The organism is Microbacterium sp. SY138 (genome assembly GCF_039729145.1).
GTDB lineage: Bacteria > Actinomycetota > Actinomycetes > Actinomycetales > Microbacteriaceae > Microbacterium > Microbacterium maritypicum_A.
In genome coordinates this window covers 3,335,302-3,390,856 of record NZ_CP155793.1, presented here as the reverse complement: position 1 = coordinate 3,390,856, position 55,555 = coordinate 3,335,302, and the positions used below count along the sequence as shown (strand labels likewise).

At 69.7% G+C, this 55,555-nt stretch carries 56 protein-coding genes (2 of these 56 running past the window's edge); 35 read left to right on the top strand and 21 right to left on the bottom strand.

The window, feature by feature from the left end; translation table 11 throughout:
• Positions 1–305, top strand: the 3' portion of a protein-coding gene (locus tag ABDC25_RS16370) for a VOC family protein (RefSeq protein WP_347123672.1). Its footprint begins 277 nt before the window's first position; the window shows 305 of its 582 coding nt (coding positions 278–582); its start codon lies beyond the left edge, outside the window; it ends in the stop codon at positions 303–305.
• Positions 306–320: 15 nt separating this feature from the next.
• On the opposite strand, the gene ABDC25_RS16365 is transcribed toward ABDC25_RS16370, so the two are convergent.
• The 7 genes from ABDC25_RS16365 to ABDC25_RS16335 all read right to left on the bottom strand — a co-directional run bounded on the left by ABDC25_RS16365 (position 321) and on the right by ABDC25_RS16335 (position 6,607).
• Complete coding sequence (locus ABDC25_RS16365; RefSeq protein WP_029267779.1) at positions 321–617, bottom strand: putative quinol monooxygenase; 297 nt, start codon at positions 615–617, stop codon at positions 321–323.
• Positions 618–699: 82 nt separating this feature from the next.
• A complete protein-coding gene (locus ABDC25_RS16360) occupies positions 700–1,671 on the bottom strand; it encodes an aryldialkylphosphatase (protein ID WP_347123669.1) in 972 nt (323 codons plus the stop codon).
• Positions 1,671–2,630 (bottom strand): shikimate dehydrogenase, encoded by a 960-nt coding sequence (locus tag ABDC25_RS16355; RefSeq protein WP_297555470.1) that lies wholly within the window; start codon positions 2,628–2,630, stop codon positions 1,671–1,673. The genes ABDC25_RS16360 and ABDC25_RS16355 overlap by 1 nt, the downstream gene beginning before the upstream one ends.
• On the bottom strand, positions 2,627–3,634 hold the full coding sequence (locus ABDC25_RS16350) for a phosphoglycerate dehydrogenase (RefSeq protein WP_347123667.1): 1,008 nt from the start codon (positions 3,632–3,634) through the stop codon (positions 2,627–2,629). Before ABDC25_RS16350 ends, ABDC25_RS16355 begins: the two co-directional genes overlap by 4 nt.
• Complete coding sequence (xylB, locus tag ABDC25_RS16345; RefSeq protein ID WP_347123665.1) at positions 3,610–5,100, bottom strand: xylulokinase; 1,491 nt, start codon at positions 5,098–5,100, stop codon at positions 3,610–3,612. Before xylB ends, ABDC25_RS16350 begins: the two co-directional genes overlap by 25 nt.
• Before the next feature lie 9 nt (positions 5,101–5,109).
• On the bottom strand, positions 5,110–5,685 hold the full coding sequence (locus ABDC25_RS16340) for a glucose-6-phosphate isomerase family protein (RefSeq protein WP_347123663.1): 576 nt from the start codon (positions 5,683–5,685) through the stop codon (positions 5,110–5,112).
• A gap of 385 nt (positions 5,686–6,070) precedes the next feature.
• Positions 6,071–6,607: a CGNR zinc finger domain-containing protein gene (locus ABDC25_RS16335; protein ID WP_021200323.1), complete on the bottom strand. Its 537-nt coding sequence runs from the start codon at positions 6,605–6,607 to the stop codon at positions 6,071–6,073.
• A 39-nt stretch (positions 6,608–6,646) separates the two neighbouring features.
• Here ABDC25_RS16335 and ABDC25_RS16330 point away from each other — a divergent pair, with 39 nt between their 5' ends.
• From ABDC25_RS16330 to ABDC25_RS16305, 6 genes are all read left to right on the top strand, one after another.
• Entirely contained in the window at positions 6,647–7,684 is a 1,038-nt protein-coding gene (locus ABDC25_RS16330; RefSeq protein ID WP_347123661.1) for an EamA family transporter, read from the top strand.
• Between the two features lie 34 nt (positions 7,685–7,718).
• Positions 7,719–8,420, top strand: a complete 702-nt coding sequence (locus ABDC25_RS16325; RefSeq protein WP_021200325.1) for a GntR family transcriptional regulator — start codon at positions 7,719–7,721, stop codon at positions 8,418–8,420.
• A 3-nt stretch (positions 8,421–8,423) separates the two neighbouring features.
• Complete coding sequence (locus ABDC25_RS16320) at positions 8,424–9,950, top strand: MmgE/PrpD family protein (RefSeq protein ID WP_136024029.1); 1,527 nt, start codon at positions 8,424–8,426, stop codon at positions 9,948–9,950.
• Positions 9,950–10,852, top strand: coding sequence for a methylisocitrate lyase (prpB, locus tag ABDC25_RS16315; protein ID WP_029267764.1), 903 nt, complete (start codon positions 9,950–9,952; stop codon positions 10,850–10,852). The genes ABDC25_RS16320 and prpB overlap by 1 nt, the downstream gene beginning before the upstream one ends.
• Before the next feature lie 2 nt (positions 10,853–10,854).
• Positions 10,855–11,988 carry a bifunctional 2-methylcitrate synthase/citrate synthase gene (locus tag ABDC25_RS16310; protein WP_347123658.1) on the top strand — a complete coding sequence of 378 codons (1,134 nt, stop codon included), beginning with the start codon at positions 10,855–10,857 and terminating at the stop codon, positions 11,986–11,988.
• 171 nt (positions 11,989–12,159) lie between these two features.
• Positions 12,160–13,647, top strand: coding sequence for an MFS transporter (locus tag ABDC25_RS16305; protein ID WP_347123656.1), 1,488 nt, complete (start codon positions 12,160–12,162; stop codon positions 13,645–13,647).
• A 40-nt stretch (positions 13,648–13,687) separates the two neighbouring features.
• On the opposite strand, the gene ABDC25_RS16300 is transcribed toward ABDC25_RS16305, so the two are convergent.
• Positions 13,688–14,353: a type 1 glutamine amidotransferase domain-containing protein gene (locus ABDC25_RS16300; protein ID WP_021200330.1), complete on the bottom strand. Its 666-nt coding sequence runs from the start codon at positions 14,351–14,353 to the stop codon at positions 13,688–13,690.
• 95 nt (positions 14,354–14,448) lie between these two features.
• Between ABDC25_RS16300 and ABDC25_RS16295 the strand changes: the two genes are divergently transcribed.
• The gene (locus tag ABDC25_RS16295; RefSeq protein WP_021200331.1) at positions 14,449–15,342 is read left to right on the top strand and encodes a LysR family transcriptional regulator; all 894 of its coding nucleotides are present in this window, start codon (positions 14,449–14,451) and stop codon (positions 15,340–15,342) included.
• A gap of 24 nt (positions 15,343–15,366) precedes the next feature.
• Here ABDC25_RS16295 and ABDC25_RS16290 read toward each other — a convergent pair whose 3' ends face one another.
• Positions 15,367–15,951, bottom strand: a complete 585-nt coding sequence (locus ABDC25_RS16290) for an antibiotic biosynthesis monooxygenase (RefSeq protein ID WP_031207567.1) — start codon at positions 15,949–15,951, stop codon at positions 15,367–15,369.
• Positions 15,952–16,368: 417 nt separating this feature from the next.
• Here ABDC25_RS16290 and ABDC25_RS16285 point away from each other — a divergent pair, with 417 nt between their 5' ends.
• From ABDC25_RS16285 to ABDC25_RS16270, 4 genes are read left to right on the top strand one after another with little or no spacing between them, the layout of a single operon-like run.
• Entirely contained in the window at positions 16,369–17,871 is a 1,503-nt protein-coding gene (locus tag ABDC25_RS16285) for a CoA-acylating methylmalonate-semialdehyde dehydrogenase (protein ID WP_029259510.1), read from the top strand.
• A gap of 28 nt (positions 17,872–17,899) precedes the next feature.
• A complete protein-coding gene (locus tag ABDC25_RS16280; RefSeq protein WP_029259511.1) occupies positions 17,900–19,105 on the top strand; it encodes an acyl-CoA dehydrogenase family protein in 1,206 nt (401 codons plus the stop codon).
• Positions 19,102–20,007, top strand: a complete 906-nt coding sequence (mmsB, locus tag ABDC25_RS16275) for a 3-hydroxyisobutyrate dehydrogenase (protein WP_347123652.1) — start codon at positions 19,102–19,104, stop codon at positions 20,005–20,007. The genes ABDC25_RS16280 and mmsB overlap by 4 nt, the downstream gene beginning before the upstream one ends.
• Before the next feature lie 28 nt (positions 20,008–20,035).
• The gene (locus tag ABDC25_RS16270; RefSeq protein WP_029267752.1) at positions 20,036–20,812 is read left to right on the top strand and encodes an enoyl-CoA hydratase-related protein; all 777 of its coding nucleotides are present in this window, start codon (positions 20,036–20,038) and stop codon (positions 20,810–20,812) included.
• An 84-nt stretch (positions 20,813–20,896) separates the two neighbouring features.
• Here the strand turns inward: ABDC25_RS16270 and ABDC25_RS16265 are convergent, their stop codons facing one another.
• Genes ABDC25_RS16265 through ABDC25_RS16255 form a run of 3 tightly spaced genes read right to left on the bottom strand, consistent with a single transcriptional unit; the run spans position 20,897 to position 22,345 of the window.
• Positions 20,897–21,340: a YdeI/OmpD-associated family protein gene (locus ABDC25_RS16265; protein WP_021200337.1), complete on the bottom strand. Its 444-nt coding sequence runs from the start codon at positions 21,338–21,340 to the stop codon at positions 20,897–20,899.
• Positions 21,337–21,807 carry an SRPBCC family protein gene (locus ABDC25_RS16260; RefSeq protein ID WP_347123649.1) on the bottom strand — a complete coding sequence of 157 codons (471 nt, stop codon included), beginning with the start codon at positions 21,805–21,807 and terminating at the stop codon, positions 21,337–21,339. Before ABDC25_RS16260 ends, ABDC25_RS16265 begins: the two co-directional genes overlap by 4 nt.
• Before the next feature lies 1 nt (position 21,808).
• On the bottom strand, positions 21,809–22,345 hold the full coding sequence (locus ABDC25_RS16255) for a MarR family transcriptional regulator (RefSeq protein ID WP_021200339.1): 537 nt from the start codon (positions 22,343–22,345) through the stop codon (positions 21,809–21,811).
• A 140-nt stretch (positions 22,346–22,485) separates the two neighbouring features.
• On the opposite strand from ABDC25_RS16255, the gene ABDC25_RS16250 reads away from it, so the two are divergent.
• Genes ABDC25_RS16250 through ABDC25_RS16235 form a run of 4 tightly spaced genes read left to right on the top strand, consistent with a single transcriptional unit; the run spans position 22,486 to position 27,111 of the window.
• Positions 22,486–23,262: an electron transfer flavoprotein subunit beta/FixA family protein gene (locus tag ABDC25_RS16250; protein WP_029259516.1), complete on the top strand. Its 777-nt coding sequence runs from the start codon at positions 22,486–22,488 to the stop codon at positions 23,260–23,262.
• 1 nt (position 23,263) lies between these two features.
• Complete coding sequence (locus ABDC25_RS16245) at positions 23,264–24,235, top strand: electron transfer flavoprotein subunit alpha/FixB family protein (RefSeq protein ID WP_029259517.1); 972 nt, start codon at positions 23,264–23,266, stop codon at positions 24,233–24,235.
• 2 nt (positions 24,236–24,237) lie between these two features.
• Positions 24,238–25,926 (top strand): cytochrome b/b6 domain-containing protein, encoded by a 1,689-nt coding sequence (locus ABDC25_RS16240; protein ID WP_347123646.1) that lies wholly within the window; start codon positions 24,238–24,240, stop codon positions 25,924–25,926.
• A gap of 33 nt (positions 25,927–25,959) precedes the next feature.
• Positions 25,960–27,111, top strand: coding sequence for an acetyl-CoA C-acetyltransferase (locus ABDC25_RS16235; protein WP_021200343.1), 1,152 nt, complete (start codon positions 25,960–25,962; stop codon positions 27,109–27,111).
• A gap of 82 nt (positions 27,112–27,193) precedes the next feature.
• On the opposite strand, the gene ABDC25_RS16230 is transcribed toward ABDC25_RS16235, so the two are convergent.
• Complete coding sequence (locus ABDC25_RS16230) at positions 27,194–27,703, bottom strand: GNAT family N-acetyltransferase (RefSeq protein WP_029267742.1); 510 nt, start codon at positions 27,701–27,703, stop codon at positions 27,194–27,196.
• A gap of 131 nt (positions 27,704–27,834) precedes the next feature.
• Here ABDC25_RS16230 and ABDC25_RS16225 point away from each other — a divergent pair, with 131 nt between their 5' ends.
• From ABDC25_RS16225 to rocD, 10 genes are all read left to right on the top strand, one after another.
• A complete protein-coding gene (locus tag ABDC25_RS16225; protein WP_021200345.1) occupies positions 27,835–28,395 on the top strand; it encodes an acyl-CoA thioesterase in 561 nt (186 codons plus the stop codon).
• 136 nt (positions 28,396–28,531) lie between these two features.
• On the top strand, positions 28,532–28,912 hold the full coding sequence (locus ABDC25_RS16220) for a hypothetical protein (RefSeq protein ID WP_136025510.1): 381 nt from the start codon (positions 28,532–28,534) through the stop codon (positions 28,910–28,912).
• A 198-nt stretch (positions 28,913–29,110) separates the two neighbouring features.
• Positions 29,111–30,664, top strand: a complete 1,554-nt coding sequence (locus ABDC25_RS16215; protein ID WP_021200347.1) for a Re/Si-specific NAD(P)(+) transhydrogenase subunit alpha — start codon at positions 29,111–29,113, stop codon at positions 30,662–30,664.
• Positions 30,661–32,058: a Re/Si-specific NAD(P)(+) transhydrogenase subunit beta gene (gene pntB / locus ABDC25_RS16210; RefSeq protein WP_021200348.1), complete on the top strand. Its 1,398-nt coding sequence runs from the start codon at positions 30,661–30,663 to the stop codon at positions 32,056–32,058. The genes ABDC25_RS16215 and pntB overlap by 4 nt, the downstream gene beginning before the upstream one ends.
• Before the next feature lie 103 nt (positions 32,059–32,161).
• Positions 32,162–35,812, top strand: a complete 3,651-nt coding sequence (locus ABDC25_RS16205; protein WP_347123642.1) for a proline dehydrogenase family protein — start codon at positions 32,162–32,164, stop codon at positions 35,810–35,812.
• Between the two features lie 81 nt (positions 35,813–35,893).
• Positions 35,894–36,328, top strand: a complete 435-nt coding sequence (locus ABDC25_RS16200) for a hypothetical protein (RefSeq protein WP_347123640.1) — start codon at positions 35,894–35,896, stop codon at positions 36,326–36,328.
• Complete coding sequence (locus tag ABDC25_RS16195) at positions 36,328–36,558, top strand: helix-turn-helix transcriptional regulator (protein WP_021200351.1); 231 nt, start codon at positions 36,328–36,330, stop codon at positions 36,556–36,558. Before ABDC25_RS16200 ends, ABDC25_RS16195 begins: the two co-directional genes overlap by 1 nt.
• Positions 36,555–37,568, top strand: a complete 1,014-nt coding sequence (locus ABDC25_RS16190; protein ID WP_347123638.1) for an NAD(P)-dependent alcohol dehydrogenase — start codon at positions 36,555–36,557, stop codon at positions 37,566–37,568. Before ABDC25_RS16195 ends, ABDC25_RS16190 begins: the two co-directional genes overlap by 4 nt.
• A gap of 423 nt (positions 37,569–37,991) precedes the next feature.
• A complete protein-coding gene (gene ddaH / locus ABDC25_RS16185; RefSeq protein WP_021200304.1) occupies positions 37,992–38,870 on the top strand; it encodes a dimethylargininase in 879 nt (292 codons plus the stop codon).
• On the top strand, positions 38,867–40,108 hold the full coding sequence (gene rocD / locus ABDC25_RS16180; protein ID WP_021200303.1) for an ornithine--oxo-acid transaminase: 1,242 nt from the start codon (positions 38,867–38,869) through the stop codon (positions 40,106–40,108). The genes ddaH and rocD overlap by 4 nt, the downstream gene beginning before the upstream one ends.
• A gap of 114 nt (positions 40,109–40,222) precedes the next feature.
• Here the strand turns inward: rocD and ABDC25_RS16175 are convergent, their stop codons facing one another.
• The 3 genes from ABDC25_RS16175 to ABDC25_RS16165 all read right to left on the bottom strand — a co-directional run bounded on the left by ABDC25_RS16175 (position 40,223) and on the right by ABDC25_RS16165 (position 42,354).
• Positions 40,223–40,510: a hypothetical protein gene (locus tag ABDC25_RS16175; RefSeq protein WP_021200302.1), complete on the bottom strand. Its 288-nt coding sequence runs from the start codon at positions 40,508–40,510 to the stop codon at positions 40,223–40,225.
• Positions 40,511–40,573: 63 nt separating this feature from the next.
• Positions 40,574–41,908: an MFS transporter gene (locus tag ABDC25_RS16170; RefSeq protein WP_031207541.1), complete on the bottom strand. Its 1,335-nt coding sequence runs from the start codon at positions 41,906–41,908 to the stop codon at positions 40,574–40,576.
• Positions 41,909–41,913: 5 nt separating this feature from the next.
• Positions 41,914–42,354, bottom strand: coding sequence for a MarR family transcriptional regulator (locus ABDC25_RS16165; RefSeq protein ID WP_021200300.1), 441 nt, complete (start codon positions 42,352–42,354; stop codon positions 41,914–41,916).
• A 59-nt stretch (positions 42,355–42,413) separates the two neighbouring features.
• Here ABDC25_RS16165 and ABDC25_RS16160 point away from each other — a divergent pair, with 59 nt between their 5' ends.
• The 5 genes from ABDC25_RS16160 to ABDC25_RS16140 all read left to right on the top strand — a co-directional run bounded on the left by ABDC25_RS16160 (position 42,414) and on the right by ABDC25_RS16140 (position 47,174).
• A complete protein-coding gene (locus ABDC25_RS16160; protein WP_021200299.1) occupies positions 42,414–43,151 on the top strand; it encodes a copper homeostasis protein CutC in 738 nt (245 codons plus the stop codon).
• A 55-nt stretch (positions 43,152–43,206) separates the two neighbouring features.
• Entirely contained in the window at positions 43,207–44,058 is an 852-nt protein-coding gene (locus ABDC25_RS16155) for an alpha/beta hydrolase (RefSeq protein ID WP_021200298.1), read from the top strand.
• 212 nt (positions 44,059–44,270) lie between these two features.
• Entirely contained in the window at positions 44,271–45,062 is a 792-nt protein-coding gene (locus ABDC25_RS16150; protein WP_231494475.1) for a DUF1684 domain-containing protein, read from the top strand.
• Between the two features lie 37 nt (positions 45,063–45,099).
• Positions 45,100–46,149 (top strand): biotin/lipoate A/B protein ligase family protein, encoded by a 1,050-nt coding sequence (locus ABDC25_RS16145; RefSeq protein ID WP_292762598.1) that lies wholly within the window; start codon positions 45,100–45,102, stop codon positions 46,147–46,149.
• Positions 46,128–47,174 (top strand): site-specific DNA-methyltransferase, encoded by a 1,047-nt coding sequence (locus ABDC25_RS16140; RefSeq protein WP_021200295.1) that lies wholly within the window; start codon positions 46,128–46,130, stop codon positions 47,172–47,174. The genes ABDC25_RS16145 and ABDC25_RS16140 overlap by 22 nt, the downstream gene beginning before the upstream one ends.
• Positions 47,175–47,183: 9 nt before the next feature.
• Here the strand turns inward: ABDC25_RS16140 and ABDC25_RS16135 are convergent, their stop codons facing one another.
• Positions 47,184–47,753, bottom strand: a complete 570-nt coding sequence (locus tag ABDC25_RS16135; protein ID WP_021200294.1) for a TetR/AcrR family transcriptional regulator — start codon at positions 47,751–47,753, stop codon at positions 47,184–47,186.
• Positions 47,754–47,924: 171 nt separating this feature from the next.
• On the opposite strand from ABDC25_RS16135, the gene ABDC25_RS16130 reads away from it, so the two are divergent.
• From ABDC25_RS16130 to ABDC25_RS16120, 3 genes are read left to right on the top strand one after another with little or no spacing between them, the layout of a single operon-like run.
• Positions 47,925–49,232 carry an MFS transporter gene (locus ABDC25_RS16130; RefSeq protein ID WP_021200293.1) on the top strand — a complete coding sequence of 436 codons (1,308 nt, stop codon included), beginning with the start codon at positions 47,925–47,927 and terminating at the stop codon, positions 49,230–49,232.
• Between the two features lie 29 nt (positions 49,233–49,261).
• Positions 49,262–50,773: a carboxylesterase family protein gene (locus ABDC25_RS16125; RefSeq protein ID WP_347123634.1), complete on the top strand. Its 1,512-nt coding sequence runs from the start codon at positions 49,262–49,264 to the stop codon at positions 50,771–50,773.
• Entirely contained in the window at positions 50,770–51,507 is a 738-nt protein-coding gene (locus tag ABDC25_RS16120; RefSeq protein ID WP_167255408.1) for a phosphatase PAP2 family protein, read from the top strand. The genes ABDC25_RS16125 and ABDC25_RS16120 overlap by 4 nt, the downstream gene beginning before the upstream one ends.
• 73 nt (positions 51,508–51,580) lie before the next feature.
• Here ABDC25_RS16120 and ABDC25_RS16115 read toward each other — a convergent pair whose 3' ends face one another.
• From ABDC25_RS16115 to ABDC25_RS16105, 3 genes are read right to left on the bottom strand one after another with little or no spacing between them, the layout of a single operon-like run.
• Positions 51,581–51,928 (bottom strand): cupin domain-containing protein, encoded by a 348-nt coding sequence (locus ABDC25_RS16115; RefSeq protein ID WP_021200290.1) that lies wholly within the window; start codon positions 51,926–51,928, stop codon positions 51,581–51,583.
• Positions 51,925–53,328 carry an FAD-dependent oxidoreductase gene (locus ABDC25_RS16110; protein ID WP_347123633.1) on the bottom strand — a complete coding sequence of 468 codons (1,404 nt, stop codon included), beginning with the start codon at positions 53,326–53,328 and terminating at the stop codon, positions 51,925–51,927. Before ABDC25_RS16110 ends, ABDC25_RS16115 begins: the two co-directional genes overlap by 4 nt.
• Before the next feature lie 49 nt (positions 53,329–53,377).
• Positions 53,378–53,845 carry an Lrp/AsnC family transcriptional regulator gene (locus tag ABDC25_RS16105; RefSeq protein ID WP_021200288.1) on the bottom strand — a complete coding sequence of 156 codons (468 nt, stop codon included), beginning with the start codon at positions 53,843–53,845 and terminating at the stop codon, positions 53,378–53,380.
• Between the two features lie 99 nt (positions 53,846–53,944).
• On the opposite strand from ABDC25_RS16105, the gene ABDC25_RS16100 reads away from it, so the two are divergent.
• Positions 53,945–55,396: a gamma-aminobutyraldehyde dehydrogenase gene (locus ABDC25_RS16100; RefSeq protein WP_021200287.1), complete on the top strand. Its 1,452-nt coding sequence runs from the start codon at positions 53,945–53,947 to the stop codon at positions 55,394–55,396.
• 80 nt (positions 55,397–55,476) lie between these two features.
• Here ABDC25_RS16100 and ABDC25_RS16095 read toward each other — a convergent pair whose 3' ends face one another.
• Positions 55,477–55,555 carry the 3' end of a GNAT family N-acetyltransferase gene (locus tag ABDC25_RS16095; RefSeq protein WP_347123632.1) on the bottom strand. It continues 446 nt past the right edge of the window, so only the last 79 of its 525 coding nucleotides appear in the window; the start codon falls outside the window, past its right edge; the stop codon is at positions 55,477–55,479.

The window sequence follows — 55,555 nt, the reverse complement described above, 5'->3', positions numbered from 1 at the left end:
CCGTCGAACTCGGCGCCCGTATCGTGACCCGGCCGACCGACTTCTTCGGAGATACGTTCTCGCGCTTCGCCGACCCCTCGGAAAATCTCTGGTGGGTCTACGCCCATGTTCCGCAGGATCAGACGTGGGATGCCGACGGAGCGGACGTTGCCACGTGGAACGGATCTACGGACGGTGGAGAGGCCGAAGGGCACGATGCCGCCGAAGACGACTGGTCGAGTTTCATCTCGCCAGAGCTCGAGTACATCCACGAGAGCCTTGTGGAGGCGATGGCAGCCCTGCGGGATCCCCGGCTCGATCGCTGAACGGCGTCGCAGCCGTCAGAGGCGGCGGAGGAAGGTGAGCTGCGACGTCGGTTCGACGATGAGCTCCTGCAACGCCACGTTGAAGGGGACTCCGGCGGGGGCGGCGATGTGCGCCTGGAAGGCCGCCTCGTCGCGGTAGACCTCGTAGACGAAGAAGCGGTCGGGGTCGTCGACGAGCCGGGTCGCATCGAAGACGACGTTGCCCTCCTCGGCGCGCACGACCTCGGCGAAGTCACGCACCAGGGCGGCCACGCGATCGCCGGCTCCGGGCTGGGCGGTGAACGTGGCGTGCAGGATGGTCGGCTCGGACACGGTGTCTCCTCGGGGGTGTCGGGGGTGGAAGCGGATGCTCATGGCCATGCTCGTGCTCAGGGCGCGGATCAGGGCGGCAGGGTCAGGGCGAGAGGGTCAGCAACCGCGCCGGGGTGGACACGAGCATTCGATGCACGGCCTCGTCTCCCACGGCCGCGCGGAGGCGCGGGAGGTAGCGGTCGCCGAGGTAGGCGAGTCCGGGCATGCCGCCGTACGCGATGTACCTCGTGCGCCGGGCGACGTCGCCGCCGAGCACGATCCGGTCGCCGGCACCACGCTCGACCACCGCGACGGTCAGGGCGAGCAGTTCGGCGTCGGAGCGGGTGCGCGGACGCGCGAAGCCGTCGTACCCGAGGTGGGCACCGCGTTCGGCGAGCGACGCGTGCAGCCCGGGGTCGGGGTCGCGGTCGGCGTGCGCCAGCACGACACGGTCGGCGGACACGCCCTCGGCCCCGAGCAGGTCGAGCACCTCGTGGGCTGCCGTGCCGAACTCCAGATGCACCATGACCGGGGCGCCCGTCGCGCGGTGCGCCTCGGCCACGGCGATCAGGGTGGTGCGCTCGAACGGGCTGATGCGCCAGTAGTCGGCGCCGCCCTTGAGGAGACCTGCGCGCACGGGGCTGCCATCGGGTGCCGCGGCGAGGGGCGCCTCGGGTGTCTCGAAGATCTCCCCGTCGTCGGCGGGCATGCCGCGCATGATGTCGGCGATGAAGAGGGCGGCCAGACGGTCGGCGGTCCACACCTGCATCGGATGGTCCGCGCCGTAGTGGGCCTCCCGGTGTCGTCCGGTCGTCGCGACGATGTGCAGCCCGGTCGAGGCGCTGATCCGGGCGAGGGCTGCGGGGTCGCGCGCGAGACCGAACGGCGTGGCATCCACCATCGTCTCGAACCCGCTCGCCTGCAGCAGGGCGGCTTCTTCGCCCGAGGCCTTCTCGTCGTCGAGTTCGTCGCCCGGCAGCAGCGGAGTCACCTGGAACAGGTGCTCGTGATAGTCCACCCGCCCGAGGAGCGCAGGGGCGATGTCGCCGAGCACGGTCCGGACGACGGCGGGCATCAGCGCACCGACTCCGCGGCCTCGGCGAGCCGTTCGACGACGTCGGGCGTGAGGTCGAGCTCGAACACGTCGGCCACCACCTGCGACCAGCCATGGATGAAGTAGCGCCACCCGTCGACCACGTGCAGCCCGCGGGCGGATGCCTGAGCCTCGGCCTGGTGCAGGAACTCGAGCGAGCCGCGGTAGTTGAACTCCCATGCGTACGCCCCCTCGGGGAACACCACGGCGTCGGTCAGGGGCGATCCGGGGCGGTCCTTGCCGAGTCCGGTCGCGTTCGCGATGACCGATCCTGCGGGGGCCGCAGCCACCAGGGCATCCGCGTCTGCGGGGGTCGCCGTCACGACGTAGTCGATCAGGCCCTCGCGGGTGCCGTGCTGACGGTGCACCTCGCGCAGGTGGTCGAGCTTGTCCTGTGTGCGGGCGGTCACCGTGATCTTCGACGGGGCGTCGTCGCGTTCGGCCAGCGCCCAGCTCAGCGCGGTGCCCGATCCACCGGCTCCGAGGATCACGACCGCACCGCCCGTGCGCGCGAAGTGGTCGGCGGGAAGGAAGTCGTTCAGCGCCAGGTCGACCGTGATCGGATCCTTCGCCCGCCCCGACAGGACAGTGCCGCGCTTCGAGATGCTGGAGATCTCGGAGCACGACACCGCGAACGGGTCGAGCTCGTCGAACAGGTCGGATGCCGCGGCGTACACGTTCATCTTGTGCGTGGTGACGAGCGCGCCGCGGTGATGGGGGTCGTCGCGGATCTGCTCGACCATGGCGCGGTACTGCGCGGGCTCGGCATCCATCGGCAGGTCGTGGCCGACCAGGGTGCGCGTCGGCAGCTCCAGGATGTCGGCCCACAGGGGGAAGACCTTCATGATCGACGACGACGCGGTGGTCACCCCGACGAAGCCCATGTAGTCGGCGGATGCCGGAGCGTGTGCGGTGGCGACGACGTCGGCGGTGGTGGTCATCGGGTCTCCTCGGGGACGGCGACGGGGACGGGGCTGGGGACGGGGTGGGCGGGCTCGGCGCCGGAGAGGACCGCGATCACGTCGGCGAGCGACAGGGACCCCATGTTGTCGACAGCCTGCGTGGTCTGCGCTCCCAGGTGCGGGGTGACGATCACGCGGTCGGCGAGTTCCGGCTCGAGCAGCGGGCTGTCGTGCGCCGCGGTATCGCCGTCGAGGGTGTCGGCCGCGTAGCCGGCGAGGATGCGGTCGTGCAGCGCCTGCGCCACGGCGGCCTCGTCGATCAGGTCGCCGCGGGCGGTGTTGACCAGCACGGTTCCCGGTCGCATGCCGGCGAGGCGCTCGGCGTCGACGAGCCGCTGCCCACCCGGAGCGTGCAGCGTGATCACGTCGGCGGCGCGGAACAACTCGTCGAGCGAGACGGGGTCCGCACCGCATTCCCGGACGACATCGTCGGGAAGGAACGGATCGGCCGCCAGCACGCGCGGCCCGAAGCCGCTCAGCCGTGCCGCGACACCCTGACCGATGCGCCCGAAGCCGACGATGCCGACCGTGGCGGCGCCGAGCTCGCGACCACGCCGCACACCCCAGTCGCCCGCGCGCACGCGGCGGTCGCCGTCGGGCACGAAGCGGAGGGCCGCGAGCATCAGTCCGACCGCATGGTCGGCGACCGCGTCGGCGTTGGCACCGGGGGTGTTGGTCACCGGGATGCCGCGGTCGCGCGCGGCGTCGAGATCGACGGACTCGGTGCCGACACCATAGCGGGCGACGACCTTGAGCTTCGGGGCCGCGGCGAGATGCGCGTCGGTGACGGACCCGGTGCCGGCTATCCAGGCGTCGGCACCGTGCAGCAGCGACCGCAGCTCGTCGAGGTCGTGGTGGGCAGGCCCGCGCAGGATGCGGTGACCCGCCTGCGCCGCGCGCTCGACCAGGTCGAGGTCGCCATCGGAGAACGAGCGGCTGGTGACGAGGATGACGCCCATCAGCGCGGCCGTCCGGCGAACCACGGCGCGAGAGCCGTGTAGGCGTCGGCGAAGCGGGCGTGCCGCTCGGCATAGACGGCGTGACGTGCCGCATCCGGAATGAACTCGGCCGTGACCTCGCTCAGGGCGCGGGCGGCCGAGAAGTCGGTGAGGCCGAGCCCGACCGCGGCGGTCACCGCGGCGCCGAGGCTGTTCGCCTCTTCGACGATCGTCCGGCGGCGCACGGGCACACCCCACACGTCGGCGAGCACCGAGAGGTACACGTCGCTCTGGGCTCCGCCGCCGACCGCGTCGATGCGGTCGATCACGGCGCCGGCTTCGCGGAACGCCTGGATGCAGCTGAGCAGGTTGAACGCGGTGCCCTCCAGCACGGCCCGCACGAGGTGCGCCCTGGCGTGGTGGCGGGCGAGACCGACGAATGCGCCCCGCGCCTCCGGATCCCACATCGGAGAGCGCTCGCCGAGCAGATAAGGGAGGAAGTAGAGATCGTCGGTGTCGACGTCGGCGGAGGCCTCGGCCGTCAGTCGTCCGGTCTCGGGGTGCGCCGGATCGGGGGAGAGGGCCTCGGCGATCCACTGCACCGAGGCGCCGCCGGCCTGCATGGTGGCGGTCGGCACGAACGAGCCTGGCACGACGTTGTCGAATGTGAAGGTACGCATCGCGGGGTCGTGCAGCGGGGCGTCGGCCGCGAACGAGATCCACGACGATGTGCCCAGGCAGACGTAGGGGCCGTCCTCCGGCGCGACGACACCCGAGCCGACGGCGGCCATCGGGCCGTCGCCGCCGCCCATCACCACACGCACGCTCGCGGGGAGGCCGAGGACGTCGGCTGCGGCATCCGTCAACGTGCCGGCGATCTGCGTGGATTCCAGGATCTCGGGGAACAACGCCGGGTCGAGGCGCGCAGCCTGCAGCACCTCGTCCGACCACGTGCCCGCGGCCTGGTCGTAGGCGTTCGTGCCCGACGCGTCGGAGCGATCGGTCGCGAGGCGCCCGGTCAGGCGCAGCACGATGAAGTCCTTCGCGACGCAGACGCGTCGCACGCGCGCCCAGGTGTCGGGCTCGTTGTCGCGCACCCACATGACCTTCTCGACGGAGTATGTGGGGTTGAGTCGGTGGCCCAGGATGTCGTAGGCGCGTTCGGCGCCGATCGCGGCCTCGAGCTCGCGCTGCTGCGCGCCGGCCCTGGTGTCGGCCCAGATGATCGCCGGGCGTGCGGGTTCACCATGGGCATCGAGCAGCACGGCACCCATCATCTGGCCGCTCACCACGAGTCCGGCGATGTCGGTCGGGGCCGTGCCGGTGCGGGCGATCAGATCGCGCGTGGCGGCGACGACCGCATCCCACCAGTCGGCGGGATCCTGCTCGGCGACCCCGCCCGCGGCGAAGTGCGCGGGGTAGGGGACGGTGACCGAGGCGACGAGACGGCCGTCGTCGTGGTGCAGCGACGCCTTGTTCCCGGTGGTGCCCAGGTCGTGCGCGATGATCATGGCCGGAGCCTATTCCGCGTAGGAACGCAGGTCGACGCCGGAGGCTCCGCGGTAGGCGCGCGAGCCCATGCCGTGCTCCAGCACCCAGCCGTAGTCGTGCCCCGCTCCACCCGGGTACACCGCGAGGAAGGCGTAGGGCTCGTCGCCGGTGTTGACGGAACGGTGAGCCCAGCCCGGGGGGATGTAGCCGATCGTGCCGGGGAGCATGTCGAGCCACTCGGTGCGCTCGCCGTCGAACATCAGCAGTCCGCCCCTGCCCTTCAACGCCAGGTAGATCTCGCCCTGGTGGTCCGGGTGCTGGTGGCCCTTGGTCATCCACAGCTCGCCCGAGGTGTCGCCGGGCATGATCGTGGTGATCGACTGCGGCAGCTCGCGGTCGATTTCGGGCACGGGGGAGCTGACGACCGTGTAGACCACGGGGTTCTCGCCAGCCGATGCTGCAGCCCAGGCATCTGCGTCGAGGAAGAGCCCCTCGAGGTCGGACATCCGCCGGGTGAGGGTCGGGCCTTCGGGGGAGAGCGTGAGCTTCTCGGCGTCGAAGGCGATCGCCATCGGAGAGATCGGCGGGGTGTGGAACTCGGGCATCGGTGCTCCTCGTAACGGTGCTGCGGCGCTGCGCAACCTGTAATGACAGGTTCACTGTACCTGTTATGACAGGTGGCGTCCAGAGCGGATCGCTCCCGCGCGCGATCCGCGGCGCGCATCTGCGCGCGGTGCGGCGGTCGGCGGCGGTCCTCCGGTCGCAGTTGGTGCCGGCTGCTGGTCCTCCGGGCGCAGGTGGTGCCGGTTGCTGCTGCTCCGGGCGCAGGTGGCGCTGGTTGCTGCTGCTGCGGTCGCAGTTGGTGCCGCCTGATCGGGAAGAACCCGGCAGGAAGTGCGACCGGAACGCGGGGGCCAGCCGGACCGGAACGCGGGGTCAGCCGGGGCCGGAGCGCGCAGCCGGGGGGAAGGCGTCGGAGTCAGTGCCGGGTCACTCGGCCGCGAGCCTCGCTCGGTAGGCGGCGACGGCGTTGCGGTTCGCGCACGTCGTCGAGCAGTACCGCTTCGAGCGGTTGCGCGAGAGGTCGAGGGCGATCGACCGGCAGGTGTCGTCCTCGCACACGGTGAGACGCGACCCCTCGTCGGCGCGGATGACGTCGATCAGGGCCATCGCGGTCTCGATCAGGATGCGCTCGGCGAACGGCTGCTCGTCGGCGACGGCGTGCAGGTGCCAGTCCACGCCGTCATGCCGGCGCAGAGCCGGGGTGAGGCGTGATTCCGCGAGGGCGTCGTTGACGTGGGCGGCCATCTCGTCGCGCGGTGCCAGCAGCATGGTGCGCAGGCGTGGACGCAGCTCGCGCAGCGACGCCACCTCGAGCTCGTCGCGGTCGAGGCGCCCGGTGTACGGGAACTCGCGGAGGAACGTGTCTTCATCGTCGAGGTCGGTCAGTGTGTCCGGCTGTTCGGCGGAGTTCACCAGCCAGACGGCGGACCGCAGCGCCTCCTCCGTGTCATCGGTGAAGATCATGTTGACATCTTACAGCGCGCGCGAGTAGCGTCATCGATCATGAGCACGGTGAGCAGTGACACGGCGGTCGCTTCCGCCCGCGGGGTGCGCCTCGGGCTGCCGCTGGCGATCGCCGCGGCTTTCGCCTTCGGAATGTCGGGTGGATGGGCGCGCGGGCTCATCGATGCGGGATGGACGCCCGGTGCCGCGGTCACCGCGCGCATCTGGGTCGCCGCGCTCGTACTGCTGATCCCCGCGATCCTGTCCCTGCGCGGACGGTGGGGGCTGCTGCGGCGCAACGCGGGCATGATCCTCGCCTATGGACTGCTGGCAGTCGCCGCGACCCAGCTCTTCTACTTCCAGGCCGTCGCGGTCATGGATGTCGGACTGGCGCTGCTCATCGAGTACACCGCTCCGATCGCGGTGCTGCTGTGGCTCTGGTTGCGGCGGGGGGAGCGTCCGACACGACGGAGCATCATCGGTGCGGCCATCGCCTTCGTCGGACTGGTGCTCATGCTCGACATCCTCACCGGCGCCGACGTCAACGTGGCCGGTATCCTGTGGGCGCTCGGGGCCATGGTGGGGGCGGCGACGTACTTCGTGCTCTCGGCCAAAGCCGACACGGGGCTGCCGCCGATCGCTCTCGCCGGCAGCGGTCTGCTGCTCGGCGCGCTCGGGCTCACCGTGGCCGGCGCGATCGGTGTGCTGCCGATCCGGTGGACGACCGACGACATCGCCTACCGGTTCGGCAGTGTGCCCTGGTTCGTGCCGGTGCTGGCGATGGGCGTCGTCGCGACCGCGCTCGCGTACCTGCTCGGCATCGCCTCGACGCGGATGCTGGGGTCGCGACTCGCCTCGTTCGTGGCGCTCGCCGAGGTGGTCGCCGCGCTCCTGTTCGGCTGGCTGCTGCTCGGACAGCTCCCCGACCTGCTGCAGGCTCTCGGTGGCGTGCTGGTGCTCGTGGGTGTGGTGGTCGTCAAGCTGGGCGAACCCGCGGCGCCGGAGTTCGTGGAGCCGGTGCCTGTGGGGCCGGTGCCTGTGGAGCCGATGTCCGCGGCCGATAATGTATACGGGAAGCGGGCTGAGGAAGAGTTCTGAACCCGCAGCCTGGCTTTATGTATACACTGAGGGCATGACCATCGCCGTCGAACGCACCTCCGCGAGTGATCGTGCGTACGCGGCCCTGCTCGACGACATCCAGTCCGGCACGCTGGCAGCCGGCGTCGTGCTCGGCGAGGTCGAGCAGGCCGAGCGGCTGGGCGTCAGCCGCACGCCGATGCGCGAAGCGCTCCGGCGCCTCATCGCCGACGGGCTCGTCGTGCAGCAGTCGCCGCGGGTCACTGTGGTGGCGGGTCTCGATGCCGACGACATTCGTTCCCTCTTCGAGATCCGCCGCGCCCTCGAGGAGAGCTCCGCCCGTCTCGCCGCCGCCAGAGGAGACGCGCAGCTCTTCGCGGCACTCGCGGACGAGTTCGCACACGTCGATCTCGACGCCGTCGAGGGACGCGACGCGTACTACGCCCTGATCGCCCGCTTCGATGCCGCGCTCGATGCGGCCGTCGCCAACGACTACATCGCCTCGGCGCTGCGCACCGTGCGCACGCACCTCGTGCGCGTGCGTCGGATGGCCCGCGACAAGCCCGCCCGCCTCGCCGCCTCCGCCGCAGAGCACCGCACCATCGCCGAGGCGCTCGCCGCGCGCGACGGCGACCTCGCCGCCCACGCCACGCACGTGCACCTGCACAACGCGCTCGCCGGCATCCTCGATTCGCTCGACCCCCGCACCACCGTCGACCCCCGCACCACCGTCGACCCCCGCACCAGTGAAGGATAAGAAATGACTGTCACCCACCACGTCCGCGTGCACCGCAGCGACGAGAACCTCGCCAGGGAAGACCAGCTCGCCTGGAAGATCGCCCAGGTCGCCGCCGATCAGGTCGAGGTCGAGCAGGACGTCGTCGACATGATCATCAACCGCATCATCGACAACGCCTCGGTGGCGGCGGCCTCCCTCACCCGCGGCCCGATCAACGCGGCCCGCGCGCAGGCGTTCAGCCATCCTGTCTCCACCGGCGGCGTCGGAGCGAACCTCTTCGGTGCCGCCCTCGACCACCGCACCAGCCCCGAGTGGGCGGCCTGGGCCAACGGTGTGGCCGTGCGCGAGCTCGACTATCACGACACCTTCCTCGCGGCGGAGTACTCGCACCCCGGCGACAACATTCCGCCGATCCTCGCGGTCGCACAGCACACCGGCAAGGACGGCCGGGCGCTCGTGCGCGGCATCGCCACCGGCTACGAGATCCAGATGGACCTGGTACGCGCGATCTGCCTGCACAAGCACAAGATCGATCACGTCGCCCACCTCGGCCCGTCTGCCGCGGCCGGCATCGGCACCCTCCTCGGACTCGACGTCGAGACCATCTACCAGGCCGTCGGCCAGGCGCTGCACACCACGACCGCGACGCGTCAGAGCCGCAAGGGCGAGATCTCGACCTGGAAGGCGCACGCTCCGGCCTTCGCCGGCAAGATGGCCGTCGAAGCCGTCGACCGTGCGATGCGCGGACAGACCAGTCCCGCGCCGATCTATGAGGGCGAAGACGGTGTGATCGCCTGGATGCTCGACGGCAAGGACGCGGCGTACGACGTGCCGCTGCCCGCCGCCGGCGAGCCCAAGCGCGCGATCCTCGACTCGTACACGAAGGAGCACTCGGCCGAGTACCAGGCGCAGGCGCTCATCGACCTCGCCCGCAAGCTCGGCATCGAGAACCCGGCGCTGCGCGACCCCGCGAACATCGATCAGATCGTGATCCACACCAGCCACCACACCCACAACGTGATCGGCTCCGGCGCGAACGACCCGCAGAAGTACGACCCGACCGCTTCGCGCGAGACGCTCGACCACTCGGTGCCGTACATCTTCGCGGTGGCGCTGCAGGATGGCGGGTGGCACCACGTCGACTCCTACGCCCCCGAGCGCGCGGGCCGCGCCGACACCGTCGCGCTGTGGCACAAGATCACCACGGCCGAAGACGCCGAGTGGACCCGCCGCTACCACTCGGAGGACCCGGCAGAGAAGGCGTTCGGCGGTCGCGTCGAGATCCGCCTGACCGACGGCTCGACAGTGGTCGACGAGATCGCCGTGGCCGACGCGCACCCGCTGGGAGCACGCCCGTTCGCCCGCGAGAACTACATCGCGAAGTTCCGTCTGCTGGCAGAGCCCGTGCTCGAGCCGGCCGAGATCGAGCGGTTCCTCGCCCTCGTGCAGCGTCTGCCCGAGCTGACGGCTGCCGAGGTCGGTGAGCTGTCGATCGTCGCGAAGCCCGGCCTGCTCGAGGCCGCACCCACGCCGGCAGGACTGTTCTGATGCTGTATTCCACCGTCACCCCCGCCGAGAAGCGGCGGCTGTTCCGTGAGCGGCTCGCGAGCGGTGAACTGCTGCGCTTCCCCGGCGCGTTCAACCCCCTGAGCGCCCGTCTGATCGAGCAGAAGGGCTTCGACGGCGTCTACATCTCCGGCGCCGTGCTCTCCGCCGACCTGGGGCTGCCCGACATCGGCCTGACCACGCTGACCGAGGTCGCCGGACGCGCGAAGCAGATCGCCCGCATGACCGACCTCCCCGCGATCGTCGACGCCGACACCGGCTTCGGCGAGCCGATGAACGTCGCCCGCACGATCCAGGAGCTCGAGGACGCGGGCCTGGCCGGCACGCACATCGAGGACCAGATCAACCCGAAGCGCTGCGGCCACCTCGACGGCAAGGCCGTGGTCGACGAGAACACCGCGATCAAGCGCATCCGTGCCGCCGCCGACGCCCGTCGTGACGAGAACTTCCTCATCATGGCGCGCACCGACATCCGGGCGGTCGAGGGGCTGGACGCGGCGATCGACCGCGCGAAGGCCCTGGTGGATGCCGGTGCCGACGCGGTGTTCCCCGAGGCGATGCGCACGCTCGCCGAGTTCGAGGCCATGGCCGAGGCGCTCGACGTGCCGATCCTGGCGAACATGACCGAGTTCGGCAAGAGCGAGCTCTTCTCGGTCGACCAGCTGCGCGACGCGGGAGTGAACCTGGTCATCTGGCCGGTGTCGCTGCTGCGCATCTCGATGGGGGCTGCGGGCCGCGCACTGGATACTCTGAACGAGGAGGGGCATCTGACCTCGAAGCTCGGCGAGATGCAGCATCGCGCCGATCTCTACGATCTGATCGACTACGAGTCGTACAACCACTTCGACTCCGGCGTCTTCAACTTCACCATCACGAAGGAGTGACCATGACCGAGCCGGACATCAAGAAGGGCCTCGCGGGAGTCGTCGTCGACACGACCGCGATCTCGAAGGTCAACCCCGAGACGAACAGCCTGCTGTACCGCGGCTACCCGGTGCAGGAGCTGGCCGACACGCAGCCGTTCGAAGCCGTCGCGTACCTGTTGTGGAACGGTGAGCTGCCCACGCCCGAGGAGCTCGCGGCGTTCCGGTTGGAGGAGCGGAAGCACCGTGCGCTGGCCGACAACGTCAAGACCGCGATCGATCTGGTGCCGTTGGACGCGCACCCGATGGACGAAGTGCGCACCGCGGTCAGCCTGATCGGCGCCTCCGATCCCGGTGCCGGCGGCTCGGTGCTCGATGCAGGCGGCAGTCCGGAGCAGAACCTCGAGCGCAGCATCCGCCTGTTCGCCGCCCTCCCGGCGATCGTCGCCTACGGTCAGCGGCGCCGTCGTGGCCAGGAGCTCATCGCGCCGCGCGACGACCTCGACTACTCGGCGAACTTCCTCTGGATGACCTTCGGCGAAGAGGCGGGCGACGTGGTGGTCGACGCGTTCAACCGCTCGATGATCCTGTACGCCGAGCACTCCTTCAACGCCTCGACGTTCACGGCGCGCGTGATCACCTCGACCCTGAGCGACATCTACTCGGCGGTGGTCGGTGCGATCGGCGCTCTCAAGGGCCCGCTGCACGGTGGCGCCAACGAAGCCGTGCTGCACATCTTCGATGACATCGGCACGGCCGACAACGTGGTGCCGTGGCTCGACAAAGCGCTCGCCGAGAAGCGCAAGATCATGGGCTTCGGGCACCGCGTCTACAAGAAGGGCGACTCTCGGGTGCCGACCATGAAGGCCGCGCTCGACACCCTCGTGGAGCACTACGACCGCCCCGAGGTCGCCGCTCTCTACGATGCGCTCGAGTCGGAGTTCGTCGCGCGCAAGGGCATCTACCCGAACCTCGACTACCCCTCAGGGCCCGCGTACAACCTGATCGGCTTCGACACCCTGACCTTCACGCCGCTGTTCGTCGCGGCGCGGGTGACGGGGTGGACGGCTCACGTGATCGAGCAGGCCGGGGCGAACGCGTTGATCCGTCCGCTGTCCTTCTACGACGGTCCCGACGAGCGGCACGTCCCCGCCTGACCTCCGCGTTCCCATCGCCTGAATGGCTCCGTCTCCGCCCGGGATGGAGCCATTCGCGCGATTCGGGGCTGTAGCGTGCCGGCAGCCCGGGGTCAAGCGGATGCGCCGGGGAGCGCGACCGGAGTAAGACCGTATCCGGGACGAACGCGCGTCCCGGACGAAGGAGGGTCCATGTCCGCATCCGACACCACCGTCAAGGAGGTCCGCTCGCTCGTTCCCGCACGCATGGACCGGCTGCCCTGGTCGCGATTCCACTGGCTGATCGTCGTGGGACTCGGATTCTCGTGGATCCTCGACGGCCTCGAAGTGCAGATCGTCGCCGCTAACGGCTACGCCGCGACGCTCGGGATGGGACCGGCCGAGGTGGGACTCGCCGGTACGTGCTACCTGCTCGGGCAGGTGTTCGGAGCGCTCTTCTTCGGACGCCTCACCGATCGCCTCGGACGCAAGAAGCTGTTCCTCGTCTCGCTCGCGGTGTACCTCGTCGGATCCGCGGTGGCCGGTCTCGCCTTCGCGCCCTGGTTCTTCTACATCTGGCGGTTCGTCGCGGGTGCTGGCATCGGCGGCGAGTATGCGGCGATCAACTCGGCGATCGACGAGATCATCCCGGCGAAGTACCGGGGCCGCGTCGACATCGCGATCAACGGCACCTATTGGGGCGGCGCGGCGCTCGGCGCCGTGGCGAACGTGTTCTTCCTGAACACCGACATCCTCCCTGAGGACATCGGCTGGCGACTCAGCTTCTTCCTCGGTCCGGTTCTCGGGATTCTGCTCATCTGGATGCGCCGACACATCCCGGAGAGCCCGAGATGGCAGATGACCCACGGGCGCGAGGAAGCGGCGGAGCGCAACGTCGACGAGATCGAGGAGCGCATCCGCAAGGAGGGGAAGACGATCCCTCCGGTCGACGAGAGCAAGGCGATCACGGTCAAGGAGTACGGCCGTGTCCCGTTCCTCGTCATCGCGAAGGTGCTGTTCCGCAAGTATCCCCGGCGCACGCTGGTGGGCATCACGATGATGGTGACGCAGTCGTTCCTGTACAACGCGATCTTCTTCACGTACGCGCTGGTGCTCGAGAACTTCTACGACACCCCGCCGGCGTCGGCATCGCAGTACTTCATCGTGTTCGCGGTCGGAAACCTCGCCGGTGCGCTCATCCTCGGGCACTTCTTCGACACCTGGGGTCGGCGGCGGATGCTGTTCGGCACGTACATGCTCGCCGGCCTCATCCTTCTCGTGAGCGCCTTCCTGTTCAACGCCGGAGTGCTCAACGCCGCGACGCACACGGCATTCTGGTGCGCCTCGTTCTTCTTCGCCTCGGCCGGCGCCTCCGCGGCCTACCTGACGGTCAGCGAGATCTTCCCGCTGGAGCTCCGGAGCCAGGTCATCTCGTACATCTTCTCGATCGGGCAGCTGGTCGGAGCGATCGCGCCGGTGCTCTACGGCGCCCTGATCGGTCAGAGCGCCGAGAGCGGGGACCGGGGTCCGCTGTTCTGGGGCTACGTGCTCGGCGCGGCGATCATGATGTTCGGAGGTATCGTCTGCGGGGTCTTCGGGGTCAGCGCCGCGGGGAAGTCGCTGGAAGACATCGCGGATCCGCTCTCGCTGGTGGAGTCCGGAGGGAAGGCGAAGACGAGCGGCAGGGAATCGGGGGCCTGAGCAGAACCGGCGCCGCGATGATCGCGGCGCCGGCGACGGCTCAGGAGAGCGCCGCGATGAGCGCGCGGGCGGCGGATGCCGATGACTGCGGGTTCTGACCGGTGATGAGCAGGCCGTCGATCACGGTGTTGTCGCTCCACGGGGCGGCGATGTCGAGCTCGGCGCCCCGTGCCCGCAGTTCGCTCTCGAGCAGGAAGGGTGCGCGGTCGGCGAGGCCGCCGATGCGCTCCTCCTCATCGGTGAACCCGGTGATGCGGCGTCCGGCCACGACCGATTCTCCGGCTGCGGTGCGGGCAGGAAGCAGGGCGGCCAGTCCGTGGCAGACGGCCGCGAGCGGGCGGCCGGCGGCGAGCGTCGCCGTGATCAGCGCGGCCGAGTCCTCGTCGACCGCGAGGTCCTGCATCGGACCGTGCCCGCCGGGGTAGTAGACGGCGTCGTAGTCCGCGGGGTCGACGTCGGCCAGGATCAGCGGGGCGGCGAGCTGATGGATCGCGGCGATCGCTTCGGCGTCGCCCTCGGAGAGGCTGGACGCATCGGCGACGGGGGCGACGCCGCCCGGGGTCGCGAACGACACCGAGTGACCCGCGTCGCGCAGCGCGCGATAGGGAGTGAGCAGCTCCTCGGCCCAGTAACCGGTCGGGTGCGCGGTGCCGTCGGTGAGGGTCCAGGTGCGGGCGGCGGTGACGACGAAGAGAACAGAGGACATGCGTGCTCCAGAGGGGTCGGACGGCAGACGCCGTGCAGGATGCGATATCGAGGACAACGGACAGCTCTCGCATCCGATTCCGATAGATTTCCGATATGAGTGATCGGAATGGCGATGGGTTGCGTGACCTCGCACTGTGGCGCACCTTCCTCGCCGCGCACCGCTCCGGGTCCGTGTCGGCGGCGGCGCGCACGCTGGGAGTCGCCCAGTCCTCGGTGACGACGCAGTTGCAGGCTCTGGAGCGGAGCATCGGGGAGCCTCTCTTCGTCCGTCACGCGCGGGGGATCCTCCCGACCCCTCGCGCCGATGACCTGGCTGCGCGCCTGTCCGGTCCGCTCGACGCGCTCGCCCTCGCCCTCGGAAGCCCGTCGCCGACCGAGGCGCCCCCGATGCGAATCGGCGGCGCAGCGGAGTTCGTCGAGCGGGTGCTGATGCCCGCGCTGGCGTCGATGATCGCGGAGGGGCAACGGATCACGGTCGCCGCGGGGCTCGCGGAAGACCTGCTCGATCAGCTCCGTGCCGGAAGCCTCGACCTCGTGATCTCCGCCGTCCGACCGAAGGGCCGCGCCCTTCCTTCTGCGGCCCTCGTCGATGAGGACTTCGTGCTCGTCGCGGCCCCTTCCCTCGGTCTCGCTCCTTCGTCCGCGCTCGCACCGGGCGACCTCGACGCCGTCCCCCTTCTCGCCTACGCCCACGACGTACCGATCCTGCGGCGGTACTGGCGGCATGCGTTCGGCATTCGACTCGAGCGCGAGCCCGCGCTGATCGTGTCCGACCTCCGGGCGCTCGCCGCCGCAGCCGTCGCCGGAGCGGGAATCACGGTGCTGCCGACCTATCTGATCGCCGAGGAGCTCGCCGACGGTCGGCTGGTCGTGCTGCGCGAGACCGACGATCCGCCGATCAACACCCTCTACCTGGTGCGCCGGCCAGGTCCGCTCACGGCTGCGGTGGCCGAGATCGATCGGGCGCTGCGGGCAGCCGTCGCGTGACGGATGCGGAAGAGGTGCGGCGCCTCAGCGGGTGAGCCAGCTCCGCAGCGAACGGGTCACGAACGGCAGCACCCAGTAGGCCATGATCGGCGTGAGCACGAGAGTGGTGACGAGCACGCGCAGCCAGATCGGCAGCTCGTTCCAGCCCGGCACAGGGCTCATCGCGTAGGTGAAGGCCAGGTTCACGGGGAAGAAACCGAGCCAGATCGAGGTGGCCTGCTTCCAGCGCGGCGGAGCGGGCGCGACCGTGACGGTCTCGGTGCTGCCGTCGGACGCGGGGAGCGTGATCGTCCCGGTCGTCGGCTCGTCGAACCACCCCTCGATTCCGGTGCGACGCTTGGAGCGCTCGCTGCGCACGAAGCCCTCGCCCATCGACAACCACCATGCCCGCTCGGCCGACTGCTCCCAGGCGGTGAGCGAATCCTCGCTCGCGAAGCGGTAGAGCATGTGCCAGACCTGCGAGTCCTCGCCGGCGCGCACCCAGCCCGAGCCGAGGAAGCCCGGATACTTCGTCGCGAGGTTCACCCCCGTCTGCACCCAGGCGGTCGCCTCGACGATGCGCTCGGGGTCGACTTCGCGGCGGATGGACACGGTGAGGGGTTCGGACATGGTGCGGTCCTCGGGGGAACGGGCGTCCGGGGTGAGGACGCCGAAGCGGATGCGCCAGGGGTGGCAGCGCACCGTCGATTCTAATTCGGATGCGGCGTGGTCCAGGCCGTCGCCGCCCGAACGAGGAGGACCCCCGCCGACCCGATTCGGCGGGGGTCTCGCGGCGTGGGAGCCGCGACGGGAGCGAGAGCGCTCACCGTGCGCGCGGTAGACGTGACACCCGATCCGGTCTGAGTCTCTGTCCGCGCACCTGCAGTTGTACCCGGGCGAGATGACGCGATGGTGAACGAGACGCGAACAACCTCGATCACGAGTCGAGCGGCGGGCGCGGGGCGATACAAGGATATCCTAGTAAATATCCGGTACTCCGAGTAAACTCCCCAATGTGCCAACGACGGCACGGAGGGATGTCACACAATGACTCGTACTATCCCGCACTTCGTGGGCGGATCGCTTCTCACTCCCGACTCGGGTCGCTTCGCCGACGTGTTCGATCCGAGCACCGGAGCGGTGCAGGCCCGTGTGCCCCTGGCCTCGGCCGACGAGGTGCGTCGCGTTATCGCGAACGCCGAAGAGGCGCAGGTCGCATGGGCGGCGACCAATCCGCAGAAGCGCGCTCGTGTGCTGTTGCGGTTCCTCGACCTGGTGCAGCAGGAGATGACGTCGCTGGCCGAGCTGCTCGCGAGCGAGCACGGCAAGACGGTCGACGACGCGAAGGGCGACATCCAGCGGGGTCTCGAGGTCATCGAATTCTCCGCCGGCGCTCCGCACCTGCTCAAGGGCGAGTACTCCACCGGCGCCGGAACCGGCATCGACGTCTATTCGATGCGCCAGCCGCTCGGGGTCGTCGCCGCGATCACCCCCTTCAACTTCCCCGCGATGATCCCGCTGTGGAAGGCGGGGCCCGCTCTCGCCGCCGGCAATGCGGTGGTGCTCAAGCCCAGCGAGCGCGATCCCTCGGTGCCGGTGCGCATCGCCGAGCTGTTCCTCGAGGCGGGCCTCCCCGCCGGCGTCCTCAATGTGGTCCACGGCGACAAGGAGGCCGTCGACACCCTGCTCACGGACGACCGCATCCGCGCGGTCGGCTTCGTCGGTTCGACCCCGATCGCCGAGTACATCTACGCGACGGCCGCGGCTCACGGCAAGCGGGCGCAGTGCTTCGGCGGAGCGAAGAACCACATGATCGTGATGCCCGATGCCGACCTCGACCAGGCCGTCGACGCACTGATCGGCTCCGGCTACGGCTCGGCGGGTGAGCGCTGCATGGCCATCTCGGTCGCGGTGCCGGTGGGGCAGGAGACGGCGGACGCCCTCGCGGCCAAGCTCACCGAACGTGTCGCCCAGCTCCGGGTCGGCCCCTCTCTCGCACCCGACGTCGACTACGGGCCCCTGGTCACGCGAGCCGCCGTCGAACGGGTCGAAGGCTACATCCAGCAGGGGGTCGACGAGGGGGCGACGCTCCTCGCCGACGGCCGGGGCTTCACGGTCGACGGGCACGAGGAGGGCTTCTACCTCGGCCCGACCCTGTTCGACCACGTCACCACCGACATGGCGATCTACCGCGAGGAGATCTTCGGCCCTGTCCTGGTGATCGCCCGCGCCGCCGACTACGAGGAGGCGCTGCGGATGGCCTCGGAGCACGAGTACGGCAACGGCGTCGCGATCTTCACGCGCGACGGTGACGCCGCCCGCGACTTCGCGGCCCGTGTCGAGGTCGGGATGGTCGGCGTGAACGTGCCGATCCCGGTCCCGATCGCGTACTACACGTTCGGCGGCTGGAAGCGCAGCGGATTCGGCGACCTCAACCAGCACGGAACCGACGCCTTCCGGTTCTACACGAAGACCAAGACGGTGACGAGCCGGTGGCCCGCGGCAGGCATCCGCGATGGAGCCAGCTTCGTCATCCCGACCATGCACTAGCCCCGGACACCTCCCACAAGGAATCACGATGACCATGACCACCGTCACCACCACCGCCGAGGAGCGCGAGGCGATCATCGGCGCCGTGCGCGAGTTCGCCGAGACCGAGCTCGCCCCCTACGCCGCCGAGCGCGATGAGAAGCACCTGTTCCCGAGGGAGTCGCTGAACCGTGCCGGCGAGCTCGGCCTCGGCGGCATCTACGTCGACGAGGAGTTCGGTGGCAGCGGCCTCAGCCGCCTCGACACCGTGGCGATCTTCGAGGAGCTCGCGAAGGGCGACCCCGCCGTCGCGGCCTACATCTCCATCCACAACATGGTGGTCTGGATGATCGACACCTACGGCGACGACACACAGCGCGGCGAATGGCTGCCGAAGCTCACCGCCATGTCCGAGTTCGGCGGCTACTGCCTCACCGAGCCGGGCGCGGGGTCGGATGCCGCGAACATCGCGACCAGCGCGGTGCGCGACGGCGACCATTTCGTGCTCACCGGGGTGAAGCAGTTCATCTCCGGAGCCGGGGAGGCCGCCGTCTACGTCGTGATGGCGCGCACGGGGGAGCCGGGAGCACGCGGCATCAGCGCGTTCCTCGTCCCGGGCGATTCCGAAGCGCTGAGCTTCGGCGCACCGGAGAAGAAGATGGGCTGGCACGCTCAGCCCACCCGTCAGGTGATCCTCGACGGTGTCCGGGTTCCGGCGTCCGCCATGCTCGGTGATGAGGGCCGCGGCTTCGCGATCGCGATGTCGGCGCTCAACGGCGGACGGCTCAACATCGCCGCCTGCTCGCTGGGCGGCGCGCAGTGGGCGCTCGACAAGGCCGTGCAGTACGTGCACGAGCGGATGGCGTTCGGAGAGCCGTTGGCCGAGAAGCAGTCGATCCTGTTCGCGATCGCCGACATGCGCACCGACCTGCACGCCGCACGCCTCATGGTGCGTGACGGCGCGCAGGCGGTCGACGAGCACGCTCCCGATGCGACGATGCGCTGCGCCATGGCCAAGCGCTTCGCGACCGATGCCGGGTTCGACGTCGCCAACCGCGCCCTCCAGCTGCACGGCGGCTACGGCTACCTGCAGGACTACGGGATCGAGAAGGTGGTCCGCGATCTGCGCGTGCACCAGATCCTGGAAGGGACGAACGAGATCATGCGACTGATCGTCGGACGCGAGATGCTGCGACCTGCGGGTTCCGCGTCGGTCCAGCGCAGCGGCGGGGATCAGACGCGGAGCGCATCATGAACGCCTCCTCGTCGACGGCGGTCGTCGCGTTCCTCGGCCTGGGCCATATGGGACTGCCGATGGCGAAGAACCTCGTCGAAGCCGGTCACGAGGTGCACGGCTTCGACCTCGTCCCCGCCGCCGTCGAGGCGGCGCGGGTGGCCGGCATCCGCGTGGCCCCGAGCGGCGCGGACGCGGTGTCCGAGGCCGACGTCGTCATCACGATGTTCCCCGCCGGAAAGCACGTCATCGAGGCCTATCGCACGGAACTGCTGGCGGCGGCCCGACCCGGCACCCTCTTCATCGAATCCTCCACGATCGCCGTCGACGAGGCGCGCGCTGCACACGCTCTCGCGCTCGCCGCCGGTCACCGCAACGTCGATGCTCCGGTGTCGGGCGGAGTGGTCGGTGCGGAGAACGGCACGCTCGCGTTCATGGTCGGCGGCTCGGACGAGGACTTCGCCGCGGCGTTGCCGCTGCTCGAGATCATGGGAAAGCGCATCGTGCACTGCGGCGGTCCCGGACTCGGACAGGCGGCCAAGGTCTGCAACAACATGGTGCTCGCGGTCTCGCAGATCGCGGTCGCCGAAGCGTTCGTGCTGGGGGAGCGGCTCGGACTCGAGCATCAGGCGCTCTTCGACGTCGTCTCGCAGGCCTCGGGCCAGTGCTGGTCGATCACCACGAACTGCCCCGTGCCGGGCACGGTGCCCACGAGCCCGGCCAATCGCGACTACCAGCCGGGCTTCGCCGGCGCGCTGATGGCCAAGGATCTCGGGCTCGCGTTGCAGGCGATCGAGCAGACCTCGACCGATGCGCGCATGGGCCGGCTCGCCCAGGAGATCTACGCCGTCTTCGCGGCCGGCGACGGCGCGACGCGAGACTTCTCCGGCATCATCACCGACATCCGCGACGACCGCGTGTGATGATCGGTACTTCGACGGAGAGGGCGACATGACCGAGTACGAGACGATCCTGGTCGAGCAGCGCGGACGGGTGGGGTGGATCACCCTGAACCGCCCGGAAGCGCTGAACGCGTTGAATAGTCGGCTCGCGGAGGAGGTCACCGCAGCGGCGCTCGCCTTCGATGCGGACGAGGGCGTCGGTGCGATCGTCGTCACCGGCTCCGAGAAGGCCTTCGCCGCCGGTGCCGACATCAAGGAGATGGAGGGCATGTCCGCGGCGCAGATGCTGGAGACCGATCACTTCGGTGTCTGGCACGACTTCGCGGCCGTGCGCACTCCCGTGATCGCCGCGGTCTCCGGCTTCGCCCTGGGCGGGGGATGCGAGCTGGCGATGATGTGCGACATCATCCTCGCGGCCGACAACGCCAAGTTCGGGCAGCCCGAGATCAACCTCGGAGTGATCCCCGGGATGGGCGGTACGCAGCGCCTGATCCGTGCGGTCGGATACTACAAGGCGGCCGAGTTGGTGCTGTCCGGGCGCTTCATGGGCGCAGAGGAGGCGGAGCGTTCCGGGCTCGTGTCGCGCGTGGTGCCGGCATCCGATCTCCTCGCCGAGGCGACGAAGCTCGCCGACACCATCGCTTCCAAGTCGTTGCCGTCGGTGTACGCCGCGAAGGCCGCGCTAGATACCGCGATGGAGACGACCCTCGCCGAGGGGCTGGCTCACGAGAAGCAGGCGTTCGCCGCGCTGTTCGACACCGCGGACCAGAAGGAGGGCATGTCGGCCTTCCGGGAGAAGCGGGCGCCCGACTTCCAGAACCGCTGAGCGTGTGACGAGACGAGTGCCTGATGAGACGAGTGCCTGACGAGACGAGTGCCTGACGAGATGTCTGCCGGAATCGGGGAGCAGTCAGCCGCGGAGCGCGTCGACGATCTTCGTGATGCGACGTTCGCGAGTCGCCTCCTGCTTCGCTTCGGCCACGCTCCTCGCGTGCTCTTTGCGTGCGGTGTACGACAGGGCGTCGAAGGCGGTGCGCAGCGCGGGGTCGGCGTCCAGGGCCGCGGCGAGCTCGGCCGGAACGTCGACCGTGCGCTCGGCGGAGTCCACCCGGATCACGGCGTCGATCTCCTGGTCGATCTCGAGTCCGAGGTCGGCGCGCACGGCCTTGCTGAAACCGATCATGTTCTCGCTGCCCATCCGCGCCAGACGCAGGCGGGCGGTGCGTCCGCCGATCGTGACGGCGACCGGGAACGCCTTGCCGGCGCCGAGAGAGGCCACCTGCTCGTCGCTGAGGAGGATCGCCGCAGCGGGGCCGCGGCCGGTGAGGACGGTGTGCAGGCGCAGTTCGCTCATGCCGAAAGGGTACGCCCGGGCTCCTCGAATTCCGCGGCGAGAATCGCGTTGCGCTCCATGATGAGGCGGCGCATGTACCCGCCGAGGAACATCGCGTCGACGATTCGGCCGAGCGGGCCGAACGGCGAGCGGAAGGTCACGGTGTCGTGCATGAGCGTGCCGGCCGGATGCTCCTCGAAACGGTGCTCGTGCAGGAATGCCGCGAACGGACCGGAGATCTGCCGATCCGAGAACGCGTGGGGAGGATCGATGTCGAAGACGATCGAGCGCAGGCGGAAGGGGATGCCGAAGTGGCGTGCCCGCCAGGTCGCGGTGGTCCCCTCGGTGAACACGCCGCCGGCCGGCGCCTCGACCATGGTCTCGCTGAACCGGGCCATGCTCTTCACGTGCAGTGCCGGGTCGAGCGATGCGGCGAACACCTCGGCAGGAGGCGCGCTGATGATCGTCTCGAGCGCGAACCGGGGCATGTCAGAGGGCTTCGGGCTGCGGACGCGGATCGGCGAAGTCGCCGGCGTCCTTGCGCAGCCGGGCGACGATCGCGACGAGCTCGGCGGCGTCGTCGCGGCTCAGACCGGGCTCGGCGAACACGTCGGCGTTGAGAGCCTGTGTGGCGCGCTCGACCAGTTCCCGGCCGGACTCCGTCAGCACGAGCAGCGCCGCGCGTCCGTCATGGGGGTGCGGCTCGCGCGCGACCAGACCGTCGCGCACCAGGCGCTCCGCCGTGCTCGTCACGGTGGTCGGGTGCACCTGGAGGCGGGCGACCACGCTCGACAGGGGCAGGCTGCCGGCGCGGCTGAAAGCCAGAAGACGCAGCACCTCGTAGCGGGCGAAGCTCAGAGCGAAGGGCTTCAGGGCCGCGTCGACACGGGCGAGCAGCAGCTGCTGGGCCCGCATGACCGAAGTGACCAGGGCCATGCCGTCCGCGGCATCCGTCCAGCCGTGCGCGAGCCACTGCCGCTTCGCCTCGGCGAGCGGATCGATGGGGAGCGGACGGGGTCGGGCCATTTCTCTACGGTAGTGGCGCGAGCGCGGGGGGCGGCGACGGCGCGCGACGCATCCGCCGTGGACATCCATGAGTCTCAGTCGCAGGTGAGCTGGAACTCAGTATCGCGGTCTAGAATTACAGCAGTCGTGAGGAGCAATCGATGAAGATCTTCGTCCTGGTCAAAGAAGTGCCGGACACCTATGGCGATCGCAAGCTGAATCTCGAGACCGGCCTCGCCGATCGTGCGGCGGGTGACGTGGTCCTCGACGAGATCACGGAGCGGGCGCTCGAAGTGGCGCTCAGCTACGCCGACAAGAACGACGGCACCGAGGTGGTGGCGGTCTCGATGGCTCCGGAGGGCTCGACCGCGTCCGTGCGCCGGGCGCTCGCGATCGGTGCGGGCTCGGCCGTGCACATCGCCGACGAGCAGCTCGCCGGCGCCGACCTCGGTCTCACCGCCGAGGTCCTCGCCGCCGCGATCCGCCGCGGCGCCCCCGACCTCGTGATCACGGGCAACCTGTCGACCGACGGTTCCGGCGGCGTCATTCCCGCGATGTTGGCCGAACACCTCGGATTCGCGCAGGCCACCGCGCTCACGTCGGTCGAGATCACCGCCGACGGCGTCTCGGGCGTCCGTGGCTCGGATGCCGGCAGCCAGCCGGTCTCGGCGCCGCTGCCCGCCGTGATCTCGATCACCGAGGCGCTTCCCGACGCGCGGTTCCCCAACTTCAAGGGCATCATGGCGGCCAAGAAGAAGCCGCTCGAGGTGCTCGCGCTCGCCGACCTCGACGTTTCGGCGGATCCGTCCGTCGCTCCGCGCACCATCATGACCACTGTGTCGGAGAAGCCCCCGCGGGCGGCCGGCGTGAAGATCACCGATGAGGGTGACGCGGCCGACAAGCTCGTCGACTACCTCGTGCAGAACAGGCTGGTGTGAGATGACATCCTCCGAGAACCCGATCCTCGTCCTCGTCGACGTCGACCCCTCCGGCTACGTCGCGAGCAGCACGGCGGCGCTCATCGGCGCGGCTTCGACGATCGGCACGCCGGTCGCGCTGATCGTGGGCGGCAGTCCGGCCGCGGTGGATCAGGCCGCCGCGGCGGGTGCATCGGTGGTGCTGACCGCCGACGGTGAGCCGACGGCATTGACCGTGCCGATCGTGGACGCCCTGCAGGCGGCCGCCGCCCAGGTGCGCCCCGACGCCGTGCTGATCTCGAACTCGATCTCCGGACGCGACGTGGCCGGACGATTCGCGGTGCGCACGAAGAGCGCACTGTCGGTCGACGCGGTCGGAGTGTCGCGCGATGACGAGGGTGTCGTCGCCCACCACTCGGTCTACGGCGGGGCCTACCTCGTCGATTCGGCACCCACGTTCGGCACTCCGGTGATCACGGTGCGCCAGGGCGCGGTGGACGCGCGCGCCGAGGCCGTGCCGTCGCACTCGGTCGAGGTGCTCGACGTCACCCCGTCCGGTGCGGTCGCGGCGACGGCCGGTCCGGTCGAGGCGGTCGAGGTCGCCTCGTCCCGTCCCGACCTGCGCGGAGCCACGCGTGTGGTCTCCGGCGGTCGAGGTCTCGCCTCGAAGGAGAAGTTCGTACTCGTCGAAGAGCTCGCCGATGCGCTCGGTGCCGCGGTGGGTGCCTCCAGGGCCGCCGTCGACGCGGGGTACATCCCGCAGTCGCATCAGGTCGGCCAGACCGGTGTCTCGGTGTCGCCGCAGCTGTATGTCGCCCTCGGCATATCCGGCGCCATCCAGCATCGTGCCGGCATGCAGACGTCGAAGAACATCGTCGCGATCAATAAGGACCCCGAGGCGCCGATCTTCGACGTGGCGGACTTCGGGATCGTCGGCGACGTGTTCGCGGTGGTGCCGCAGGTGATCGCCGCCCTCGAGGCGCGGAAGAAGTAGCCATGGCGACGCGGATGCTGCGACGCGGTCTGCCGCGTGTACCGGGCGGGGAGCCCTGGCCCCCCGCTGATGCGGCGGCTGTGGAGGAGCCGACGGTTGTCGTGGCAACCGAGGCTCCGACGTCGACCGAGGCTGAGCCTGCGGCGACGCCGGATGTCGCCGATTCCGCCGTTGAGCTGGAGTCGGCAGCCGTGGCCACCGCAGCGCCGACCGGGAGCCCTGCTCCCGTGACGACCGCCGGAGCTGCGCGAATCCGTCGCGGCCTGCCACGTGTGTCGGGCGGGGAGCCCTGGCCGCCATCGGCCGCCGCCGTTCCCGCCGCCGCCGCGGCGACCCCCGCTCCGCAGGCGACGCAGCCGGTATCGGGCGTCGCGGCAGCAGTTCCCGCATCTTCGGCGACCGGCAGTACGGCGGCGACGGCTCGTGCCTCGACCGCTGCCGCGACCGCACCCTCGCCCGCCGTCAGCGCACGCGAAGCGCCGATCGCTGCCGCAGGCGGTGTCCGTCGTGGCCTGCCCCGCGTGGTCGGCGGCGAGCCGTGGCCCCCCGCAGACACCGTCCCGCTCGCACCTGCTGTCGCGGCATCCGTCGAGCCCGTTGCTCCGGCGCCGGTCGCTCCTGAGAGCACCGGGCCGAGGAGCACCCCCGTCGTCGCGGCGCCCGTGACCGCGGTGGCCGTGGCCGAGACTGCACCTGCCATCGCCGACGTCGCGACCCCGCTGCCGTGGACGCGCACGGTCTGGAACGGGCGCGCGCCACGTCGCATCGCCGAGGCACCCGCCGCTGCGACCGGTCGACGCCGTCCGACGTGGCCCCAGGCCATCGCCGTGCTGTTCGGCGCCGCCGCGCTCGGAGTCCTCGCGGGCGCCGCCATCGCGTTCGTGCGCGCACTCCTGAGCTTCCCGTTCATGCAGGACTTCCTCGCAGCCTTCCCGGGCGAGTACGAGCCGGGGATCGCGGTCGAACCCGGATTCTCGCCCTGGGTCGGCTGGCAGCACTTCTTCAACATGTTCCTGATGGTGCTGATCATCCGTTCCGGGCTCCAGGTGCGTACCGAGAAGCGGCCGACCGTCTTCTGGACGCCCCGCGGCAACGCCAAGGGCAAGATCAGCCTGAACCTCTGGTTCCACCAGTCGCTCGACATCCTGTGGCTCGTGAACGGCGTGATCTTCGTGGTGCTGCTGTTCGTGACCGGTCACTGGGTGCGCATCGTGCCGACGAGCTGGGAGGTCTTCCCGAACGCGCTGTCGGCGGCCCTCCAGTACGTCTCGTTCGACTGGCCGCACGAGAACGGCTGGAACAACTACAACAGCCTGCAGCAGCTCGCCTACTTCGCGACCGTGTTCATCGCCGCACCGCTGGCGGCGATCACCGGATTCCGCATGTCGGGGCTCTGGCCGAAGAAGGCCGAGAAGCTGTCGAAGGCCTACCCGGTCGAGTGGGCGCGCGCGCTGCACTTCCCGATCATGCTCTACTTCGTGGCGTTCATCATCGCCCACGTCGCTCTCGTGATGCTCACCGGCTTCCTGCGCAACCTGAACCACATGTTCGCTTCGCAGGACGCGGTCACCTGGACCGGATTCTGGGTGTTCATCCTCTCGCTCGTGGTGATCGCGATCGGCTGGGTGGCCGCCCGGCCCCTCGTGCTCGCGCCCATCGCGAAGGCGTTCGGCAAGGTCTCGGGCCGCTGACGTCACCGCGTCTCCCGCGACGGAAGGAAGATCATGGTCGAGGCATACATCATCGACGCGGTCCGTTCCCCGGTGGGGCGGCGTGGGGGATCGCTCTCCGGCATCCATCCCGCTGATCTCGGGGCGCACAGTCTGCGGGCGCTGGTCGACCGCGTCGGTGTCGATCCCGCCGCGATCGACGACGTCGTGCTCGGCGCGATCGACGCGATCGGCGGGCAGTCGGGCAATGTCGCACGCACCGCCGCTCTGGTCGCCGGATTCCCCGAGCACGTGCCCGGCGTCACGATCGACCGTCAGTGCGGATCGAGCCAGCAGGCCGTGCACTTCGCGGCGCAGGCCGTGATGAGCGGTGTGAACGACCTCGTCATCGCGGGCGGTCTGCAGAACATGTCCCAGGTGCCTTTGACCGCGGCCGCGACCGTCGGGGAGCAGTACGGTTTCACGACCCCGTACGCGGAGTCTCCCGGCTGGCGCGAGCGCTACGGCGATCAGGAGATCTCGCAGTTCGCCGGTGCGGAGATGATCGCCGAGAAATGGGACATCTCCCGTGCGGAGATGGAGCAGTTCGCCCTGGAGAGCCACCGTCGTGCGGCCGTCGCTCAGGACGAGGGGCGTTTCGCGAACGAGATCGCGCCCCTGAACGGCCTCGCCAACGACGAGGGGGTGCGGCGGGACACGTCCCTGGAGCGGATGGCCGGACTCGCACCGCTGCGGGAGGGGGGACGGATCACCGCTGCCGTGTCGTCGCAGATCAGCGATGCCTCCAGCGCCGTGCTCGTCGCCAGCGAACGGGCGGTGCGCGAGCACGGGTTCACGCCCCGCGCGCGCATCCATCGGATGACCGTTCGCGGTGCCAGTCCGGTGCTCATGCTCACCGCGCCCATCCCGGCGACCCGGCATGCTCTGGAGCGCGCGGGACTCAGTGTCGCCGACATCGATCTGTTCGAGGTGAACGAGGCCTTCGCGCCCGTCGTGCTCGCCTGGATGCGCGAACTCGATGCCCCGCACGAGAAGGTCAACGTCAACGGCGGGGCCATCGCCCTCGGGCACCCCATCGGTGCGACCGGCACCAGACTGCTCACGACCATGCTGAACGAACTCGAGCGCACCGGCGGCAGGTACGGCCTGCAGGCGATGTGCGAGGGTGGCGGCATCGCGAACGTGACCATCATCGAGCGCCTCTGAGCCGGAGCGACCGGAACCGACAGCGAGAACGGGCCGCCTCCGAGGGGAGACGGCCCGTTCTGCGTGCGTGCGCGGCGGTGTGTCAGGGGCGGACGAAGCGCACTTCGGTCAGCGTCTCGCCGAGGAACGGCTCCGTGTGCGATGCTCCGTCGAGGTGGAATCCGTTGCGCGTGTAGAAACGGTGCGCGCGGGGGTTGTCCTCGGCCACCCACAGGTACAGCGGCTCGTCCTTCTCGACGGCCGCGTCGAACAGCTTCTGACCGATGCCGGTCGAGTGCCACGCGTCGAGCAGGTAGATGAAGTACAGCTCGCGGAACGCGGGGGCATCCTTGTCGCGGGCAGGACCGGAGCCGACGAAGCCGACGATCTCGCCGTCGACGAGCGCGGCGTTCATCTTGAACTCGGGGCCCTGCGAGGCCCAGTGCGTCCACAGCTCGGCCATGCGGCGGGGCGAGACCTTCTCCAGTGCCGCCTTGCTGATCAGGTGGTCGTAGGTCTCGTGCCAGCACTGCGCATGCACGCGACCGAGGGCTTCCGCATCCACATCACGGACCGGACGGACGATGACTTCAGGCTGGGCTTCGGCGCTCATGTTCGTGACTCTACGCGCGGCGTCCACGAAGAGGAAATCGAGGGGATGTTCGATGACGCCCGATACGCGGGCATGGAGGGTTCGCACAATGATGTTCGCGAATCGTGCACGCCTGGCTACGATCATTCTTCGTGAACGTGATCTGGCGGACCCTCCTGGTGATCCTCGGCGCTCGCCGCCGCGTGCGACGGGGGAGGACTCTCGATGCGTCGTCGGTCAGCAGCATCCACCTGACCACGCTGCCGACCGACATCGACATCCTGCGCCACATGAACAACGGGCGCTATCTGTCGCTCTTCGACCTCGGACGCTGGGATCTGCTGATACGCACCGGGCTGTTCGACGCGATGAAGGACCGCGGCTGGTACGCGGTCGTCTCCAGCGAGACGGTCACGTTCCGCAAGTCGCTCCAGCTCTGGCAGCGGTTCGAGGTGCAGTCGCGCTTCATCGGGCACGACGACAAGGCGGTGTTCCTCGAGCACAGGGCCGTCGTCGACGGAGAGATCTACGCGCGGGTGATCGTGCGCTCGCGCATGTTGCGCCGTACCGGCGGCACCGTCAGCAACGAAGAGCTGTTCGCCGCCGTCGGCAAGCCCGAGGGCGTGCCGGAGATCGATGCGTGGGTGCACGACTGGGCCGCGGCATCCGCCCTCCCTCCCGTGCGGGTGAAGGCCCCGAGCGTCTGGGGCTGAGCAGCGGTTCTCGACACCCCGGGCGGGCGGACCTTAGGGTGGTGGGTGTCGCGCGAGACGAGCACGGTTGAGCGCGATGACGTCGGGAGGATCCATGCCGCAGGAGCGCCCGCGAGCAGATCGGGAATGGATGCCCGTGACGATCGTCCTCCCGATGCTGCTCTCGGCGACTCTCGTCGCGGCGTGGATCGCGGCCGGGTTCATCCTGGTCTGGCTCTTCCGCGCCTTCCCCACGCCGGCGAACGGGACATCGTCGATTCTCTGGGGCGTCGTGGTGCTGCTCGGCCTTCTGGTGAACATGACGATCCTCATCGGGCTCGCCCGACGCACCGCGTGGATGCGGTGGGTCGTCGTGGTGCAGGCGCTGGCGATGATGGCGCTGCTGATCGCGACGCCGTTCGGACTCTGGGCGGTGCTGGTCTGCGGCGGTCAATCGGTGCTGCTGTTCCTTCCGCCATCGCGGAGGTGGTTTCGCGGCCGACCGATTCCGCAGGCCGCGCTCGTCGAAACCTCCTGATCCGAACACGATCGCTTCGCCGCCGGGGGAGCGCCCCGAGATCTTCCTCCTCCGCTTTCCGTAAGAACCCCGCTTCTTTCCCTGTCACAGAGCCGAAGGAGGGGCGCTTCCGGAGCGCTCCTCAGTACTCTGAGCGGGAAGTCAGGGGCGCAGACGCCCCGGTGATCCCGTCGACGCAGACGGGCGGAGGAGGAAGTAGTGGCAGTCATCGGCATCGTGCGGGAGCCTGCGGGCGAAGCGCGGGTCTCGGCCACCCCGGCGACGATCGCGTCGCTCGGGAAGCTGGGCCACACGGTCAGAGTCGAGCGGGGAGCGGGCGCTGCGGCCTCGTACCCCGACGCCGAGTACGCGGCGGCGGGTGCGGCGCTGGTGGATCGCGCGGAGGCCTGGGGGAGCGAGATCGTCCTCGCGATCACAGCTCCCGGGGCGGAGGAGATCGCCCTCCTCTCCGATGACGCCACCCTCATCGCCCTGCTCTCACCGGCACTGCGCCCCGATCTCGTCCAGTCGCTCGCGCAGCGCGGCATCACGGCGCTCGCGCTCGATGCGGTGCCGCGCATCTCGCGGGCGCAGTCGATGGACGTGCTCAGCTCGATGGCGAACATCGCCGGGTACCGGGCCGTCGTCGAGGCCGCGCACGAGTTCGGCCGCTTCTTCACGGGGCAGGTGACCGCCGCGGGCAAGGTGCCGCCGGCGAAGGTGCTGGTCGCGGGAGCCGGAGTCGCGGGGCTTGCGGCCATCGGCGCGGCATCGAGTCTCGGTGCGATCGTCCGCGCCACGGATCCGCGCCCCGAGGTCGCCGACCAGGTCACCTCGATCGGTGGCAGCTACCTCCCGGTCGACGTCGAGGTCGCGGCCTCCACCGACGGCTATGCCAAGGCGACCAGCGCGGACTATGACCGCAGGGCCGCCGAGATCTACACCGAGCAGGCCGCCGACGTGGACATCATCATCACCACTGCGCTGATCCCCGGACGCGCGGCGCCGCGCCTGATCACGGCATCCGATGTCGCACAGATGAAGCCGGGCAGCGTGATCGTCGACATGGCCGCGGGCCAGGGCGGCAACGTCGAGGGCTCGGTCGCGGGCGAGCGCGTCGTCACGGACAACGGTGTGATCATCCTGGGCTACACCGACCTGGCCTCGCGTCTGGCCGCACAGGCCTCCCAGCTCTACGGCACGAACCTCGCCAACCTCGTGGCGCTGCTGACGCCTGCGAAGGACGGGCGGTTGGTGATCGACTTCGACGATGTCGTGCAGCGCTCGGTCACGGTCGTGCGCGACGGCGAGGTCACCTGGCCCCCGCCTGCCGTGCAGGTCGCCGCCGCTCCCGCCCCGAAGGCCGCGGCGGCGCCGGTCGAGGTCGCACCGCCGAAGAAGATGTCCGCCGCCCGCAAGGTCACGCTGATCATGGTGGGCGTCGCCGCGCTGTTCGCCGTGAACGCGTTCGCCCCGGCCCCGCTGCCGCAGCACTTCACGGTGCTCGTGCTGTCGGTGGTGATCGGCTTCTACGTGATCGGCAAGGTGCATCACGCGCTGCACACCCCGCTCATGTCGGTGACCAACGCCATCTCGGGAGTGATCGTGGTCGGCGCGATGCTGCAGATCACGTCGCCGCTGCCGGTGGTTCAGGTGCTCGCCGCGATCGCGGTGCTGCTGGCCTCCATCAACATCTTCGGAGGGTTCGCGGTGACCCGACGAATGCTCGCGATGTTCACACTCGGGACATCGGCGAAGGGCGGCCGGAAATGACCGTCGACGCGCTCGCCGGGGCGGCCTACATCGTCGCCGCCCTGCTGTTCATCCTCAGCCTCGCCGGCCTCAGTCGCCATGAATCCGCCCGCTCCGGTGTGGTCTACGGCATCGCGGGCATGGCGATCGCGCTGGTCGCGACGGTCGCCCTCACCATGGCCGACGCATGGAGCACCGGTGCCTTCCTCGGGCTGGGCCTGCTCGTGGCCGCGGTGCTGATCGGGGCGGCCATCGGGCTCTGGCGAGCGCGGGTCGTGGAGATGACCGGCATGCCCGAGCTCATCGCGCTCCTGCACAGCTTCGTCGGCCTCGCCGCGGTGCTCGTCGGCTGGAACGGCTACCTCGCGCACCCGGAGATCGCCCCCGAGCTCGTCGGCATCCACAACGCCGAGGTGTTCATCGGGATCTTCATCGGCGGCGTCACCTTCACCGGGTCGATCGTGGCGTACCTCAAGCTCTCGGCGAAGATGTCGTCGAAGCCGCTCATGCTCCCGGGCAAGAACGGGCTCAACATCGGGGCTCTCATCGCGTTCGTCGCCCTGACCGTGTGGTTCGTGAACGACCAGCAGCTGTGGCTCCTGATCGCGGTCACCGTGCTCGCCTTCGCCCTGGGCTGGCACCTGGTCGCCTCGATCGGCGGCGGAGACATGCCGGTCGTCGTCTCGATGCTCAACAGCTATTCGGGTTGGGCCGCCGCCGCGGCGGGGTTCCTCCTGAACAACGACCTGCTGATCGTCACGGGCGCGCTCGTCGGATCGTCGGGTGCGTACCTCTCGTACGTGATGTGCAAGGCCATGAACCGCTCGTTCCTCTCCGTCATCGCCGGGGGATTCGGGGTCGCGGCGCCGACCTCCGACGACACCGAATACGGCGAGCACCGCGAGATCACCGCCGAGGGCGCGGCGGAGATGCTCGTCGCCGCCGACAGCGTCGTCATCACCCCTGGCTACGGCATGGCCGTCGCACAGGCGCAGTACCCCGTCGCCGATCTGGTCCGGCGGCTCCGCGAGCGGGGCGTCGATGTGCGGTTCGGCATCCATCCGGTCGCGGGACGGCTGCCCGGTCACATGAACGTGCTGCTGGCCGAAGCCAAGGTGCCGTACGACATCGTCCTGAGCATGGACGAGATCAACGACGACCTCGCCTCCACCTCGGTGGTGCTGGTCATCGGCGCGAACGACACCGTGAACCCGGCCGCCGCCGAGGACCCGGGGAGCCCGATCGCCGGGATGCCGGTGCTGAAGGTGTGGGAGGCCGAGAGCGTCATCGTGTTCAAGCGCTCGATGGCCGCCGGGTACGCAGGGGTGCAGAACCCGCTGTTCTTCCGCGACAACGCGTCGATGCTGTTCGGAGATGCGAAACAGCGGGTGGAGGACATCATCGCGGCGCTCTGAATCCGTTTCGAATCGCGCAGATGACTGCATCCGAGCGGGAAAAGCGACCATTTGCGCGATTCGAACGGCGGGAGGATCCTGCTCCAGACCTAGGCTGAAATCCATGGCAGACCTCCCGCCGGATGCCGTGGCATCCGCACCCCTCGCAGACCGTGCCGTCGAGCTGGCTCGGCGGTGGGCGATCGAGGCCGCGGCGATCGAACCCGACCCCGCGGCCGCACGGCTCGCGGGCGTGCTGCAGGACGCGAACGGGCTGCCGTTCACGCTCGGCTTCGTCGACGGCGTCATGCGCCCGGAGAGCCTGACCGCCGCAGCCTCGCAGCTGCACCGGATCGCCCCGATCGTGCCGGAGTTCCTGCCCTGGTACCTGCGCTCGGCCGTGCGTCTCGGCGGCGGTGTCGCGCAGGTTCTGCCGTCACCCGTCGTGCCGATCGCCCGTCGGGTGCTCCGTGACATGGTCGGGCATCTCGTGGTGGATGCGCGACCTGCGAAGCTCGGGGCGGCGATCGAGCGGATCCGGGAGAGCGGCTCCCGTCTCAACCTGAACCTGCTCGGCGAGGCCGTGCTCGGGGAGGCGGAGGCGCGGCGACGGCTCGACGGCATCCACGGGCTCATCCGGCGTCCCGATGTCGACTACGTCTCCGTCAAGGTCTCGGCGATCATCAGCCACCTCTCGATGTGGGCGTTCGACGAGGTCGTCGACGAGGTGGTCGAAAGGCTCCTCCCGCTGTACTTGACGGCGGCGGCCGACGGCACCTTCCTGAACCTCGACATGGAGGAGTACCGCGACCTCGACCTCACGATCGCGGTCTTCACGCGCATCCTCGAGGACCCGCGCCTGGCCGGGCTCGAAGCGGGCATCGTGCTGCAGGCCTACCTGCCCGACGCCCTGCCCGCCCTGCAGGAGCTCACCGCCTGGTCGCAGGACCGCGTCGCGCACGGCGGCGCCCGCATCAAGGTACGCCTCGTGAAGGGGGCGAACCTCGCGATGGAGAACGTCGAGGCCCGGATGCACGGGTGGACGCCTGCGACTTACGACACCAAGCTCGACACCGATGCGAACTACCTGCGCTGTCTGGATTGGGCTCTGCAGCCCGAGCACACCGCGGCCGTGAAGCTCGGCATCGCAGGGCACAACCTCTTCGGCATCGCGTATGCCTGGCTGCTCGCCGGAGAACGGGGGGTGCGCGAGGCCGTCGAGTTCGAGATGCTCCTGGGCATGGCGCAGGGGCAGGTGCAGGCGGTGTCGCGCGAGGTCGGCCCTGTGCTGCTTTACGTGCCGGTGGTCGAGCCCGCCGAGTTCGATGTGGCGATCAGCTATCTGGTGCGCCGGCTCGAGGAGAACGCCTCGTCGGACAACTTCCTCTCCGCCGCGTTCCGGCTCGGAGAGGACGAGGCGCTGTTCGTGCGCGAGCAGGATCGCTTCCTCGATGCGCTCGACAGGTCGGCCGACGCCACGCTCCGCATCGGCCCGCGTCGCACGCAGGACCGCAGCGCGCCCGTGCACGAGTCCGTGCGGACGGCACCCGCAGCCCCGGTGCCCGAGACCGACCTCACCAAGGCGGTGCTCGGCATCTCGCGCGGATCCGACGACGGCGGGCGCGAGGCGTTCCTCGAGACCGCCGTGTACTCGGCGCGCGAGCTGGACCAGGATGCCGGTGGCGCTCCGGGCTTCTCGAACACGGTCGACACCGATCCTGCTCTCCCCGCGAACCGGGAGTGGGCACGCGAGGTGCGCGAGCGCATCGCCGCCTCCGATCTGGGAGACGCCACGATCGCATCTGCCCGGGTGTCCGATCCCGAGGATCTCGAGCGGATCGTGCAGGGCGTGCGCCGGGCCGCTCCATCATGGGGTGGACGGCCGGCTGCCGAGCGGGCCGAGGTGCTGCTGCGTGCGGCGGCCGCACTCGAGTCGCGGCGAGGGGACCTCATCGAGGTCGCGGCCTCCGAGACGGGCAAGGTCTTGGCGGAAGCCGACGTCGAGGTCAGCGAAGCCGTCGACTTCGCCCGCTACTACGCCGCCAAGGCGCGCGAGCTCGACGCGATCGCCGGCGCCGTGTTCGTTCCGGCATCCGTCACCGTCGTCACGCCGCCCTGGAACTTCCCCCTCGCGATCCCCGCGGGTGGGGTGCTCGCCGCGCTCGCCGCAGGTTCGGGTGTCGTCTTCAAGCCCGCTCCGCAGGCCCGCCGCTGCGCCGCCGTCATCGCCGAGACCCTGTGGCAGGCGGGGGTGCCGCGCGACCTGCTCGCGCTCGTCGACATAGAGGAGGGGGAGCTCGGCCGCGAGCTCATCACGCACGACGCCGTCGACCGGGTGATCCTCACCGGCGCGTGGGACACGGCGGCGCTGTTCCGCTCCTGGCGCTCCGATCTGCCGCTTCTCGCGGAGACCAGCGGCAAGAACGCGATCATCATCACCCCCTCGGCGGATCTCGATCTCGCGGTCGCCGACCTCGTCAAGAGCGCTTTCGGACACGCCGGGCAGAAGTGCTCGGCGGCCTCGCTCGCCATCCTCGTGGGACCGGTCGGACGCTCCGCCCGGTTCGCGCGTCAGCTGGCCGACGCCGTGCGGTCGCTGCACGTCGGGCAGCCCACCGATCCGCTGGCCGAGGTGGGCCCGGTGATCGACCAGCCGACCGGAAAGCTCGCGTGGGCGCTGAGCGAGCTGGAGGGCGACGAGCAATGGCTGATCGAACCGTCGCTCGCGGCGGGGGACGACGGCAGCCGACGCCTGTGGCGGCCCGGGGTGCGGGTCGGGGTCCAGCCGGGGTCGCGTTTCCATACCGAGGAGTTCTTCGGGCCGGTGCTCGGCGTGATGCATGCGCCGACGCTCGCGCGCGCCGTCGAGATGCAGAACGCCGTCGCCTACGGCCTCACCGCAGGACTCCACACCCAGGACCCGGAGGAGCTCGCGTTCTGGCTCGGCCGTGTGCAGGCGGGCAACCTCTACGTGAACCGTGGCATCACCGGAGCCATCGTGCAGCGCCAGCCGTTCGGAGGGTGGAAGCGCTCCTCCGTCGGCCCCGGTGCCAAGGCGGGCGGCCCGAACTACCTCATCGGTCTGGGATCCTGGCGTTCCCTGCCGGGTGGGCCGGCCTCCAGCACGCTGCATCTGCGGGGGCTCGACTCCCGCATCACCGCCCTCATCGAGGCGGCCCAGTCGTCGCTCGCCTACGAGTCGTTCGAGTGGTTGCGGCGCTCGGCCTTGTCGGATGCGCTGGCCTGGGACCGCGAGTTCGGGCAGGTCCGTGATGTCTCGCGTCTCGGCGTCGAGCGCAACCTGTTCCGCTATCGCCCGGTGCCGGTCGAGGTCCGCGCGACCGACGATGCGGCACTGCAGGATCTGCTGCGCGTCGTGATCGCAGGTGTGCGGTCAGGGGCGAAGTTCGTCATCTCGACCCCGGTCGGGGTGCCCGGCGAGGTGCGTCGCGCTCTCGGTGACCTGGATGCCCCGGTGTTCCTGGAGAGCGACGACGAGTGGCTGCAGCGGCTGCTGCGACAGGACGATGCACCCGAGGGCGTCGCGCTGCCGGTGAGCGATCGGGTGCGGCTGGTCGGCGGGCGGGACGGTGTCGCCGCCCTTCGCGCGAAGCTCGCCACGGCTTCCGCCGGCGACCCCGACCTGGCGGTGTACGACGGCGAGGTGACGGCCGCCGCCCGCATCGAGTTGCTGCCGTTCGTGCACGAGCAGTCGATCTCGATCACCGCCCACCGCTACGGCAACCTCGACCCGTGGAGCAGCGACGTGATCTGAGCCTGGTGTAAAGAATTCTTGACACACCTCACCGACGGACGTACGCTGAGCGTGTCAATAATCTTTTACATCGGAGTCGTCATGGTCTACGAAGAGCGCAATGCCTGGGCGGGACTCATCGTCAGCCCGATCGTGATGGTCGTCTACGTCGTGCTGGTGCTCCAGCAGGCCGGGGGAGGGCCGCTCACCGCTGTCGACTGGTTCCCGCTCATGCTGTGGGTGATCGGCGGCGGCATCGTCGCGACGATCATCCTCAGCGTCGGGTGGGGCATCATCGCGGGGCTGAGAGACCCCGACGGTGTCGGCCGTTCCGACATCCGCGACCGCGACATCAGCCGCATGGGCGGCCGAGTGGAGCAGGCTTTCGTCGTGATCTCCGGTCTCGGGGTCATCGCGCTGTGCGCCGTCGGCGCCGATGTCTTCTGGATCGCGAACACCATGTTCGCGGGCTTCGCGGTGTCGGCGTTCATCGGCGGCATCGCCCGGGTGGTCGCCTACCGGCGGGGCCTCGTCTGATGGTCAAGCCCACCCGCGTCTCGAACACCATCCGCGCGCATCGCGAACAGGCCGGACTCACCCAGGCCGAGCTCGCGCGCACGGTCGGCGTGACGCGCCAGACCCTCATCGCGATCGAGCAGCAGAAGTACTCGCCGACACTCGAACTCGCCTTCCAGATCGCCCGCGCGTTCGGCGTGGGGCTCGACGACATCTTCGAATACCCCGACACGTCAGGAGCATCATCATGAGCCGTTCGATGAAGGCGTGGCGTCGGGAGACGTACGGTCCGGCCGACGGCGTCGCCCTCGAGCGCATCCCGGTTCCGACGCCCGGCCGCGGCGAGGTGCTGCTGCGGGTGCGCGCCACGGCGTTGAACGCGGGCGATGTGCGCCTCCTGCTCGGCGATCCGCTGCTCGTGCGTCCGGTGTTCGGCATGACCCGCCCGAAGCACCCGGTGCGCGGGATGGAGGTCGCGGGCACCGTGGTCGCCGTCGGACCCGACGTCGTGGGCGCGGAGATCGGCGAAGACGTGGTGGGTGAGCTCGTCGGCGGCGGAGGTCTCGGCGAGTACGTGAGCGTTCCCGCCGCGCGGCTCGTTCCCGTCCCGATCGATATCGTCCCGGAGACCGCCGCGTGCCTCCCGGTGGCCGGGGGAACCGCCTGGCAGGCGCTCGACCTCGCGGGCGTCGGCCTCACGCAACGTGCTCGCGCCGATGGCGCGCCGAGAGTGCTGATCATCGGTGCCTCCGGAGGGGTGGGCACGTTCGCGGTGCAGCTCGCAGCTCTTCGCGGCGCCGAGGTCTGGGCGTCCTGCCGTGACCGCAACGCACCGCTGATCGAGCAGCTGGGTGCCGTGCGCACCTTCGACCACCGGACGTCGCCCCTGAGTGCGCTGCCGGACGGCCGATTCGATGCGATCGTCGACATCGCCGGAGGGATGCCGTTGCGGGAGCTGAAGCGCCTCGTGGTGCCCGGCGGCACGGTCGTGCTCGTCACGGGCGACGGGGGACACGTGCTCGGCCCGATCCCGCGGATGCTCCGCGCGGTGTTCCTGTCGATCGGCTCGCGGAGCATCCGACCACTCGCCGCGACGCCGCGTCCCGAGGTGCTGGCGAAGCTCCTCGAACTCGTCGCCGATGGCCGCGTGGTTCCCGTGATCGAGCGGGAGTACCCCTTCGCCGAGGCATCCGCCGCTCTCGCCCGTCTGGAAGCGGGCCACACCGTCGGCAAGCTGGTGGTCACCGGCTCCGCCCTCTGATCCTCCGGTCGCACCCTCTGCGTGTTCCGGTCGCACCCTCTGCATTGTTCCGGTCGCACCCTCTGCGTTGTTCCGGTCGCACTTCCTGCCGCCTTCAGACGCTTTCGGCGGCAGAAAGTGCGACCGGAGCGATCGGGGGCCGGGGATCGGGGGCCGGGGGATCGGGGGGCCGGCGGTCGGGGGACGGGGTCGGGAGATGGGACGGGGACGGAGATGGGACGGAGATGGGACGGAGATGGGGCAGGGGCGGGGGTGGAGGGGAACGGGCGGCGCTCTGGCGGCGTACAGGGGGCGGGTGACAGAATGGACCTCGGCGTGCCCGAGTCGCATCTTCCCCGACGCCCGCTCGATCGAGCGAAGGGTCGAAGGACCGCCGGGCCCCTGGACAGCGTCCGCCGCGCCCGTCCCACGAGGAGAGCACCCATGTCGACGCCTGAAGCCGCCGTCTCCACCGCCCCCGCCCGCACCGCGCACCACCGTCGCTATCTCATGTGCAAGCCGGAGCACTTCACGGTCAACTACTCCATCAACCCGTGGATGGAGCCGACCAAGCCCACCGACACCGCCAACGCGGTCGCGCAGTGGCAGAAGCTCCACGACCTGTACATCGAGCTGGGCCACGAGGTCGAGCTCATCGAGCCGCTTCCCGGCTACCCCGACATGGTCTACACGGCCAACGGCGGATTCCTCATCGACGGTCGCGCCTACGTGCCCGAGTTCCGTTTCGTCGAGCGTCAGGGCGAGTCGCCGGCCTTCGCCGACTGGTTCCGTGCTGCGGGCTACGACACGGTGATGCCGAAGGAGGTCAACGAGGGCGAGGGTGACTTCCTTCTCGTCGGCGACGTGATCCTGGCAGGAACCGGCTTCCGCTCCACGGGCGACAGCCACCGCGAGGTCGGCGAGGTCTTCGGGCGCGAGGTCGTGTCGCTCAACCTGGTCGACCCGCGTTTCTACCACCTCGACACCGCGATCGCCGTGCTCGATCCGGTGCAGGGTGTCGAGAACGGCGGCCCGGAGCGCGCGAACATCGCCTACCTCCCCGGTGCCTTCGACGACGCCAGCCGTGCGATCCTCGAGGAGCGCTTCCCCGACGCGATCCTGGTCTCTGACGAGGACGGTTCGGTGTTCGGCCTGAACTCGGCGAGCGACGGCTACAACGTGGTCATCTCGCCGCGGGCGAAGGGCTTCGAGAAGCAGCTGCGCGAGCGCGGCTACAACCCGATCATGGTGGACCTGTCCGAGCTGCTGCTCGGCGGCGGCGGCATCAAGTGCTGCACGCTCGAGCTGCGGGGTGCGAAGTGACCGCGGTCGACGAGACCACGGGAACAGCGACCCCGGGTACAGCGGCCACGGCGGGAGAGGCGGGCACCGAGCCGCACGTCGCCCACAACTACCACCCGCTGCCGGTGAACATCGCCCGCGCGGAGGGTGCGTGGGTGACCGACGTCGAGGGCAAGCGTTACCTCGACCTGCTCGCGGCGTACTCGGCCGTGAACTTCGGCCACCGGCATCCGGCCCTCGTCGCCGCGCTCACCGAGCAGCTCGGCCGGGTCACGCTCGTCAGCCGTGCGTTCCAGAGCGACCGGCTGGAGCCGTTCGCCGCGGCGCTCGCGGAGCTGGCGGGCAAGGATCTCGTGCTGCCGATGAACACCGGCGCCGAGGCCGTCGAGACCGGCATCAAGGTCGCCCGCGCCTGGGGCTATCGCGTCAAGGGCATCCCCGAGGGCAAGGCGCGCATCATCGTCGCGGCCGGCAACTTCCACGGCCGCACGACGACGATCGTCAGCTTCAGCGACGACGACACGGCGCGTGACGACTTCGGCCCCTACACGCCGGGCTTCGATGTGGTGCCGTACGGAGATGCGGATGCCATCGCCGCGGCCATCACCGACGACACGGCGGCCGTGCTGGTCGAGCCGATCCAGGGTGAGGCCGGTGTCGTGATCCCGCCGGAGGGCTACCTCCGCCGCATCCGCGAGATCTGCGACGAGAAGAACGTGCTGTTCATCGCCGACGAGATCCAGGCGGGGCTCGGCCGCGTGGGCGAGACCTTCGCGTGCGATCGTGAAGGCGTCGTGCCCGACCTGTACCTCCTGGGCAAGGCGCTCGGCGGCGGCATCCTCCCGGTATCCGCCGTGGTCGGCGACGCCGACGTGCTGGGCGTCATCCGACCGGGCGAGCACGGGTCGACGTTCGGCGGCAACCCGCTGGCCGCGGCCGTGGGCCTGCGCGTGGTCGAGATGCTGCAGACCGGTGAGTTCCAGGAGCGGGCGCGCGCACTCGGCGCCCACCTGGAGCAGGCGCTGCAGCCGCTGATCGGGCACGGCGTCACGGCCGTGCGCATCGCCGGGCTCTGGGCCGGCGTCGACATCGATCCCGCGAAGGGCACCGGGCGTCAGATCGCCGAGAAGCTGCTCGAACGGGGCGTGCTCGTCAAGGACACGCACGGACAGACGGTGCGCATCGCTCCGCCGCTCGTGATCCGCGCGACCGAGCTCGACTGGGCGGTGGAGCAGCTCAAGCTCGTGCTGGGCGCCTAGGCCCGATGCGCAGAACCCTACCCGCGCGGCTCGACGCGACACGAGCAACGCCACCGCAGGGGAGGGCCGTCTCTGGGGATGGACGGCTGGCGGTGGCGTTGCCCTCGTGCACGCTCAGGCGGGCGGGGAATCCGGATCGAGCGTCTTGAGGGTGTCCTCTTCGGCGGCGTTGTCCGCGTCGAGCTGATCCTCGGTGTGCTCGTCGCCACCGAGCGCTGCGCGATGGCCCTGGCCGGCGTCGCCCTGGATGGCGCCGCCCGTGGATTCGCCGCGCGAGCTGTCGCCCTGGATGGCGCCGCCGGTGCCGTCGCCCTGGCCGGAGTCTTCGTCCGGTGCTCCGACGCCGGGCGCGCCCTCTGCCGGATCCTGCGGATGGGGGGTGCGTTCCGTGTTCTCGTCCATGCACAGACGGTACGACCGGTCGCCCCGGGTCGTGCAGGGCGTTGACAAATCCCGCGACGAGGGTCAGTCTCCGAGGTCGCGCTTCTCGGCGGTGCGGATCGGCGTGGTCACGGCGGCCTCGTCGCTGAACTCGATCGGGTCGACCTCGATCACGCGAAGCGGGCGGGTCTCGTCGAGCGTGAGCAGGAACCGGCGGTTCTCGTCCCGGCGGAGTCGGCCGGAGGTCGCGACCCAGATCACCCCGATCGCGCAGGCCACGAACCCGGCCGTGCCACCGAGCATGATCGCGGCCCGCGGGCCGAACGTGTCGGCGACCCATCCCGCGATGGGGGCCCCGATGGGGGTCGAACCCATGATGACGGCCATATACAGGGCGAGCACGCGTCCGCGCAGAGCGGGGTCGGTCGTGATCTGCACGTAGCCGTTGGCGGTGGTGAGCAGCGTCACGATCATGAAGCCGGTGAAGGTCAAAGTGACGGCGTAGGAGGCATACGTGGGCATGGCCGACGACACGAACGCGGCGATGCCGAAACCTCCGGCAGCGAGGATCACCACGCGCACTCTGGCGCGATCGCGCCGGGCGGCGAGGAGCGCCCCGATGAGGGATCCGATCGCGAGCACCGAGCTGAGCACGCCGTAGCCGTCGGCGCCCGCGCCGAACTCGAGCGCCATGGTCGAGGCGAAGATCGGGAAGTTCATGCCGAAGGCGCCGATCAGGAAGACCGTCACGAACACCACGCGCAGGTCGCTGCGCCCCCACACATACCGGAACCCGTCGGCGAGCCCGCCGCGATTGCGGTTCTTCAGACGCGGGGCGAGCAGGCTGCGGCGCATGAGCAGCAGGGCGAGCAGCATCGCCAGGAACGTCGCCGCGTTCACGATGAACACCCAGCCCGAGCCGATCGCCACGATCAGCAGGCCGCCGACGGCGGGTCCGACCATACGGGCGAGGTTGAACGACGCGGAGTTGAGGGCCACCGCGTTGGAGGTGTCGCCGGTGGAGACCATGTCGGAGACGAACGCCTGTCGAGCCGGAGCGTCGAACGCGTTCACGATGCCGAATCCGAGGGCGAAGCCGAACATCATCGGCAGGGTCATGAGGCCGCCGAGCAGCAGCGCGCCGACCGCGATCGCGAGGGCGAGCAGCGCCGACTGGGTGGCGAACAGGATGTGCCGCCGGTCGAAGCGGTCGGCCACCCACCCGGTCAGGCTCACGAGCACGAGCGGGGGCCCGAACTGCAGGGCCATCGTGACGCCCATCGCGGTGGCGTCGTTGTCGGTGAGCTCGGTGAGCACCACCCAGTCCTGCGCCGTGGCCTGCATCCACCCGCCGACGTTGGAGATCAGGGCGCCCGCGAACCAGATCCGGTAGTTGATGTTCGCGAAGGAGCGGAACATGGCGCTCATCGCTCCACCACCCGCCTCATCAGGGCGCTGGCTTCACGCAGCGTGGTCAGCTCGGCCTCGGAGTAGTCGACCTCGCGCAGCATGTCGGCGAGCAGCTCGTCGCGACGGCGGATGGTCTCGACGACGATCTCGCTCCCGGCCTCGGTGATGTCGACCTGCACGCGGCGGCGATCGTCCTCATCGGGGGTGCGCACGACGAAGCCCTGCTCTTCGAGGCCGTTGATCGTGCTGGTCATCGACGGTGCGGTGACGCGCTCGCGCTGGGCGAGGGTCGAGATCGTACGGCGTCCGTTCATGCGCAGGTCGGCGAGCACCGCCAGCTGCGCGTCGCTCATCGAGTCGGCGGCGCGGGCGCAGCGAAGGCGGCGGGCCAGCCGGAACGTGGCCATGCGAAGGTCTGTGGCGGTGAGGTCGAGGGATTCATCAGACGCAGACATTACTTAGATAGCCTATCTAATTTTCCGGATGCCGGCAGGGGAGCGGGCACAATGGAGGGGTGACCCGATCGCTCGCCTTGGAAATCGCCGTGCAGGACCCCGCCGGAGTGCGGATCGCCAAGGAGGTCGGCGCTGCACGCGTCGAACTCGCCACCGCCCTCGCCCTCGGCGGACTGACCCCGTCGCCGGCGACGCTCGAACTCGCCGTCGAGGCGGCAGGAGCCGACGGCCCCGAGGTGCACGTGCTGATCCGCCCACGCGCGGGTGGATTCCACTACGACGACGACGAGCTGGCGGTCGCCGAGCTCGACGTGCGCCGTGCGATCGCCTCCGGTGCCTCCGGTGTGGTCATCGGTGCCCTGGATGCCGACGGGCGTCTCGACCTGTTCGCGATGGCGCGTCTGCGTGATGCGGCCGGGGGAGCGCCCGCCACGCTGCACCGTGCGATCGATGTGACGGCCGACCCTGTCGCGACACTGCAGAGCGCCCGCGAGCTGGGCCTGCGTCGTGTGCTCACGTCCGGGGGAGCGTCCGCGGCGATCGACGGCATCGACACGCTGCGTGCCCTCGTCGCCGCAGCCGAGGGCGAGATCGAGATCATGGCGGGCAGCGGCGTCGACGTGGCCAGCGCCCCGGTTCTGGCGGCGGCGGGGGTCGATGCGATCCACTTCTCCGCCAAGCGCGCCGTGACCCAGGACGGCGGCGTGCGCATGGGCTCCGCCTCCGACGGGGTCGGCGGATACGAGGTCACCGATCGCGACATCGCCTTCGCGATCCGGGATGCCCTCGCGCGGTAGCCGCCCGCCTCGCCCGGTAGCCGCCCTCTCGCGTGATGGGTAGGCTCGCACCGTGATGGATACCCGTGAGTTCACCGATGCCTATGGCGTCGACATCGTCTACGACGTCCATCCCGCCGAGGGGACTCCCCGCGGCGTGGTGCAGCTGCTGCACGGCGTCGGCGAGCATGCGGGGAGGTACGGCGCGCTGATCGCGGCGCTCACCGCTGCCGGTTTCCACGTCTACGCCGATGACCATCGTGGACACGGTCGCACCGGCATCCGTCAGCACGGCGGCCCGGAGAAGCTCGGCCGTCTGGGCAAGGGCGGGCTGCGCGCGGCCGAGGAGGCCGTCTGGCAGCTGACGGGCATCATCCGCGACGAGAACCCCGATCTGCCCCTCGTGCTGCTCGGTCATTCCTGGGGTTCGTTCCTGGCGCAGATGCTCGTCAACGACCACCCGGAAGCCTGGGACGCCGTCATCCTCTCCGGCTCGGCACTGCGGATGCCGGGGTCGCTCAACGCCGCGCCCCTGAACGCGCGCTGGGCAGGCGAGGGCGCGACCGGCCTCGAATGGCTCAGCCGCGACCCCGCCGTCTGGGCCGCGTTCGATGAGGATCCGCTGACCACCGACGTGCCGCTGCTCAAGCTCTTCGGCCCGATCGAGGCCGCGAAGCTCTACGGTCGTCCGGCCAAGGACCTGGGACACGACATCCCGATGCTGCTGCTCGTGGGTCGCGACGACCCGGTGGGTGGACCCCGCAGCGTGCACAAGCTCGCCGACGAGTACCGCAGCCGTTCCGGTCTCACCGACGTCACGACGCTCGTCTACCCGGATGCGCGGCACGAGATCTTCGCCGAGCTGCAGCAGGAAGAGGTGCGCGCCGACGTGCTCGCCTGGCTCGACACGCACATCCCCGCGCGCTGAGACTCACGTCGCCATCGGCGAGACCCACGGCCCGCGCCCATACCCACCGTGGCGCGCGTACGTGAACATGGGTGTCGGCGGAGAGCGTGGGTCTCGGTGTGAGATCTTTCCGACGATGCCGGTATGACGCGGCGTTACGCGCGGTGAAGGCGTGTGACACGACCGCCTCGCCGGCCGCGGAGCCCCCGTAGATTCGGGGCAATATTCCGCGCATGAGCGAGGAGAGCCCCCGCTGTGCGGTTCCCTCGCCGGGAGGGAGCGCTCCGTTGAGCTTCGTGAAGGACTGGCAGGACTGGCACGCGTCACGCGAACGCTATGCGGGCTCGGAGTACGGTCCGTCGGCGCTCGAGTCGACGAACTGGCTCATCACCGAAGCGGCGGCCGTCGACGGCATCCCCGGGCTCTGGGCGCTCACCGGCGACGGGGGTATCCGTGGCAGCGAGCTTGGCCAGGCGGGATCCACCGTCGTGCTGCGCGGAGGCGAGAGCATCCGTCTCGGCCGGCGTGAGCTGCGGGTGTTCGAGCGCCACGGCACGCTCGCCCTGCGTGTGCTGAATCCGGCGCGCCCGCAGCGCGAGTGGTTCACGGCGATCGACGCCTACGCCCCCGATGAGCGCTGGCGGCTGCCGGCCGTGTTCGAGGAGACCCCGGACGAGCGGATCGTGATCACCTCGGTCGACGGCGATGCGCGCGAGACTCCCGTCGCCGGGCGGCTGCGGTTCGAGCTGGCGGGGGCGCCGCAGACGCTCACCGTGACCAGGAGTGCTCAGGGCGCGTTGAGCGCCGTGTTCGCCGACGGGACGAACGGGCTCGAGACCTACCGCTTCCGCTTCCTCCCTGTCGACGAACCCGCCGCCGACGGCACGGCCGTGATCGACTTCAACCGCGCCTATCTGCCACCGTGCGCGTTCTCGGATCAGTTCGTGTGCCCGCTGCCGCCTGCCGGCAACAGGTATTCGACGCCGATCAGGGCGGGAGAGCGCGTGGTGGTGCTCGGAGGCTGACCGCCGGAACGAGGGCTGCGCGCCTTAAGCTGGAACCGTGCACGGTGAATACAAGGTCCCAGGGGGAAAGCTCGTCGTCGTCGACCTCGAGATCGAAGACGACCGGATCTCGCGCTTCCGCCTCGCCGGAGACTTCTTCCTCGAACCCGACTCGGCGCTCGACGACATCAACGCCGCGGTCGACGGGCTGCCCGTGGAGTCCGATGCGACCGCGATCGCGACCGCAGTGCGCGAAGCCCTCCCCGACGGGGCTCAGCTGCTCGGCTTCACGCCCGAAGCCGTGGGCACCGCGGTGCGCCGCGCACTCGTGACCGCCCCGGGGTGGCGTGACTTCGACTGGGAGATCGTGCACGAGAAGGCGGTCTCGCCGCGCATGAACCTGGCCCTCGACGAGGTGCTCACCTCCCGCGTGGGCGAAGGGCGCCGCCGACCCACCCTGCGCATCTGGGAGTGGGACGAGTCGGCCGTGGTGATCGGCTCGTTCCAGTCGTACCGCAACGAGGTCGACCCCGAGGGTGCCGCGAAGCACGGATTCGACGTCGTCCGCCGCATCTCCGGCGGGGGTGCGATGCTCATGGCCGCCGGGCAGATCATCACGTACTCGCTCTATGTGCCGGCATCCCTGGTCGCGGGGATGACCTTCGCCGACTCCTACGCCTTCCTCGACGACTGGGTGCTGCAGGCGCTGCGCTCGCTCGGCATCGACGCGGTCTACCAGCCGCTCAACGACATCGCGAGCCCGACCGGCAAGATCGGCGGTGCCGCCCAGAAGCGCCTCGCCAACGGCGGCGTCCTGCACCACGCCACCCTCTCGTACGACATCGACGGGCAGATGATGACCGAGGTGCTGCGCATCGGCCGCGAGAAGCTCAGCGACAAGGGCACTGCATCCGCCGCCAAGCGCGTCGATCCGCTGCGCAGCCAGACCGGACTCGAGCGCGCCGAGATTATCGAGCGCTTCAAGGACACCTTCCGCTCGCTGACCCATGCCGAGACCGGTTCGATCTCTGCGGACGAGTACGCCGACGCCGAGGCGCTCGTCGAGTCGAAGTTCGCCACCGAGGCGTGGCTGCATCGGGTGCCGTGACGGCGCCGGACCCGGTTGTTCCCGCCGCGGCGGACCCGCAGGGCGCGGCGCCTGACGTCATGCCGGTGATCGCGCCGGTCGTGCCGGGGGCGGTGACGATCGTCGAGGGCGACAACCTCGCCGTCGCGGCGACCCTGCCCTCCGGGTCCTTCAGCCTGGTGTACCTCGATCCGCCGTTCAACACCGGCCGCACGCAGGAGCGGCAGGTGGTCACTGCGCGGCGGACGTTCATGACTCAGGAGGAGAGCGCGGATTCAGGCACGGCAGCCGTCCGAACCGGGAACGCGGAGCCGGTCGTCCTGAGTTCTGCCCCGGGTGCCGGCGAGTCCGAGCCGGGGACCGAGGTGCGGCACGGCTTCCACGGCCATGCGTACGAGCGCGTACGCGGGATGCTGCGTGCCTATGACGACCGCTTCGACGACTACGGCGCCTTCCTGATGCCGCGGCTCGAGGAGGCCTGGCGGCTGCTCGCCGACGACGGCACTCTGTACCTGCACCTCGACTATCGCGAGGCGCACTACGCGAAGGTCATGCTCGACGCGGTCTTCGGACGGGACTGCTTCCTCAACGAGCTGATCTGGGCCTACGACTACGGTGCCAAGTCGCGCAGCCGCTGGCCGACCAAGCACGACACGATCCTGGTCTACGTGAAGAACCCACGGGAGTATGTCTTCAACTCCGACGAGGTCGACCGCGAGCCCTACATGGCGCCCGGGCTGGTCACGGCCGAGAAGGCCGCGCGCGGCAAACTCCCCACCGACGTCTGGTGGCACACCATCGTGCCGACGACCGGACGGGAGAAGACCGGCTACCCCACGCAGAAGCCTGAGGGGATCCTGCGGCGTATCATCACGGCGTCGAGTCGCCCCGGCGACCGGGTGCTCGATCTGTTCGCGGGGAGTGGCACGACGGGAGCTGTCGCCTCGGCGCTCGGCCGCGACGCCGTGCTCGTCGACGACAACCCCGAGGCGGTCCGAATCATGAGGGCCAGAATGCCGCACGCCGTCGCGACGACGCTCGACTGAGGCGGGTCGTCAGGCCGGACGCAGCAGCACCAGGAACTGCTCGATCTCGGCGGCCATGTCGAGGGACGGATCGAGCATCCACGCGGCCTGGAGCCCGTCGGCCAGGGCGTGCAGAGTGCGCACCACCCAGGCGGGGTCGAGGTCGTCGCGCATCCGTCCGGCCTTCTGGTCTTCGGCGACCTGGGCGCGGGTGAAGGCCTCGACCCGCTCGGTGCGCTCGCGGAAATAGGCGTGGGCGGGGTGGGAGGGGTCTCCGGCCTCGGCGGCCAGCTGTGCGTACAGCTGCACGAGACCGGGTACCGAGGTGTTGTGGCGCATGACCGCGAGGAACGCGGAGGAGGCGTCTTCGCCCGCGTATTCCTGCTCGTCGCGGTCGTCTCTGGCGCGGAGGATCGCGACGAAGAGCTCTTCCTTGCTGCCGAAGTAGTGCAGGAGTCCCGCGGGGCTGAGTCCGGCGGCATCCGCGATCTCGCGTACGGAAGCCTTGCGGTATCCGTGCTCCGCGACGACGGCGAGGGCGGCCTCGAGGATCTCCTCGCGTTTGGCGACACCCTTCGCATACGCCCCTCGTGTCGCCATGGCTCCAGGGTAACCGTCACGACCAGATCACAAAAACCAAACAACGTTCGTGAATGACTTGCGAAGGGTGGAGACGATCTGTCAGCATGTCGGGTGAATACCGAATGCCGTTTGGTATTGATCAGATCCGCTCAACATTCCGCTCAACATTCCGCTCAACGAGGAGCCGACATGTCCGTGTCCCCGCTCGACCCCGCCGCCGAACTGGCGCCGACCGGCACCATCCGCGCCGTCCCGCCCGAAGCGGGGGAGCCGGCGGCGAGTCCGCCGGCGAACCGGCGGCTGCTGCCCAGCCTGCTGATCGCCTCCCTCACGCTGTTCGCCACTTACGGCGGACTCATCGCGATCCTTCTTCCCAGCCAGATCCTGATGATCGACGAGGCGAACAAGGTCGGCAACCTCGCCGTCGTGACCACGATCTCCTTCGTGTTCACGCTGTTCGCGCAGCCGATCGTGGGGGCGTTGAGCGACCGCACGCGCTCGCGCTTCGGACGCCGCGTGCCGTGGATGGTGCTCGGCGCGATCATCGGCGGCATCTTTCTGTTCGGGCTGGGCTCGCTGACCGACATCCTCTGGATCACGGTGTTCTGGGTGATCATCCAGGTGGCGCTGAACTTCTTCCAGGCGCCCCTGACCGCGATCACCGCCGATCGGTTCCCGCGTTCGAAGCGCGGCGGGGCGAGCGCGATGATCGGACTCGGCACGCAGGTCGGCATGACCGTCGGCATCATGCTCGCCGGTGCCTTCGCCGCGCAGATCGGCATCGGCTACGCGGTGTTCGGCGGTGCCGTGATCGTGGCGGCACTGCTGTTCGCACTCGTGAACCGCGACTGGTCGTCGAAGCACGCGGCCGTGGATGCGTTCCGCTGGGGTGCATTCTTCCGAGGATTCTGGATCGACCCGCGCCGTCACCCGGACTTCGCCTGGGCGTTCGCCGCGCGGTTCCTGCTGATCCTCGGTTACTTCGTCGTCAGCGCGTATCAGCTGTACATGCTCACCGACTACATCGGCCTGCCACTCGCGGATGCCCAGGGGGCCGTCGTCACCCTCACACTCGTGGCCTTCATCCCGACGCTCATCGCGATCGCCCTCTCCGGGTGGTGGAGCGACAGGGTCGGGCGCCGTAAGGTGTTCATCTACGCCGCCTCCGCCGTGATGGTCGCGGGCCTCGCGATGCCGCTGCTGCAGCCGAACATGACCGGCATGGTCCTGATGAGCATCATCAACGGCGTCGGTTTCGGCCTGTACATGTCGGTGGATGCGGCGCTCATGACCGAGGTGCTGCCGAACGAGGGCGTCTCGGCGGGCAAGGATCTCGGCATCCTCAACGTCGCGACCAACGTGCCGCAGGCGTTGAGTCCCGCCATCGGCGGTGTCATCATCACGTCCGTCGGCGGCTACGCGATGCTCTTCGTCTTCGCGATCGTGTTCGTGATCCTCGCCGCCGTCGCGACCGCGCCGATCAAGGGAGTGCGCTGATGACCGGGAATGAGCAGGAGAATGCTGTGATGACGGATACCGACTTCGAGACGACCGCCGACTTCGTCGAGGTGGCCACGGCCGCCGGACGGGTGCGGGGCCGCTGGCGCCCGACCACGGGCGGGCGCGGGAATCCGCGGTCGGCGGCGTTCCTGGGCATCCCGTTCGCGGAGGCGCCGACAGGCGCGCTGCGTTTTCAGGCGCCCGTGCCGAAAGCGCCGTGGGAGGGAGTGCGCGATGCGCTCGAGTTCGCCGCCACGGCCCAGCGCGGCGACCCCGGTGTGACGCTCATCCCCGAACCGAGCGTCGAGGGCGACTCGACGCTCAACGTGAACGTCTTCACGCCGGACCCGGCCCCTGCCGCGCAGGGCGCCGGTCTTCCCGTTCTCGTCTGGATCCACGGCGGCGGATACTTCGCCGGCTCACCCGCGAGCCCCTGGTATGACGGCCGCAACTTCAACCGTGACGGCGTCGTGACCGTGTCGCTCTCCTACCGCCTGGGCTTCGACGGCTTCGGCTGGATCGAGGATGCCCCCTCGAACCGGGGCGTGCGCGACTGGCTGCTCGCCCTCGAATGGGTGCAGCAGAACATCGCCGAGTTCGGCGGGGATCCGTCGCGCGTCACGATCGCCGGGCAATCCGCCGGCGGAGGAGCCGTGCTGACCCTGCTCGGCATGGAGAAGGCGCAGCATCTGTTCCACGGCGTGTACGCGATCTCCGGTGCGCTCGCCGACGTGGCTCCGGCCCGCGCCGAGGCCTTCGGGCGCGGACTCGCCGCAGCGGCCCGGGTCGCGCCCACCGTGGCCGGGTTCTCGACGCTGTCCGAGGACCGCATCCTCGAACTGCAGAAGAAGGCGACCGAGCTCGGTCCTGATTCGCTCGGGAGTGTGGTCGAAGAGGGCCTTCCGCTCGGTCCGGCCGTCGACGGCGACCTGCTGCCACGCCCGACGCGTGAGGCCCTCCGCGCCGGTGTCGGTGCCGACAAGCCGCTCGTGATCGGTGCGACCGACGACGAGTTCACGATGGTCTTCGCAGGCTCCGAGAAGAAGCTGCGCTGGGTGCCGAGGTCGCTGCTGTTGAACAAGCTCGGCTTGCCGAAGAGTGCGCGTCGGCAGTACCTCGCCGCCAACGCCGACATCACCGGACTCGGCAACGCCCGGGTGGGCGGTCGGCTGCTGACGGACCGGATGTTCCGCTCGGCGCTGCTGAAGATCGTCGCCGACCGCGGTGCCGCTCCCACCTGGCTGTACCGCTTCTCGTGGCCGTCCGGACACTTCGGCTTCGCCGAGCACTGCCTCGATGTGCCGTTCTTCTTCGACTGCCTCGACGGTCCGGCGATGGAGCCGCTCGCGGGTCCGAACCCGCCGCAGGAGCTGGCTGACGAGGTGCACGGCGCCGCTGTCGCGTTCATCGTCGGAGGAGACCCCGGTTGGCCGCGTCACCAGGGATCGAAGGGCATCGCGCGGGTCTACGACGTGCCGACCCGCGACATGTCCGATGCCTACGCCTCCGTGCGGCCGCTGCTGGGAACGCCGTCGTGACCACGGCTGTCGCGGTCGGGGATGCCACCAGACCGGTGGCCTCGCCGCGCCCTCGGTGGATGCTGTGGACCGCTCTCGGGCTGCTCGCGGTGTTCGTGGCTCTCGCGGTCGGCGTGCTCGCAGCGCCCGATGCGCCGTGGACGCAGGGCCTCGACGACCTGTGGCGCAGAGGTGTCGGGGTCGGGCCGGAATCGACGCTGCCCGGCTTCGTGCTGGCGCAGATGTTCCAGCATCTCGGTCAGCTCCCTGGGGCGGTGCTCATGATGATCCTCCTCCCGCTGGTGCTGTCGCTGATGGGGCGTTGGCGTTCCGCGCTGTTCGTGATCGCGGTGCAGCTCGCCGGCCCAGGGCTGCTGTCGCAGCTCACGAAGAACCTCGTCGACAGGCCGCGCCCGGCCGAAGACGTGGCCGGTGGACTCTTCGGCCCGCTCGTGCAGGTCGACCACGGTTCGTTCCCGTCCGGACATTCCGTGAGCATGGCCGCGATCATCATCACGGTGCTCGCACTGATCCCGGCATCCGCGGTCTGGGCGCGCCGCGTCTGGATCGTGCTCGGAGTGCTCCTGGCCGTCGGCATGGTGTGGCAGCGCACGCTCATCAATGCGCACTGGTTCACCGACACGTGCGCCGGACTGATCGGCGGGGCGGCGGTCGCGTTCCTGCTCTGGTGGGCGTTCCTGCCCTGGCTGCGGCGCGATCAGGAGCGCCGCGTCTGGTTCCTTCGGAAAGGCTGATCTCTCGCCTTCGAATCGCGCGAACGGCTCCATCGCGCCCGGGGATGCAGCCCTTCGCGCGATTCGAAGAGCGTCAGGTGATGTAGATCTTGCGGAGGGTCTCGGTGACGGTCCAGGTGGTGCGCATGCCCTCGGCGAGGCGCACGACCGAGCCGGGACCGACCTCGAGGTCGGGCAGTCCGGACGAGGCGAACGCGATCGTGGCGCGGCCTGACAGCACGACGAACACCTCGTCGGCCTCGGTGTCGGTCGCGGTGCCGGGGGTCATCTCCCAGACGCCGATCTCGGTCCCGCCGAGTGTCGCGAGTTCCTGCGCGGCGGTCGTGGGCGCGCCGGCGAGCACCTCATCCGCAGGCAGTGACTCGTGTGCCAGAGGCAGGGTTGCGGCATCCAGTCCCGCCCCGGCGGCGAGACCGTTCACGAGTCGAAGCCCATGCCGACGGCGTCGAGCGTCTTGAGGAACAGGTTGCGCCTGCCCTCGTTGTGATCGGCCTGGTTCATCGCGGCGCGGACGAGGTTGACGCCGATCGAGGCGGCAGGCTCGGGCGGGAACGGGATGGGCTTCTCACGCACCATCCGCAGCGCGGTGCGCTCGGTCTCCTCACCGGACAGCTTGTCGAGCATGACGTCGGCCGCGAAGCGTGCGGCCCCGACGCCGAGCCCGGTGAAGCCGGTCGCGTAGGCCACGCGGCCCTTGCGGGCGGTGCCGAAGAACGCGCAGAAGCGGCTCGACGAGTCGATCGCTCCGGCCCAGCGGTGGGTGAAGCGCAGGCCCTCCAGCTGCGGGAAGGTCGTGAAGAAGTGCGAGGCGAGCTTGCGGTGGCTCTCCATGCGGTCCTCGTACTCCGCGCGCACTTTGCCGCCGAAGTGGTAGATGGCGTCGTAGCCGCCGAACAGGATGCGGTTGTCGCCCGTGAGCCGGTAGTAGTGGAACTGGTTCGCGCTGTCGGCGAGCCCCTGTCGGTTCGACCAGCCGATCGAGGCCAGTTGCTCGGAGGAGAGCGGCTCGGTCATCAGCACGTAGTCGTACACGGGCACGGTCATCAGGCGGTTGCGTTTGAGGAGCGAGGGGAAGACGTTCGTCCCGAGCGCCACGGCATCCGCGATCACGCGGCCGTTCGCAGTGACCAGCGTGATCGGTCCCGATCCGTCGCCCTCGATGGCGCGGACCAGACTGTGCTCGTAGATCTCGACGCCCAGGTCGGCGGCCACGCGGGCCAGCTCCACAGCCAGCTTGGCCGGATGCACCATCGCGCAGCCGTCGCGGTCCCAGTCGCCGGCGAGGAACGTCTCGGAGTGCACCTCGGCCTGCACCGCTGCGCGGTCGAGGAAGCCCGGCTCATCGCGGTACCACTCCACCTGGTGGGGCTCGATGGCGACGGCCAGCTGTCCGGTGCGCTCGAACTCCGCATCCATCCGGTAGCGCTCGACGGTCTCGCCGATGGCGTCGAGGTTCGCGTGTCCCAGCTCTTCGAGGCGGTCGATCTCCTCCGGCCAGCGGTTCACGCCGTTCTCGTGTCCGTGTGTGAGGCTCGACTCGCAGAAGCCGCCGTTGCGGCCGGAGGCCGCCCAGGCGATGCGCGAGGCCTCGAGCAGCATGACGCGGCGTTCGGGGTCGCGCTCCTTGGCGCGCACCGCCGTCCACAGTCCGGCGTACCCGCCGCCGACGATGGCGAGGTCGGCGCGGACCGTGCCGTTCAGCCGCGGATGTGTCGGCCGGTCGACATCGTCGAGCCAGAACACCCGCAGGGCGGTGTCCCGGAGGGAGTCGTCGATGACGGACGGCGACGGCTGCTGACGTTCGAAGACGGTGGTGCCCATGGTTTCTCTCCGTGGTGTGCGGGTGCGAGGTACGGGAGCGGGGTGCGCGTCAGCGCGTGCCCCAGTTGTAGAGGTCTTTGTAGAGACCGGCGTAGAGCATGCTCTCGGTGTGGGTGATGCCGGGGATGGTGCGGATGCGGGTCGCGATGAGGTCGATCAGGTGCTCGTCGTTCTCACACACGGCCTCCACGAGGATGTCGAACGTGCCGAGCGTGACGACGACGTACGCCAGCTCGGGGATCCGGGTGAGTTCTTCGGCGATCTCCCGCGGATCGCCCGAGACGCGGATTCCGATCATCGACATACGGTGGAAGCCGAGCTGCATCGGGTCGGTGACCGCGACGATCTGGATGATCCCGGCTTCAGTCATCCGCTGCACCCGCTGGCGCGCCGCAGCCTCGCTGAGGCCGACCTCGCGGGCGATCTCGGCGTAGGGGCGTCGCCCGTCCTCCTGCAGCAGCTCGACGATGCGCTTCGAGATGTCATCAAGGGCAGGCTGGGAAGACTTCGTACTCATGTGTCGATATTGTCAGTCATTCCCACCCTCTGCAACTGATTCAGTTGTTTCATATTGCTGGATCTTCAGATTCCGTACTGATGTCGGTACGATGGTGCCATGCCCAGTCATCTTCTGAAGAACTCCGCGCCGCTGCAGAACTTCATCGGCGGCCGTTTCGTCGACGCGCGTGGTGCCGAGCGGATGCCGCTCCTCGATCCTGTCACCGAAGAGACGTACGGGGAACTCCCGGTGTCGGACGCCGTCGACGTCGATGCCGCCTACGCCGCCGCATCCGCCGCCTTCCCGATCTGGCGCGACACGACGCCCGCCGACCGCCAGCTGGCGCTGTTCCGCATCGCCGATGAGATGGAGGCGCGGGCGGAGGAGTTCGCCGACCTGGAATCGCAGGACACGGGTAAGCCGCGCGCGAGCCTGGTGGCCGACGAGATCATGCAGTCGGTCGACCAGTTGCGCTTCTTCGCGGGTGCGGCGCGCAGCCTCGAGGGTCGGGCGGCGGGGGAGTACCTCGCCGGGCATACCTCGTTCGTGCGGCGCGAGCCCGTCGGCGTGATCGGTCAGGTCACGCCGTGGAACTACCCGCTGAACATGGCCGTGTGGAAGATCGCCCCCGCGCTGGCCGCCGGCAACACCGTCGTGCTGAAGCCCGCGGAGTCCACGCCACTGACCACGCTGTTGCTCGCGGAGATCGTCGCGCTGCATACGCCGGCCGGGACGCTCAACGTCGTGCTCGGCGACCGTGACACCGGTGTCGCGCTGGTCGAGCACCCGACGCCGCAGATGGTGGCGATCACCGGTTCCGTGCGGGCCGGTATGGCCGTGGCTCGTTCGGCGGCGAACGACGTCAAGCGGGTGCACCTCGAGCTCGGCGGCAAGGCTCCGGCGATCGTGTTCTCGGATGCGTCGATCGAGAAGGCCGTCGAGGGCATCATCACCGGTGCCTTCTTCAACGGCGGACAGGACTGCACCGCCGCCACCAGGGTGCTGGTGCACGGATCGAAGCACGACGAGCTGGTCGCCGCTCTGGTCGCCCGGGCGAAGACGCACGCTCGCACCGGCGGCCCGCACGAGGAGGGGGTGCTGTACGGGCCCCTGAGCAGTGCGGCGCAGCTCTCGCAGGTGCAGGGATTCATCGACCGGCTCCCCGCGCACGCGACGATCGAGACCGGCGGACGCCGCCAGGGCGATCGAGGGTACTTCTGGGAGCCCACGATCGTGTCGGGAGTACGACAGGACGACGAGGTCGTGCAGGGGGAGATCTTCGGACCCGTGCTCACGGTGCAGGCGTTCTCGGAGGACGACGAGGCTCTGCGGATGGCGAACGACGTGCCCTACGCGCTCGCCGCCTCGGTGTGGACCACGGATCATGCCCGGGCGATGCGGTTCTCTCGTGACCTCGACTTCGGCTGCGTGTGGATCAACACCCACATCCCGTTCGTGTCGGACATGCCCCACGGCGGGTTCAAGCACTCCGGTTACGGCAAGGACCTGTCGCAATACGGGTTCGACGACTACACCCGCATCAAGCACGTCATGAGCGCTCTCGACTGAGGGGCGCCCGAGGTTCCGGAAGGCGGGAAGTTCCGGAAGGCGCGAGGTCAGGCAGGACGGAGGTGCCGGAAGGTGCGAGGTCAGGTGCCGAGCAGCTTCACGCGACGATGCTCGCGCAGTGTGAGCTGGGGGCGTTCCTCGATCTTGATCGCGCCGTCT

Bases quoted from the DNA above. Each gene is read 5' to 3' on its own strand.
- ABDC25_RS16360 (WP_347123669.1), bottom strand. From the start codon at position 1,671: ATGCCCGCCGTCGTCCGGACCGTGCTCGGCGACATCGCCCCTGCGCTC.
- ABDC25_RS16355 (WP_297555470.1), bottom strand. From the start codon at position 2,630: ATGACCACCACCGCCGACGTCGTCGCCACCGCACACGCTCCGGCATCC.
- xylB (WP_347123665.1), bottom strand. From the start codon at position 5,100: ATGATCATCGCGCACGACCTGGGCACCACCGGGAACAAGGCGTCGCTG.
- ABDC25_RS16340 (WP_347123663.1), bottom strand. From the start codon at position 5,685: ATGCCCGAGTTCCACACCCCGCCGATCTCTCCGATGGCGATCGCCTTC.
- ABDC25_RS16335 (WP_021200323.1), bottom strand. From the start codon at position 6,607: ATGATCTTCACCGATGACACGGAGGAGGCGCTGCGGTCCGCCGTCTGG.
- ABDC25_RS16330 (WP_347123661.1), top strand. From the start codon at position 6,647: ATGAGCACGGTGAGCAGTGACACGGCGGTCGCTTCCGCCCGCGGGGTG.
- ABDC25_RS16325 (WP_021200325.1), top strand. From the start codon at position 7,719: ATGACCATCGCCGTCGAACGCACCTCCGCGAGTGATCGTGCGTACGCG.
- ABDC25_RS16320 (WP_136024029.1), top strand. From the start codon at position 8,424: ATGACTGTCACCCACCACGTCCGCGTGCACCGCAGCGACGAGAACCTC.
- prpB (WP_029267764.1), top strand. From the start codon at position 9,950: ATGCTGTATTCCACCGTCACCCCCGCCGAGAAGCGGCGGCTGTTCCGT.
- ABDC25_RS16310 (WP_347123658.1), top strand. From the start codon at position 10,855: ATGACCGAGCCGGACATCAAGAAGGGCCTCGCGGGAGTCGTCGTCGAC.
- ABDC25_RS16305 (WP_347123656.1), top strand. From the start codon at position 12,160: ATGTCCGCATCCGACACCACCGTCAAGGAGGTCCGCTCGCTCGTTCCC.
- ABDC25_RS16300 (WP_021200330.1), bottom strand. From the start codon at position 14,353: ATGTCCTCTGTTCTCTTCGTCGTCACCGCCGCCCGCACCTGGACCCTC.
- ABDC25_RS16295 (WP_021200331.1), top strand. From the start codon at position 14,449: ATGAGTGATCGGAATGGCGATGGGTTGCGTGACCTCGCACTGTGGCGC.
- ABDC25_RS16290 (WP_031207567.1), bottom strand. From the start codon at position 15,951: ATGTCCGAACCCCTCACCGTGTCCATCCGCCGCGAAGTCGACCCCGAG.
- ABDC25_RS16285 (WP_029259510.1), top strand. From the start codon at position 16,369: ATGACTCGTACTATCCCGCACTTCGTGGGCGGATCGCTTCTCACTCCC.
- ABDC25_RS16280 (WP_029259511.1), top strand. From the start codon at position 17,900: ATGACCATGACCACCGTCACCACCACCGCCGAGGAGCGCGAGGCGATC.
- mmsB (WP_347123652.1), top strand. From the start codon at position 19,102: ATGAACGCCTCCTCGTCGACGGCGGTCGTCGCGTTCCTCGGCCTGGGC.
- ABDC25_RS16270 (WP_029267752.1), top strand. From the start codon at position 20,036: ATGACCGAGTACGAGACGATCCTGGTCGAGCAGCGCGGACGGGTGGGG.
- ABDC25_RS16265 (WP_021200337.1), bottom strand. From the start codon at position 21,340: ATGAGCGAACTGCGCCTGCACACCGTCCTCACCGGCCGCGGCCCCGCT.
- ABDC25_RS16260 (WP_347123649.1), bottom strand. From the start codon at position 21,807: ATGCCCCGGTTCGCGCTCGAGACGATCATCAGCGCGCCTCCTGCCGAG.
- ABDC25_RS16255 (WP_021200339.1), bottom strand. From the start codon at position 22,345: ATGGCCCGACCCCGTCCGCTCCCCATCGATCCGCTCGCCGAGGCGAAG.
- ABDC25_RS16250 (WP_029259516.1), top strand. From the start codon at position 22,486: ATGAAGATCTTCGTCCTGGTCAAAGAAGTGCCGGACACCTATGGCGAT.
- ABDC25_RS16245 (WP_029259517.1), top strand. From the start codon at position 23,264: ATGACATCCTCCGAGAACCCGATCCTCGTCCTCGTCGACGTCGACCCC.
- ABDC25_RS16240 (WP_347123646.1), top strand. From the start codon at position 24,238: ATGGCGACGCGGATGCTGCGACGCGGTCTGCCGCGTGTACCGGGCGGG.
- ABDC25_RS16235 (WP_021200343.1), top strand. From the start codon at position 25,960: ATGGTCGAGGCATACATCATCGACGCGGTCCGTTCCCCGGTGGGGCGG.
- ABDC25_RS16230 (WP_029267742.1), bottom strand. From the start codon at position 27,703: ATGAGCGCCGAAGCCCAGCCTGAAGTCATCGTCCGTCCGGTCCGTGAT.
- pntB (WP_021200348.1), top strand. From the start codon at position 30,661: ATGACCGTCGACGCGCTCGCCGGGGCGGCCTACATCGTCGCCGCCCTG.
- ABDC25_RS16205 (WP_347123642.1), top strand. From the start codon at position 32,162: ATGGCAGACCTCCCGCCGGATGCCGTGGCATCCGCACCCCTCGCAGAC.
- ABDC25_RS16200 (WP_347123640.1), top strand. From the start codon at position 35,894: ATGGTCTACGAAGAGCGCAATGCCTGGGCGGGACTCATCGTCAGCCCG.
- ABDC25_RS16195 (WP_021200351.1), top strand. From the start codon at position 36,328: ATGGTCAAGCCCACCCGCGTCTCGAACACCATCCGCGCGCATCGCGAA.
- ABDC25_RS16190 (WP_347123638.1), top strand. From the start codon at position 36,555: ATGAGCCGTTCGATGAAGGCGTGGCGTCGGGAGACGTACGGTCCGGCC.
- ddaH (WP_021200304.1), top strand. From the start codon at position 37,992: ATGTCGACGCCTGAAGCCGCCGTCTCCACCGCCCCCGCCCGCACCGCG.
- ABDC25_RS16175 (WP_021200302.1), bottom strand. From the start codon at position 40,510: ATGGACGAGAACACGGAACGCACCCCCCATCCGCAGGATCCGGCAGAG.
- ABDC25_RS16170 (WP_031207541.1), bottom strand. From the start codon at position 41,908: ATGTTCCGCTCCTTCGCGAACATCAACTACCGGATCTGGTTCGCGGGC.
- ABDC25_RS16165 (WP_021200300.1), bottom strand. From the start codon at position 42,354: ATGTCTGCGTCTGATGAATCCCTCGACCTCACCGCCACAGACCTTCGC.
- ABDC25_RS16155 (WP_021200298.1), top strand. From the start codon at position 43,207: ATGGATACCCGTGAGTTCACCGATGCCTATGGCGTCGACATCGTCTAC.
- ABDC25_RS16150 (WP_231494475.1), top strand. From the start codon at position 44,271: ATGAGCGAGGAGAGCCCCCGCTGTGCGGTTCCCTCGCCGGGAGGGAGC.
- ABDC25_RS16135 (WP_021200294.1), bottom strand. From the start codon at position 47,753: ATGGCGACACGAGGGGCGTATGCGAAGGGTGTCGCCAAACGCGAGGAG.
- ABDC25_RS16130 (WP_021200293.1), top strand. From the start codon at position 47,925: ATGTCCGTGTCCCCGCTCGACCCCGCCGCCGAACTGGCGCCGACCGGC.
- ABDC25_RS16125 (WP_347123634.1), top strand. From the start codon at position 49,262: ATGACGGATACCGACTTCGAGACGACCGCCGACTTCGTCGAGGTGGCC.
- ABDC25_RS16110 (WP_347123633.1), bottom strand. From the start codon at position 53,328: ATGGGCACCACCGTCTTCGAACGTCAGCAGCCGTCGCCGTCCGTCATC.
- ABDC25_RS16105 (WP_021200288.1), bottom strand. From the start codon at position 53,845: ATGAGTACGAAGTCTTCCCAGCCTGCCCTTGATGACATCTCGAAGCGC.
- ABDC25_RS16100 (WP_021200287.1), top strand. From the start codon at position 53,945: ATGCCCAGTCATCTTCTGAAGAACTCCGCGCCGCTGCAGAACTTCATC.